The sequence below is a fragment of the Acidimicrobiales bacterium genome (genome assembly GCA_030747595.1).
Classification (GTDB): Bacteria; Actinomycetota; Acidimicrobiia; order Acidimicrobiales; family MedAcidi-G1; genus UBA9410.
The window spans coordinates 1-41765 of record JASLKK010000015.1; the positions used below are offsets into that span (position 1 = coordinate 1).

The following is a 41765-nucleotide window of genomic DNA, read 5'->3' on the forward strand; positions in this document are numbered from 1 at the left end:
GGCGTTCCAGTTGCCCGACGTGAACGTCAACTGGGCCGTCGACACCGTCGCCTCACCGGTAACGGCCGAGACGGCCGACAGGGCCACGTCCGTGGACGGTTGGGCGCCCAGCACCACGGTGAACGTCGCCGTGGAACCCGCCTCGGACACCGTCACCGAAGTCCCAGACAGAACGAAAGCGGCCGTGTCGTCATCAGAGGTGGTCACCGACACGGTCGAATCGACCACCGCGTCGTACGCGTCATCCGACGACCCGTCGACGACGGCCACGGTCACCGCCGTCGTCTGGGTCCCGTCGACGGCACTGTCGTCGACACCGGTGACCGTAACGGTCTGCGCGGTGTCCCAGTTCGAGTTGGTGAACGTCAACTGGGTCGGCGACACCGTCGCCTCACCGGTGTCAGCCGAGACGACCGACAGGACCACATCGGAGGACGGCTGGGCGTTCAACGCCACCGTGAACGAATCCGTCGACCCCGCCTCGGACACAGCGGTCGACCCACCTGACAACGCCACCGTCACGCCGGCACCGGTAACGAGGTTGCCCGAAGAATCCAACTTCCACACGAACGCGTCGACCCCGCCGTTCAAGTTTGATTCGGCGGTGCCCGCACCTATTAATTCGAGGGTGCCCGCACCCGGGTCGAAGTCGACCGCACCCTGATATCCGCCCGAGTGGAATGACCCGGCGGTGTACACGTTGCCCGACGAGTCGACCGCCACCGAATGGCCATAATCGCCGGCGGGACCGCCCAAGCTCTTGGCCCACACGTAGTCGCCCGACGAGTCCAACTTCGAAACGAACGCGTCGTGACTGCCGTTCGAGGGGAGGCCGGCGGTGCCCGCACCCGGGTCGAAGTCGACCGTGCCGGAGGAGTAGTAGGTGGCGAAGCGACCGGTGGTGTACACGTTGCCCGACGAGTCGACCGCCACCGATTCGGCCCAATCCGAATTGGGTTCGCCGAAGCTCTTGGCCCACACCAGGTCCCCGGACGAGTCCAACTTCGAAACGAATACGTCGGGGCCCTGGTACACCGTGCCAGCGGACACAATCACCGACGCGGTGAGGTTGGTAGTGCCCGCACCCGGGTCGAAGTCGACCGTGTCTCGGAAGTATCCGGTGGTGTGCACGTTGCCCGACGAGTCGACCGCCACCGATTTGGCCGAATCCGATTCGGATCCGCCGAAGCTCTTGGCCCACACCAGGTCCCCGGACGAGTCCAACTTCGAAACGAACACGTCGGAACTGCCGTTCGAGGTGAGGTTGGTAGTGCCCGCACCCGGGTCGAAGTCGACCGTGTCGTTGAAGTATCCGGCGGTGTACACGTTGCCCGACGAGTCGACCGCCACCGAATAGCCATAATCCGTGCCGGATCCGCCGAAGCTCTTGGCCCACACCAGGTCCCCGGACGAGTCCAACTTCGACACGAACACGTCGCCGTTGCCGTTATGGGTGACGTTGGTAGTGCCCGAACCCGGGTCGAGGTCGACTATGTGGTTTTCGTTGGCGTGCCCTTCGAAGCGACCGGTGATGTACACGTTGCCCGACGAGTCGACCGCCACCGAATAGCCATAGTCTTTGCCGATGCCGCCGAAGCTCTTGGCCCACACGTAGTTACCCGACGAATCCAACTTCGAAACGAACGCGTCAGAATGGCTGATGTTTTTCGCGGTGAGGTTGGCGGTGCCCGGTCCCGGGTCGAAGTCGACCGTGTCGTTGAAGTATCCGGTGGTGTACACGTTGCCCGACGAGTCGACCGCCACCGAATAGACAGCGTCCGCATCGATACCGGGGTAGCTGCTGAACACGGCGACCGCTCCGTTATCTGACGACCACGCACCGGCCGGTGGCCCAGACACCCACACCAGCGTCGAAGTGGCTAGAGCGAGTATCGCGACAAATGGCAGTACACGCCGGGTTGTAAAGGCGAAACGGGCAGGACGAGGCATGGCAGGCTAGAGCCTACGAAAGCCGCCTCATCCGCCCTACCAGTCGCTTGTCTTTGTGCCGATGAACCGGGAACCTGGTGGTGAGTTCTGTGGTACGCCCCCCAGGAAACGCAAGAACTTCTGGAACTCCGAGTACGTGTATCACGAAGCCATCGAGGCGGTCACCGATCATGCGCTTGTTTTGGCAGGGCTGGTGGTCGGCTCGTAGCTCTTATCTGTCACGCCGGCCAGAATCATCCCAGCCGCCGCGACGGCCATCGCTAGCCTGTTGCGATGGACTCTGAGCCCACCGTGACGCCCCCCCGCCACCTGGCACTGGTCGGCCTGATGGGGGTCGGCAAGACGGCTGTCGGAGCCTCGGTGGCCTCTCGTCTGGGTTGCCGCCACGTAGACCTGGACCGAGCGGTAACTCAGTTGGCCGGACGCTCCATCGGTGTGATCTTCCACGAAGGCGGAGAGGAATCCTTCCGCGACCTGGAAGAGCAGGCCCTGGGCCTCCAGATGCAAGCCGTGGACCCCATCGTGTTGTCCACCGGTGGAGGCGTCCTGGGCCGGGAAACCAACCGGGCGGTCCTAGCCCGGGAGGCGACCGTGGTGTGGCTCCGGGCCACACCCGAGACGCTGGCCGCCCGGGTAGGCGACCCATCGAGCCGCCCCCTGCTAGCCGACAGTGACCCGGTCGAAGCACTGCGACGTCTGGCTTCCGAGCGGACCCCGGCCTATGAGACAGCTGCCGACGCGGTGATCGACACCGACGGGTTGGATGTCTCGATGGTCGGCACCCTCGTGGTGGACGCCTTGCCGGCCACCGACGGAGCTGTCCAATGATCCGCCTCGAGGTGACACTGCCCGAAGGCCGGTCCTACCCCGTGCTGGTCGGCCCGCAAGCAGCGGAGGAGCTGGCTTCGGTACTGCCATCCGGGGTCCAAAGGGTGGCCATTGTCACCCAGCCGGACATTCCCGTCGCCGTGGACCCGGGCGTAGACCACCGAATCTTTCCCATCCCGGACGGCGAGACCGCCAAAGCACTGTCCACCATCGAGGAACTCTGCCGGGCCTTCGCAACCTGGGGCCTGACCCGCGGCGACGCCATAGTCGGCGTAGGCGGAGGGGTGGTCACCGACGTGGCCGGCTTCGCCGCCGCCTCCTACCACCGCGGCCTACCCGTGGTTCACGTCGCCACCACGCTGCTAGCCCAGATCGACGCAGCGATCGGCGGCAAGACCGGCGTCAACCTCCCGGAAGGAAAGAACCTGATCGGCGCCTTCTGGCAACCGGCAGCCGTGCTGTGCGACACATCCACCCTGGACACCCTGCCCGCACGCGAGATGCGCTGCGGTCTGGGCGAAATGGCCAAGTACCACTTCCTCGGAGGCGACGACCTAGCCGACCTGGCCTTCGACCAGCGGGTGGCCCGCTGCGTGGAAATCAAAGCCGACATAGTGGTCGCCGACGAGCGAGAAGCCGGACGAAGAGCCGTCTTGAACTACGGCCACACCCTCGCCCACGCCATCGAAACCACCGGCCACTACGACCTCCGCCACGGCGAAGCGGTAGCCATCGGCCTGGTCTATGCCGCCGAACTAAGCCAAGCCCTCGAACGAATCGACAGCGACCGGGTAGCCGAGCACCGAAAGATCGTGGACGGCTACGGCCTTCCCATTTCGCTACCCGAAGGCGCCGAGACCGACGACCTTATGGCCGCCATGGCCCGCGACAAGAAAGCCGTCGACGGCCTGACCTTCGCCCTGGACGGCCCAACAGGCATCGAGGTGGTAGCCAACATCGACCCGGGCCTCGTACGCGACACCCTCGACGCCGTCCGATGAGCAACAACCGGCGACCGGACCAGGCCGCCGTCGTGGGAAGATGTCGACTATGAGCGACCGCATCGTGCTCCTCCTGTCGGGACCCAACCTGAACCTGCTGGGCGAACGGGAGCCGGACATCTACGGATCAGCCACCCTGGACGACCACGTGGCCGACGCCACGGCAGCCGCCACCGCCCACGGACTGGTCCTGGAACACGTCCAGTCCAACCACGAAGGCGAACTGGTGGACGCCATCCACGATGCCCGACGACGCTGTGCCGGCATCGTCGTCAACCCGGGGGCCTTCACCCACTACGCGTGGGCCATACACGACGCCCTGGCGGCCTTCGACGGCCCAATCGTGGAACTCCACCTCTCCAACCCGGCAGCCCGCGAACCATGGCGCCACACGTCGGTGGTAGCCCCGGTGGCCGCCGGAACTATTGCCGGCTTCGGAGCTGTCGGCTACCGGATGGCAGTCGAGGCGGTAGCCGACCTCCTAGACAGGTGACCAACGGAACCGTCGACGGGTTGCCGCCGCTAGCCGTAGCCGATCGACTTGACGCCCTACGCGCCCTGTTCGACGACGCCGGGGTCGACGCCCTGCTGGTCACCGGAACCACCAATGTCCGCTACCTGACCGGCTTCACGGGCTCCGCAGGAAACCTGTGGGTCGACGACCGGCAAGCCGTACTGATCACCGACGGGCGATACAGCCAACAGGCTCCAACCCAGATAGCCGATGCAGGCACGCCAGTCGACGTCGAAGTACCCGCAAGCAGCGACCAGTCACCGGTCACCGCCCTGGCCGCCGGATCAACCCGGATTGGCCTGGAAGCCCGATCGGTCACATGGTCCGAACAACAGCGCCTAGCCAAACTGCTGGACGACGACCCGGTAGCCACCGACGGCCTCGTCGAGGCACTGCGAGAAGTCAAGGACGACGGCGAAGTAGCACGAATCGCCACCGCGGCAGCCATCGCCGACCGGGCATTTGCCGAAGTGCAACCAACCATGGTCGCCGGAACCACAGAGGCCGACCTGGCCCTGGCCCTCGACCACGCCATGCGGACCGGCGGCGCGTCGGACCGAGCGTTCGAGACAATCGTGGCCGCTGGCCCCAACAGCGCCCTGCCCCACGCCCGACCCGGCTTCCGACCATTGGCCGACGGAGACCTGGTGGTATGCGACTTTGGGGCGGTGTACGACGGCTACCGATCCGACATGACCCGCTCCTTCCGGGTTGGAGGGTCGGGCTCCGGCCAGGAAGCCAACCTGCTGTCCGCCGTCCTAGACGCCCAAGAAGCCGGACTGGCCCTGGTGGCCGACGGCGTGCCGCTAGCCGAGATAGATCGGGCGTGTCGTGACATCCTCGTGGAGGCAGGTCTAGGGGAGGCCTTCTCGCACGGAACGGGCCATGGCGTAGGCCTCGACATCCACGAGGGCCCGGCCGTGGCCTCCACAGCCAGCGGTAGCCTCAGGGCCGGACAGGTGGTCACCGTTGAACCCGGGGCCTACGTCGCCGGGATTGGCGGCGTGCGCTGGGAGGACACGGTGCTGGTCACCAGCGACGGCCACCGTCCACTCACCGGTTACCCGAAGATCCTCTGATCCACCGATCGAGTCCGCTGCCCCCGAGTCCGGAGCGACCATGCCCACAATCACCACCAATGACCTGAAAAACGGGATGACCCTCGAGATCGAGGCCGACCTCGTTCAGGTGGTCGAGTTCCAGCACGTGAAACCGGGCAAGGGTCACGCCTTCGTCCGCACGACGTTGCGAAACGTCCGTACCGGGTCGGTGGTGGATCGCACCTTCCGGGCCGGCGAGAAAGTGCAACGGGCCATGATTGACAAGCGGTCGATGCAGTTCCTGTACCGAGACGGCGCCGACTATGTCTTCATGGACGACCAGACCTACGACCAGATGCAGGTCGCACCGTCGACCCTCGGTGACGCGTCGAACTACATCGTGGAGCAGGCCACGGCAATCATCCTGCTGTTCGGCGAGGAGGTCATCGGTGTGGAACTCCCGGCATCGGTCGACCTGGACATCACCGAGACCGAACCTGGCCTTCAGGGCGACCGGGTGTCCGGAGCCCGTAAGCCGGCGACCCTGGAAACCGGGCTGACCGTTCAGGTGCCGTTGTTCATCGAAAACGGTGAGCGCGTCAAAGTCGATACCCGTTCGGGCGAGTACCTCAGCCGGGCCTGAGACTGCTGAACAACGAGTCGAGCAGAGGGAATAGGCGAACAGTGGCAGCGGATCCCGTCGACGCAATCGGATCGCGCCGAGAAGCCCGCGAGACCGCCCTGGGCGTGCTCTACGCCGCTGAGGCGCAGGGCCGCGACCTACTCGAGGTGCTGGCCGACCGGCCGGTGGCCCCGTCGGAGTACGCCGTAGAGATCGTGCAAGGGGTGGCTGCCACACTCGACGAGCTCGATGTGCTAATCGGACGTCACGCGGAAGGCTGGCGGACCGACCGGATGCCGGCCGTGGACCGGGCGCTCCTGCGGATGGCCGTCTACGAGTTGTGCCACCGTGCCGACGTTCCCACGTCAGCCGTGTTGTCCGAAGTGGTGGACCTAGCGGGCGACTACTCGACAGATCGCTCGTCGCGTTTCGTGAACGGTGTCGTCTCGGCGGTAGCTGCCGTGGCCCGTCCCGAAACCCGTTCCAAAGTTGGTTCCGAGTCGGACGACGCGACATGACCGACACTCAGGTGTGACCGGGAGACATCGACTAGCCGTCCCCGATCCACCGCTGGTGGTCGACGGCCTGGAGTTGCGGCGGTGGGCGATTGGTGATCGGGACGACCTAGTTGAGGCCTGGGCAGATCCGGAGGTTCGACGTTGGACCGCCGTTCCCGACGACGTCGATTCGGATGTCGCGGCACGGTGGATAGCCGGCGAGGAACGGCGCCGAGAAGCTGGCCTGGCACTGGACCTGGTCGGTGTGGCGGTCAACGACGGCCGGTTACTCGGAGAGGTGGGACTCTCGGCCTTCGATATGCAGCGCGGCGCGGCCCGAATCGGTTGGTGGGTGGCGGCTTCTGAACGCGGACGGGGAGTGGCCACGTCGATGGTCAGGGTGTTGACCGCCTGGGCCCATGCCGGACCGCTCGCCCTGCGTGCCGTAGTAGCCGAAGTGGACCCGGCGAACCCGGCGTCCGCTGCCGTGGCACGTGCAGCCGGATTCAGGCTTCTCTCATCAAGCCCCGAGGCCCCCATGACCACCGACGCTGCCCCACCACGGTTGGTGTTCGCGTCGGTCAGACCTGACTCCGAACCCGTCACTGGAATAGAGGGCCCTGTGGTCCGAGCCTCTGAAGACCTGACCTCTGAAGATCGGCCGGACGCGTGACATCGACGCGCGTGTAGGATCCCCACTCGACCGTGAAGCGGGTCCCGAGAGGCCCGTACGGATCGAGGAGATGAGGCCGATGGCCGAAAGAGAACGAAGCCAGACGCCCCCGTTCGGGGGCGTTTTTGTGTCCCACGCGCGGATCATGACCGCCGATGACATGGGCAGGGCCATCCGTCGCATGGCCCATGAGGTCATCGAGCGGAACCACGGACTAGACGAGATCGTCGTGGTCGGTCTCCAGACCGGTGGCGTGCCGGTGGCCGAACGCCTCGCCGAGACCCTCGAGGAGATCGAGGGCATCCGACCGCCGGTGGGCACCCTTGACGTGGCGTTACACCGCGACGACATCGGCATCCGTCCGGTGGTCGCTGAGGCCACCACGGACCTCTCGACCGACCTCGATGGTCGGATCGTGATCCTGGTCGACGACGTCCTGTTCACCGGTCGAACTATCCGGGCCGCACTCGATGCGGTCTGTGACTTCGGTCGACCCCGATCCATCCAGCTGGCGGTCATGGTCGACCGCGGCCATCGGGAACTGCCCATCCGGCCGGACTACGTGGGCAAGAACCTTCCGACCCGGCGAGACGAGGTGGTCGACGTACACGAGGTGGGCGTCGACCTCGGAGCGATGGAGAAGTGACAGTCACCACGATGAGCCCGACGGCCGGACACCTGTTGGGAATCGACGGGATGTCCCGGTCCGAACTCGAGGAGTTGCTCGAGTTGACGGACACGTTCGCAGAGGTCGGACGTCGGCCCATCCCGAAGGTGCCTGCCTTACGGGGCCGCACAGTGGCCACCGTCTTCTTCGAGAACTCGACCCGGACCCGCATGTCCTTCGACACCGCGGCCCGTCGTCTGTCCGCCGACACCATCGCCTTCGCCGCCGGCGGTTCGTCCCTCAGCAAAGGTGAGAGCCTGCGGGACACGGTCGAGGTAGTGGCCTCGTACGGTGCCGACGCACTGGTGGTCCGTCATCCGATGGCCGGGACCGCCCACCGGGTGGCCGGATGGACTAATGCCTCCGTGATAAACGCTGGTGACGGCTGCCACGAGCACCCCACTCAGGCCCTCCTCGACTGCTACACCCTCCGGGATCGCCGTGGATCCCTAGATGGCATGCGAATCGCCATCGTGGGCGACGTCCGACACTCCCGGGTGGCCCGCTCCAACGTCCTGGCGTTCACTGCGTTGGGGGCCGAGGTGGTACTCGTGGCCCCGGCCACGCTGCTGCCACCTGCCGTGGATGTCTGGCCGGTCACGGTGAGCCACGAACTGGACCCACTGCTGGCCGGATTGGACGCCATCTACCTCCTACGGATGCAGAGCGAACGCATCACCGAGGGGCTGATTCCGTCAATGCGCGAGTACGCCACGGACTTTGGACTCTCGGTCGAACGAGCGGCCCGCCTACCTGACGATGCCCTGATCCTGCATCCCGGTCCGACCAATCCCGGAGTCGAGATTTCTGCGGCCGCCGCGGCCGACCAACGATCGGTGATCCTCGACCAGGTGGTCCACGGGGTGTCGGTCCGCATGGCGGTCCTGTTCCTGCTCCTGGGCTCGGGCCGAACCCCAGCACCGACCGGTAGTTCAGAGACCGGTATTTCAGCAACTAGCGGTTCAGCATCTGACGACGAAGGGGTTCGACCATGAGCGTCGTGCTGCGAGGCGGCCGCATCATCGACGCCGATGGCGAACGGACCCTCGACGTCGAAATCAGCGAGGACGGAACGATCGCCGCAGTCGGCACCGGGTTGATTGGCGACCTCGACCTCGACGCATCGGGGTGCGTAGTTTCCCCCGGCTTCGTCGACCTCCACGCCCACCTCCGTGAGCCGGGCCAGGAAGAGGCCGAGACCATCGAGACCGGCGCAAGGGGTGGATCGCTCGGTGGCTACACGGCACTGGTGGCCATGCCCAACACCGATCCGACCACCGACTGCGTGGCCGTGGTCGAACAGGTCCGGGCCCTCGGGCGGCGGTCAACGTGCGAGATAGTGCCGTCGGCGGCCATGACGGTGGATCGGGCGGGCACCGACATGGCGCCCATGGGCGAGTTGGTGGACGCCGGGGTTGGGATCTTCACCGACGACGGCACCGGCCTCCAGGACCCCCGCCTCATGCGGCGGGTCATGGAATACAGCACCGGTCTCACTCGCCGCCTGGGTCGACCGGTGATGCTGGCCCAGCACTGCGAGGTATCGGCCCTGTCGGCCGGCGGCTACATGCACGAAGGGGAGTGGTCGTCGCGGCTGGGCATTCCCGGCCAACCGGCGGAGGCCGAAGAACTAATGGTGATGCGAGACATCGCCCTGGTTCGACTCACCGGTGCCCACCTGCACTTCCAACACCTCTCCACGGCCAGTTCGGTGGCCATGGTGCGTGGCGCCAAGGCGGCCGGCCTTCCGGTGACCGCCGAGGCGACCACCCACCACTTCACCCTCACCGATGCGGCGTGCGCCACCTACGACCCGGTGTTCAAGGTTCACCCGCCGCTGCGGACCGATGCCGACGTTGCCGCCATCCGGGCCGGCCTCGCCGACGGGACCATCGATGCGGTGGCCACCGACCACGCACCGCACGCACCGCACGCCAAGGAGCGAACCTTCGACGAGGCCCCCCCAGGAATGCTGGGCCTGGAGACGGCCTTTGCCCTCACCCTGAGCGAGTCAGGACTAGACCTTCCCGAAGTACTAGCTGTTCTCTCATGGAGGCCAGCGGCCATTGCCGGCATCGCGGATCGGCACGGCGTGTCGGTGGTACCCGGTGCCCCGGCGAACCTCTGTGTCGTCGACCCCGATGAGACATGGACGGTGTCCGGAGCGGCGATGGCCAGCCGGAGCAGCAACACCCCCTACGAGGGGGACACCCTGCGGGGGCGGGTACGCCACACCATTCGCGCCGGTGAGCTGGTCGTGGTCGATGGAGAGGCCCAACGTTGAGCGAATCCACCCACGAACCGCATCGGAACCGTCGGCATCGCCCCCCCGAAGCGGCCCTGGTGCTGGCCGACGGTGAGGTCTTCGAGGGTGAGGCAATCGGTGCCGCACCGCCCAACGGCGTGGCCAGCGGTGAGGTCGTGTTCAACACGGTGTTGTCGGGGTACCAGGAGGTCATCACCGACCCGTCCTACGCCGGTCAGATCATCACCTTCACGGCCTCGCATCTAGGGAACTACGGGGTCAGCCCCCACGACAACGAGAACCGGCGACCGTTCTGTCGTGGTGTGGTCGTCCGTGACCTAGCCAGACGTCGCAGCAACTGGCGGGCCGAGGACGACCTCGACGGACTGCTTCGGACCCATGGCGTGGCGGGTATCACCGGAATCGACACCCGGCGCCTCACCCGCCACCTGCGCGACGCGGGCGCCATGCCGGGCGCCTTCGGAACGGCGGACCTGGCCACGCTCACAGCGGCAGCGAACGTCGAACCGGGCACCGACGGCCTCGACCTGGTGTCGACGGTGACCTGCGACGCGCCGACCACCGTGGCGTCGACCGGTGGTGGTCGACGCATTGTCGCCTTCGACTTCGGCATCAAGGCCACCATCATCCGGCATCTGGCAGGGCTAGGAGAGGTCACGATCGTGCCGGCGTCCACGTCGGCGTCCGACGTCCTAGCCATGGAGCCCGACGGCGTGTTCCTCTCCAACGGTCCCGGCGACCCGGGCCCCCTGGCCGACGTCCGCACCCAGATCGGCGTCCTTCTCGGCGAGGTGCCGGTGTTCGGGATCTGCCTCGGACACCAGTTGCTAGCCGGAACCATCGGCGCCGAGACCTACAAACTCCCGTTCGGCCACCACGGAGGCAATCACCCGGTGCGGAACCTGGCCACCGGAGCCGTCGAGATCACCAGTCAGAACCACAACTACTGCGTGGCCGAGGGATCCATCCCCACCGCCGAACTAACGCATGTGAACCTCAACGACCAGACCGTGGAGGGCATCCGCTGCCTGGACGTGCCGGCGTTCAGCGTCCAGTACCACCCCGAAGCCGGCCCAGGCCCGCACGACAGCCGGTATCTCTTCGATGAGTTCGAGGACCTGATGGCACGAGTTCGGGGTACGGCGTCGGTGGCCTCACCGGGAGGGGCAGCCTGATGCCCCGCCGCAATGACATCGAGAGCATCCTGCTGATCGGCTCGGGGCCGATCGTGATTGGTCAGGCGTGCGAGTTCGACTACTCGGGAACCCAGGCCTGTCGCGTTCTTCGCGAGGAGGGCTACCGGGTCATCCTCGCCAACTCGAACCCGGCGACGATCATGACCGACCCGGACTTTGCCGATGCCACCTACGTGGAACCTCTACGACTCGACGTGCTGGAGGCCATCATCGCCAGGGAGCGACCTGATGCTCTCCTACCCACCCTGGGCGGACAGACGGCATTGAACCTCTCTATGGAACTGGTCGAAGCCGGTGTGCTGGACCGCTACGACGTGGAGCTCATCGGCGCCGACGCCGACGCCATCGCCACGGCCGAGGATCGGGAGCGATTCAAGGTGGCCATGCAAGAGATCGGACTCGCCGTGCCGCCCTCCGGCGTGGCCCACGAGATGGACGAGGCCCGAGCCGTAGTTGCCGAGCTCGGACTACCAGTAGTCATCCGGCCCGCCTACATCCTGGGCGGCCGGGGGACGGGCATCGCGTCAACCGCCGAAGAGTTCGAAACGGTGGCGGCCAACGGCATCGCGGCCAGCCCCATCTCCGAGATCCTGATCGAGAAGTCGATCGCCGGCTGGAAGGAATACGAACTCGAGGTGATGCGGGACCGCGCCGACAACTGCGTGGTCATCTGTTCGATCGAGAACGTGGACCCAATGGGGGTACACACCGGTGATTCGATCACCGTGGCGCCCGCCCAGACCCTCAGCGACGTCGAGTACCAGGAGATGCGGGACGCAGCGTTCGCCTGCCTACGTCGGGTCGGTGTCGAGACCGGCGGATCAAACGTGCAGTTCGCCGTTGATCCGGCCACCGGCCAACAGGTCATCATCGAGATGAATCCTCGGGTGAGTCGATCCTCCGCGCTGGCGTCGAAGGCCACCGGTTTCCCGATCGCCAAGATTGCCGCCAAGCTGGCCGTCGGATACACGCTCGACGAGATTCCCAACGACATCACGAAGAAGACGCCGGCCGCCTTCGAGCCGACCATCGACTACGTGGTCACCAAGATTCCCCGGTGGGCCTTCGAGAAGTTTCCCGGAACATCGGGTGTGCTCGGCACTTCGATGCAATCCGTGGGCGAAGTCATGGCCATCGGGCGTACGTTCCCCGAGTCGCTCCAGAAGGCCATGAGGTCACTGGAAAGCGGCCGCTTCGGGCTGAACGGCGACCCGGCGGAAGCGGCGCTTGAAGAACTCGACAACGACGCACTGCTGGCAAACGCGGCGATCGCCACCCCCGCCAGGATCACCCAGTTGGAGGCCGTGCTACGTCGCGGTGTGCCCTTGGAGACGGTGCACGAAGCGACGAAGGTCGATCCGTGGTTCCTGGACCAGATCCTGGCCATCTCCGAGGAGCGGCTGTTTCTCGAGGGATTGGCCCTCGAGGGGGGTGGTGGCTCAACCAGAGGCCTCGTGCCCGACCTGGACCGGCGGGACTGGCGCCGGGCCAAGCAGTTGGGTTTCGCCGACACCCAACTGGCCCACCTCTGGCGGTGCGGGGTCGACGAGGTTCGAGCCGCCCGTGAGGTCGCCGGGGTGTTCCCGACCTACAAGACGGTCGACACCTGTGGGGCCGAGTTCGCGGCGGAGACGCCCTACCACTACTCGGCGTGGGAGGACGAGGACGAAGTCCGACCGTCGGATCGCCCCAAGGTCATGATCCTGGGGTCCGGCCCCAACCGCATCGGCCAGGGCATCGAGTTCGACTACTGCTGCGTGCACGCCAGCTTCGCCCTACGCGAAGCCGGGTTCGAGACGATCATGGTCAACTGCAACCCGGAGACCGTGTCGACCGATTACGACACCAGTGATCGGCTCTACTTCGAGCCGCTGACCGAAGAGGACGTCGCCAACATCGTGGCGGCCGAGCAGCCAGTGGGGATCATCGTGTCCCTCGGCGGCCAGACGCCGTTGAAACTGGCTTCGACCCTGCCGCCCGAGCTAGTGGCCGGAACCAGCCCGACCTCCATCGACCTCGCAGAGGATCGCGAACAGTGGAACGCCCTGTGCGACCGCCTGGACGTACCTCAGCCGCCGGGAGGCACCGCGGTGGACGCCGTTGGTGCCCGCGCCATCGCGGCCGAGGTCGGCTACCCGGTCCTCGTTCGCCCCTCGTACGTTCTTGGCGGTCGGGCAATGGAGATCGTCTACGACGACGACCAGTTGGACCGTGCCATGGCGGCACTAAGCGCCTTCGGAAGCCTGGGCATCGAGGGCGGCCTGTCCGCCGAGCGGCCGGTTCTGGTGGACCGTTTCTTGGAGGATGCCACCGAGGTCGACGTCGACGCGGTGCGTGACCACACCGGCGAGGTGGTGATCGGCGCGGTGATGGAACACGTCGAGGAGGCAGGCGTCCATAGCGGTGACAGCGCGTGTGTGATTCCGCCGCCGCACCTTTCCCCCCAGGTGGTGGCCCGGATCGAGGGGCACACACGCGACATCGCCGAGGCTCTGGACGTCCGGGGTTTGCTCAACGTGCAGTTTGCGGTCAAGGAGGGCCCAGACGGGGCGGACGTCTACGTCATCGAGGCCAATCCACGGGCCTCGCGAACGGTGCCGTTCGTGGCCAAAGCCACCGGCGTGCCACTAGCCAAGGTGGCCAGCCGGGTGATGCTGGGAGCCACGCTGACCGAACTACGAGAAGAGGGCTTGCTGTGCGAGCGGGTGGTCGGTAACCACGTGGCCGTCAAGGAAGCAGTCCTGCCGTTCAACCGATTCCCGGAGGCCGACCCGGTCCTGGGCCCGGAGATGCGCTCCACCGGTGAGGTAATGGGCATTGACCTGACCGCCGGGCTGGCCTTCACCAAGTCCCAGATCGCCGCCGGAGGAGCACTTCCCGACGGAGGCACGGTGTTCCTCTCGCTGGCCGACCGGGACAAAGTGGTGGGCTTGGAGGCAGCGCGCGGGTTTGTCGAGCTGGGTCTCGACCTGGCTGCCACCAGTGGAACCGCCGCCCACCTACGGGCCAACGGCGTGCCGGTTTCGACGGTGGTGGCCAAGCTGGGCGAGGAGGGCACCGATGCCGTCGAACTGGTGCGATCCGGCGCCGTTCAACTGGTGGTCAACAGCCCCCGTGGGCGAGGCCCGCGCTCCGATGGCGAACACATCCGTGCCGCGGCGGGGGCTCAGGACATTCCGCTTCTGACCACCGGAAACGCTGCGCTGGCCGCGGCCCGTGGACTGGCCGACTGGAGGACCTACCCGCTGGCTGTTCGCACCCTCCAGGAGTACCACCGCGGCATCACCCTGCGTCCCGAGGTGGACGGCTCCAAGGAAGCCAACCGGTCGTGAGTCGCCGGACCGCTACCGTCGACCTGACGACGCGCATCGGTTCGGTCGTGCTTCCCAATCCGGTGCTCACAGCATCGGGAACCGCCGGCCATGGCCACGAACTGGCCGACCATCTGGACCCGGCCGCGTTGGGTGCCGTGGTAGTGAAGTCGCTGCACGCCGAGCCATGGGCCGGCAATCCACCGCCCCGGGTGCACGCCACCCCATCAGGCATGGTCAACAGCGTGGGTCTGCAGGGGCCAGGTGTCGAGTCCTGGCTGGAAAACGACCTCCCTGGCCTGGCCGCCACCGGTGCCCGAGTCGTGGCCAGCATCTGGGGGCGGACCGTCGAGGAGTTCGCCCGTGCCGCCGAACTTCTGGCCGACGCTCCAGACGTGGTGGTGGCCGTGGAGGTCAACGCCTCGTGTCCCAACCTCGAGGATCGGCGTGCCCTCTTCGCCCACTCGAGGTCGGCTACCACCGAGGTTGTCGATGCGGCCGGCGCGGCCGGTCGACCCCGATGGGCGAAGTTGAGCCCCAACACCCCCGAACTTCCTGACGTGGCCGCCGCGGCGATGGCCGCGGGTGCCGAGGCGGTGACGGTGGCCAACACGGTGCTGGGCATGGTGATCGACACCGAGACCCGGCGCCCGCTCCTCGGTGCCGGACGGGGGGGACTGTCGGGGCCGGCTATCCGACCGGTGGCCGTGCGTGCGGTGTTCGACACCAGAGAGGCGTTGGGTAATGCCCCGATCATCGGTGTAGGTGGGGTGGCGTCGGCTGACGACGCCGTCCAGTTCCTGCTGGCCGGCGCCTCGGCGGTCCAGGTAGGGACAGCGACCTTCGCTGACCCACGGGCCCCAGCCCGGATTCTGCGTGACCTCGGTCGATGGTGCGACCGCCAAGGGGTGGCTCGTCTCGATGAACTGATCGGAGCAGCCCATGGCTGATGTGGAATCGACGACGAACCGTTTCAGGGATTCGGCTCCGCCGTACATCCGTGAGTCGCTCTGCCTGGTGCTCGACGTCGACGACCTAGTGGCCGCTCGTCGGACCGCAGCGGCACTGGTTCCGTGGTTCGGCACCGTCAAGGTGGGCCTCGAACTCTTCTCGGCCGCCGGGCCGGATGCCGTGGCGAGCTTTGTGGAGGACGGATTTCAGGTTTTCTGCGACCTGAAGCTCCACGACATTCCCAACACGGTGGGCAGCGCAGCCCGGGTGCTGGGTTCGTCGGGGGCCCGCTGGGTCACCGTGCACACCGCTGGCGGCGAGGCGATGCTGCGGTCGGCCGTGGAATCCATGGCCGACGGCGCGTCCCGGGTCGGAGCTGAGACCCCAGGCGTGTTGGGTGTAACCGTGTTGACCAGCGATCAGACGGCCGGTCGAGAGGTACTCGAGCAGCGTTGCGATCTAGCGGCGTCGACCGGTTGCGCGGGCATCGTCTGCGCTGCTCCCGATCTGCCGGTCACCGATCCGTGGGCTGATCAGCTGGTTCGGGTCGTGCCCGGTATTCGGATGCCCGGCGGCGATGTCCACGACCAGGCCCGGGTGGCGACGCCCCGAGACGCCATGGCCGCCGGGGCCGACCTCCTAGTAGTCGGCCGAGCGGTAACCGCTGCACCTGACCCTGTGGCGGCCGCGGTCGAACTGGTAACCCACCTGGCTGGTCGCGGGACCTGAGACGGCGAACCTGGGCGTCTGGCCATCGAGAGTCGGCCATGGGCATCTGACGCCACTAAGGTCCGGGACATGGCAGGACTCCCCCAACTCACTGACGAACAGCGGCGTGCCGCTCTGGCCAAGGCAGCCGAGGCTCGAAGGGTCCGTGCCGAGATCAAGAACCGACTCAAGATGGGGTCGCTCTCGTTGCCCGAACTACTGGAGCAGGCCGATGACGACATCATCTTGGCCAAGATGAAGGTGCTGGCCGTGCTGGAGTCCCTGCCCAAGTTGGGCAAGGTCAAGGCCCGGCGGACCATGGACGAGGTAGGCATCAGCGACAGCCGCCGACTGCGAGGACTCGGAACCCAGCAGCGCGCCGAACTGGTTTCCCGCTTCGGCTGAGCCGGCTCACCGAAGCCTTCCGGATCGCTCGACGTCGACGTGCTGGTCGTCGTCCTCTCGGGACCCGGCGGTGCCGGGAAGGGGACCATTGCCCGTGCACTCGTCGACGGTGATGCCCGACTGTCCCTGAGTTGTTCTTGGACCACCCGTGAACGTCGGTCCGACGACGCCGAGGACGCCTACGTGTTCGTGTCCCGTCCAGAGTTCGACAGGCGACTCGAGGCCGGCGGCTTCCTGGAATGGAACGAGTTCCTGGGATGCGCCTACGGGACCCCGGTGCCCGATGCGAACGCCACCCAAGATCTCCTGTTGGAGATCGACGTGGCGGGAGGCCGCCAGGTGCTCGAGCACACGCCCGAGGCACTCGTTCTCTTCGTGGATGCCCCAGACGATGCCGAGTTGCGTCGTCGACTGCTGGGCCGGGGCGATGCACCGGATCGAGCGGAACAGCGCGTCGTCGAGGCGGCTCGGGAGCGCGACGAGGCCGAATCTCTCGGCTACCGACGGGTGGTGAACGACGTGCTGGAAGAAGCGATCGTCGAGATCCGTGATCTGATCGACGCTGCCCGGTCCAGTTCCTGACCGGAACTCCGGAACGGTCTGGTCGGGCTCGGGAACGGATCCCGGACCGTTTCCGTTGGCGGGCCCGCTCGAGGGTTCATGCAGGCTCGGTGGTACCGTGGAGGGCCGATCGGCCCGTGTAGAGGGACCGATTTACCGCCCGTTTCATTCTTGGAACCGGGCATCGACTTAGACGAACAACGGATAGAGGATTCCCCGGTGCAGCGTCACGACAGCATGGTCAACCCGCCGATCGAAGGTCTCCTAGAGGCCGCCGACTCCAAGTTCCGTCTGGTAACGGTGAGCGCCAAGCGCGCCCGTCAGATCAACGCGTACTTCGGCCAGTTGGGCGAGGGCCTTGGCGCCGCCATCCCACCGCAGATCACCTCCACGTCCCGCAAGCCGCTCTCCATCTCCTTTGAGGAACTTTCGGTGGGCAAGATCGAGGCCATCGAGCCGCCCGATGAGCCTGAGGATGTCGATGCCCTGCTGGATGCCATCGACGCCGAGATGGCCGAGCATCAGGGCGATGAACTTCCCGAGGGTGACGTCACGGTCACCGATGGCGCCGAGGGCGCCTGATCCGAACTCCGGTCGTCCTCGCGGACGGATGACCCTCATGGGACCCCTCGCCGGCCGTCGCATCGTCCTCGGTGTCACCGGTGGGATAGCTGCCTACAAGGCCGTTGAGGTTTGTCGCCGATTGGTCGACGCCGGCGCACACGTGGCGCCCGTCATGACCGAGGGTGCACTCCACTTCGTAGGACGGGCCACCTTCGATGCCCTGGGCTCCGAACCCGTACAAACCAGCCTCTGGGATGAACGCCATCCCATCCCACACACCCGTCTAGGGCAGGGCGCCGACCTGGTGCTGGTCTGCCCGGCCACGGCCCGGCTGTTGTCGGACTACCGAACCGGCCGGTCCGATGATCTACTCACCGCCACCCTGTTGGCCACCAGGGCGCCGGTTGTCGTGGCGCCGGCCATGCATACGGAGATGTGGGAGCAGCCCTCGGTGGCCGAGAACGTGGCCGTGCTGGCCGACCGTGGGGTGACCATGGTTGGTCCGGTGGACGGCCTTCTGGCCGGCGGGGACGTAGGTGCCGGCCGTATGGCTGAACCGGCTGACATCGTGGCCGCCGCCTTCGAGGTGCTGGGGGCGACGGATGGAAGCGAACCGGCAGGGGACCTCGCCGGCCTGACCGTCCTGGTGACCGCCGGCGGTACTCGGGAGCCCATCTGTCCGGTCCGCTTCATCGGAAACCGGTCGTCGGGCAAACAGGGCCACGCTCTGGCTGCCGAGGCGGCAGTCCGCGGGGCGAAGGTCCAGTGCATCACCACCCAGTCGGCGTCGGCACCCGATTGCCCGGGTACCGAGGTTGTCGCCGTGGAGACGGCCGCCGAGATGGCTTCCGCCGTCCTGGAACGCTTTCCGCTCGTCGATGTGGTGCTCATGGCCGCAGCGGTGGCCGACTTTCGCCCTACCGAGGTGGCCGACCACAAGATCAAGAAGGGCCGAAACGTGCCCGAGATCCGTCTCGAGCCCACCGTTGACATCCTCGCCCAACTGGGTCGGACCCGGGCCAGTTCGCAGGTCCTGGTGGGGTTCGCCGCGGAAACCGACGATCTGCGACAGAATGCCGCGCAGAAACTGCAGGCCAAGGGCGTCGATCTCATCGTGGCGAACGACGTGTCGGCTCCTCAGGTGGGGTTCGAACACGAGACCAACGCCGTAGTCCTGCTCGGAATCGATGGCGGGATCACCGAGGTGCCCCTGTGCGACAAGCGGGAGGTGGCGAGGGTGGTCCTCGATGCCGCCCGCGACATCCACCAGGCGAACTGTGAACAGATGAACGATGACGGGGCCGACCGGGCATCGAACGGAGGCGACACATGAGTGACAACTGGACCTTCACCTCCGAATCGGTGAGCGAGGGCCATCCGGACAAGATGGCCGATCAGATCTCCGATGCCGTGCTCGACGCGATGCTGACCGTGGACCCTGAGAGCCGTGTGGCGTGCGAAACGCTGATCACCACCGGCCTGGTCGTGGTGGCCGGCGAGGTCACCTGCCGCGGCTATGTCGACATCCCACGGACCGTCCGGAACACGATCTGCGAGATCGGCTACGACCGTGAGGACTTTGGTTTCGATGGTCACACCTGCGGTGTGATGGTCACCCTCGACGCCCAGTCCGTCGACATTGCCCAGGGCGTGGACGCCGCCGAGGAGGTCCGCTCCGGCACGGCAGGCGAGGACGATGACCTGGACCGCCAGGGGGCCGGCGATCAGGGGATGATGTTCGGCTTTGCCTGCGACGAGACCGACGTGCTCATGCCGTTGCCCATCCACCTGGCCCATCGGATGGCTGAACGCCACGCAGAGGTCCGCAAGGCGGGAACGGTGCCGTACCTCCGACCTGACGCCAAGACCCAGGTCACCTTCGAATACGAGGGAAACACCCCGGTACGGCTCCGGACGGTCCTGGTGTCGACCCAGCACAACGACGGGATCGACCGGGATTCGATGATTCGCCCGGACCTGATCGAGCAGGTCATCCGACCGGTGATCCCCGAGCAGTTCGCCGACGACGACTACGAGGTGCACGTCAACCCGACGGGCCGGTTCGTGATCGGTGGTCCAGTGGGAGACGCCGGCCTAACCGGTCGAAAGATCATCGTGGACACCTACGGCGGCATGGCCCGCCACGGTGGTGGCGCCTTCTCAGGCAAGGATCCGTCCAAGGTCGACCGCTCAGCGGCCTACGCCACCCGATGGGTGGCCAAGAACTTGGTGGCGGCGGGAGTGGCAACCCGTTGCGAGGTCCAGGTGGCCTACGCCATCGGTATGGCCCGCCCGATCTCGGTACTGGTCGACACCTTCGGTACGGCCAACGTAGACCCGGAGCGGATTTCGGCCTGCGTGCAGGAGGTCTTCGACCTCCGTCCGGCGGCCATTATCCGCGACCTAGACCTGAAGCGCCCGATCTACGGTGAGACCGCGGCCTACGGGCACTTCGGCCGGCCCGGACTCCCCTGGGAGGCCACCGACCGGGTGGACGACGTCCGTTCCTTCCTGGGCCTGGGCTGAACCGGAAGTCGTTGACCCGGTGAGTGTCGGGTCGATCGGAGAGGCCGGGCCGGAGCAGGGCCGACTGGCGTTCGACGAGGTTGAGCCGGCTTCGGGGGAACCAGAAGTGGATGTCGCTCCCTACGAGACCGCGGGACCCGACGAGGGGCCGAAACGTGTGGTCCGGGTCCTACCGGACGTCGCTGCGGTCTCGAAGGCCTTCGACTACCTGGTTCCCGAGGCATGGTCAAGGGACGGTCGGGGTGAGCGCCTCGGCATCGGAAGCCGTGTCCGGATCATCCTGCACGGCCGGCGGGTGGCCGGATGGGTGGTGGACGATCAGGTCGAGCCACCACCGGGGGTTGCCCTGCGGCCGCTCTCACGTCTGAGTGGTCTCGGCCCCAGCGTCGAACTGATCGAGCTCGCCCGTTGGGCGGCCCACCGCTGGGTCGGCCCAGTGGCCGGTCTGTTGTCCACGGCGTCGCCGCCCACGATGGTCGAGGCGCTCGGATCGCCACCCCACCCGTGGACCGTGCCGACCACCGGCGATCGGTGGTACGACGAGGCATGGCGGGTGGATCCCGATGGTCGGCCGTCGGTGGTGCGACTCCCGCCGGGTGACGATGTGCTGCCGCTGGTGTTCGAGGCGGCCCGCCTCGGTGACGCGCTGATCCTGGCTCCCACAGCCGAGGCCGTTCGACGGCTGGCCGGTCAGCTGCGGCGAGCGGGCGTCCCGGTGTCCGTGGCCCCTCGGGACTGGGCCCGGGCAGCGGCCGGGGGCGTGGTGGTGGGAGCCCGAGCGGGGGCATGGGCACCAGTCCGGGATCTTCGGGCGGTTCTGGTGCTCGACGAGCACGATGATGCCTACCGGGAGGAGCGGTCACCGACCTGGAACGCCCGCGACGTGGCTGTCGAGCGGGCTCGACGGGCAGGGGTGCCCTGTGTGCTGGTCTCGGCCAACCCGAGTGTCGAATCCCTCGAGGTGGCCAGTCCGGCGCGGGTGTCGGTCCCGTCCCGGTCGGCTGAGCGGATCGGCTGGCCGGTAGTCGACCTGATCGATCGTCGGACAGACGACGCGGCGCGAAGCGGGCTGTTCAGCCCCCTACTGGTGCCGGTCCTGCGCGGTGACGGTGGCGACCCTGTCGTGTGCGTCCTCAACCGGAAGGGTCGGTCACGGCTGCTGGCCTGTAATGCCTGTGGTGTGCTGGCCCGCTGCGAGGTCCACGACGCGGCGCTCATCGAGGACCGGCCGGCCGGAGTCGATGAGATGCCCGGGTTGCGTTGCCCAGTGGATGGTGCCGTACGGCCGGTGGTGTGCGACAGCTGCGGCGGCACACGAATGCGAAACCTCCGGGCCGGGGTGAACCGGGTACGCGAGGAACTCGAGGCGCTGGCCGGTCGACCCGTCGTGGAGGTGACCGCGGAAACCGATCCGTCGGCGTTGGACGGCGTCCATGCCGGGCTCTTCGTGGGAACCGAGGCGGTACTCCATCGGATTGGCCGTCGAGTGGCCCGCGTGGTCTTTTTGGATTTCGATCAGGAGTTGCTGGCGCCACGGATGCGGGCCGCCGATCAGGCCATGGCCCTGTTGGCCAGGGCCGCCCAACTGCTGGGGCCTCGGTCGGCTGGCGGACGCCTCATTGTCCAGACGCGCCAACCCGACCATGAAGTCCTCCAGGCCGTGCTCCACGCCGACCCGGGTCGGCTGGCCGTTGCGGAGCGCGAGCGTCGGGAGATTCTCGGCCTGGCGCCGTTCGGGGCGTTGGCTCGTATCTCGGGTGCCGTGGCGCCAGCATTCATGGAGCGACTGGCTGCAGCCGAGGGTCGGACGGGACCCGGCATCGAGGTGATGGGCCCCAGGGACGACGCCTGGTTGGTCCGGGCACCCGATCCCGGCGCCCTTTCGGACCTCCTCCGGTCGGTTGAACGCCCTTCCGGACGACTCAGAATCGAGGTCGATCCGGCCCGGGCCTGAATGGGAACAACCGGCAACCGTTCTACCAGCGTCGACGGTTCAGCTCGTAGAGGGCGATGCCGGCGGCGGTGGAGACGTTGAGGCTCCCGACCTTGCCGAGCTGGGGGATGAACGCCACGGTGTCGCAGGCATCAAGCACGGTGCTCGAGAGACCCCGGTCCTCATGGCCGAGGGCTAGGCAGGTCCGGTCCGGGAATGCCACGTCGTGGATGGGGAGAGCACCATCGGCCAACTCGACACCTACCAGCCCGTACCCGGCCGACGCGATAGCTGCCAACGCCTCGTCGGCCTCCTCGCAAATCGTCCACGTGAGGTACCGGCCGGTCCCGAGGGCCGTCTTGGCCACCTTGGCGTGCGTAGGTGGACTGGTGGCCCCGGCCAACCAGAGGTGGGACACCCGGTAGGCGGCGGCCGTCCGCAGGATGGCCCCCACGTTGTACGGGGTCTGGACGCTGTCGAGCAGCAGGGCCACGTCTGGTTCGCTTCGGCGGCGCCATTCGCGGTGGAGGCGTTTGAGTCCGGTGCCATCGAGGTTCTTCATGCGGAGCTCTTCATGTCGGGTTCCTGACGTCGGGCTCCACGCGGGCCACATCCAGCAGACGGAATCCCTTGCGCGACCCCCTCCGGGTGGTGGTCCAGCCCGCTCCGTCGAGCCATCGGGCGAGGGAGTCGGCCCCCAGGTGGCGTTGGACCACCAGGTGAGCCGTCCCTTCGGGGGCGAGCCGACCCAGCCAGCGGTTCAGGAGGTCGTGGAGGGCTTCCTTGCCGATACGGATGGGCGGATTGGACCAAAGGCCGGCCAATGACAGGTCGTCAGGGACCTCGTCGGGCGCCACCACCCGTACGCCGTCCAGGCCGGCGTTGGCGGCATTAGCCCGGCACAGGTCGCGGGCCCGTTCGTTCACGTCGACGGCCCACACCGTGGCCTCGGGGTTACGGGTGGCCAGTGCACAGGCGATGGGTCCGTAGCCACAACCCAGGTCCATGAGAGCAACTGGACCGGTCGGTGGCGGCGGCCCCTCTAGCAGCAGATACCGGGTTCCGCGGTCGACCCGGTCGGCGGAAAATACCCCCCGGTCGGTAGCCAGCGTCAGGTCGACGTCGGGAAGTAGAAGGGAGACCTCGCCCGGTCGCGACACCGCCTCAGGTCGATCCGACCAGTAGTGCTGGTCCTTCCGGGCGTCCACGGTGGCGACGGTAGCCTCGTCGCCGTGTCCACCCACGAGATCAGGGTCATTGGCGACCCCGTCCTTCGCACGCCGGCTGCCGACGTGACCAACGTCGACGGCGCGCTGGCTCGGTTGTGCGAAGACATGTTCACCACCATGTACGAGGCGCTAGGCATCGGACTGGCAGCCCCCCAGGTCGGCGTGCAGAAGCGTTTCTTCGTATACGACCACGGCGAGGACTCCGGCGTGGTTCTGAACCCGCGGATCGTGGAGTCCGACGGCGAGTGGGCCTTTGAGGAAGGGTGTCTCTCTGTGCCCGGCCTGTCGTGGGAAATCGTCCGCCCGAAGACGATCCACCTGGTAGGCGTGGATCTCGACGGCAACGAGCTCTCGATCGAGGCCGACGAGTTGGAGGCCCGACTCTTCCAACACGAGATCGACCACCTGGATGGGGTTCTGCTAGTCGACCACCTCGATGACGAACAGCGGCGAGACGCCCGTCGTGCCCTAAACGAGTTGACCGTGGCTCGCCCGAGCCAGCCTGGTGGGTCCTTCCCAATGGACACAGGTGGCCGATCGTCGGGCGGGGGACTTCAACTGCCGTGACGGCCACCGTCCCGGAGCGGCCCCGCCGTCTGGCCTACCTCGGGAATCCGGCGGTCGCCGTGGCACCCCTGCGGGCACTTCACGAGGCCTCCGAACGACTGGGTACCGAGGTCGTCGTGGTGGTCACCGCCGAAGACCGTCGACGGAGCCGGCGGGGAGCGCCGTCGCCCACCCCAGTGGCTCAGGCCGCGGTCGAACTCGGTCTCCCAGTTACCCATGACCTCTCGTCGGTCGTCGATTCGGATGCAGACCTGGGAGTGGTGGTTGCCTACGGCCAGATCATCCCGGTGTCGTTGTTGAACCAGCTACCCATGATCAACCTGCACTTCTCGCTACTACCCCGATGGCGGGGTGCGGCACCTGTCGAACGGGCGTTGCTGGCCGGCGACGTCGCAACAGGGGTCTGTCTCATGGACGTGGCCGAGGAACTCGATACCGGTGGCATCCGGGGTCGGGTGGCCACACCGATCGGCCCGGACGAGACGGCTGAGGACCTACGGGGACGACTCGGAGACCTGGGTGCCCGGCTCCTGGTGGACGGCCTGGCCGCTGGCCTCGAGGCCTCCGAGCCCCAGCAGGGAGAACCCACGTGGGCCCACAAGATCGGGAGCGGTGACCTGTGGTTGGACTGGTCCCGTTCGGCCACCGAATTGGAGCGGATGGTCCGGGTGGGCGGCGCTCACACCACATTCCGGGGCGAACGGTTCAAGGTGCACTCGGCCGTTCCGTGTGATGGGCCCGCCAACGGTCCTTCCCCCGGAACGCTGGTGGGAGACATGGTGGCAACAGGATCCGGTGGCCTGCGCCTGGTCGAGGTCCAACCGGCCAATCGGGCCCGAATGACATTCGGTGCGTGGGTGACCGGTGCCCGCCCGACCGATGGCGAGGGGTTCGCTTCTGATGGGTGATGCCCGAGGGTTGGCCATCGAGGTGCTGGGACGCATCGAACATGATGGGGCGTACGCCAACCTGGCGCTACGGGCCGCGCTGGACCGGTCCGACCTGGAGCGACGGGACCGGGCGTTCGTCACCGACATGGTGTACGGCACGACCCGGATGCGACGGGCCTGCGACCACCTGGTGGACAGGTTCCTCCATGACGAGATCCAGCCCGAGGTCCGCACGGTGCTTCGTCTGGGTGCTTGGCAACTGGCCTTCGGTGGGGTTCCGGCACACGCCGCGGTCTCGGCCACCGTCGCCGTGGCACCCCGACGGGTGCGCGGCCTGTGCAACGCCGTGCTGCGTCGAGTCGCCGACGAACAACGGGCAGGAGCACCGCCCTGGCCGTCGCCGGCTGTGGCCCTGAGTTGCCCCGAAAAGGTGTTGGACCGGCTGGTGACCGACCTTGGCGAGGCCGACGCGATGGCGGCCATGGAATCCATGAATCGTCCGGCACCCGCCGTGGTGCGTGACGACGGCTACTACCAGGATCGAGCCTCCCAGCTGGTGGTCGAGGCGGTACTGGCCCCGGACCTCGGTGACAGGGAAGCGTCGGGAGCCGGAACACCTGTCGGTGAACGGATCCTGGACCTCTGCGCGGCACCTGGAGGGAAGGCCACGGCGCTGGCCGCGTCGGGTGGCCGGGTGGTGGCCTGCGACCTTCGGGAACGACGCCTCGGGCTCGTGGCGGACAACGCCCGCCGGCTGGAGCGTGACCTATTGCTGGTCGCAGCCGACGGTCGAGCGACGCCTTTCCGATCGGGTTCGTTCGACCGGGTTCTGGTGGACGCCCCGTGTTCGGGCCTCGGGGTCCTGCGACGCCGGGCTGATGCCCGCTGGCAGGAGGGCCGGTTCACCGATGTCGCGATCAGCGAGTTGGCCGACCTGCAGGTGGAACTACTGAACGGTGCCGTCGACCTCGTGGCATCAGGGGGCCTGCTGGCTTACAGCGTGTGCACTCTGACGGCTGCCGAGACCTCCGGGGTCGATCGTCGGATCCGGGCCGCCCACCCGACGCTGGTTCCCGAGCCGGTGGGGGAGCCGTGGCGACCCCATGGCGACGATGGTGGTGGAGGGCTTCTAATGCCTCAGGACCTGGACAGCGAGGGGATGGCGGTCTTCATGTACCGGGTCGGGTCAGGCCAGTAGCCCGACCCTGAGGTGTTCGAGCACCGCATCGAGTGCGTCGCGCGTCGGGTGACCCGGCTCGTCGACCAGTTCGTCGGTCAACACCGAGTGGGCCCGCTTGGAGATCCGGTGCTCGTTGCCCGGTGACGAGTCGATCTCCACGCCAATGAAGCCGTCGCCGAACTCCTCGGCCAGCCGCTCGAAGCGCTCGGCAGGGGCCATGGAATCCTCGCTGAACCGGAGGCCCAGAACACAGACACCAGCGTCGTCCCCTCGGTCGCCACGCACCCGCTCCCGCACGATCTCCAGATCCCGGTTCGATATGCCCAACGATCGTCGTCGCCGACCACCAATAGGCAGCGGCAGGCTGGGTTGGCTGAGCACCGGGGCCAGCATCCGCCGGTCGACCATCATCCCGAGTGCGAATCCTCCGGTGAAGCACATGCCGACCGCGCCAACGCCCGGGCCGCCACAACGGCCGTGCTCGAAGGCGGCCAGCGCCCGCAGCCAGTCGGTCACCGGCGAGGTGCGGCGTCTCAGGAAGGCCGTGAACTCCCGTGAAACGCATCCGCCAGCCAGCGATCGAAGGATGTAGCCGGGGGTGGCCCGACGTCCCGGCGTTCCGAACAACGAAGGAAGGACGGCCGTGCAGCCGATGGCGGCCACCCGTCGCCCGAAGTCGGCTACCCGGGGAGTGATGCCGGGCATCTCGGCCATGACGATGACCGCCGGCCCACTGCCGGTCCGCAGCACGGTCCGGGTGGTCCCACCGTGGGCGAACTCGTCAATCTCGTACCCGGCCAGTGCATCGATGTCCATCGGTCGAGCCATCGGCTGAGGGTACTCCCGGACACCGGGCCGGATCGGGGCGTCGACGGGGCCTCCGGTATCGTCCGGGGATGGACGCACACGATCACGGGCCGGCCGGCGAGACGCCCGCTGATCCGGTACTGGTTGTCAAGGTCCTGACCGTCTCGGACGGTGTGGTGCACGGGGTTCGCGAAGACCGCTCCGGAGCCGCCCTCGTCGCTCTCTGCGACGATCAGGGGTGGCACGTGGCCGAGACCGCGGTGACGGCCGACGGCGTCGATGAGGTGGCAGGGGCGCTACAGCGGCTGGCTGAAGGCTTCCACGGCCTGATCGTGACCACCGGAGGCACAGGGTTCGGCCCGCGCGACCTCACCCCAGAGGGAACGCTCGCAGTCCTGGGCCGTCAGGCTCCTGGTCTGGCCGAAGCGATGCGCCTGGTCAGTCCACTGGGCCGCCTATCGCGCGGTGTCGCAGGCACGCTGGGCACCGCACTGGTCGTCAACACCCCGGGTTCGGCGCGAGGCTGCGTCGAATGCCTGGAGGCGGTGGCCGATGTGGTTCCCCACGCCGTCCGCCTGTTGGTCGACAATGCCGACCCGCATCCCTCCGGCGAAGGATCCGGTGGCGGTCATGGTTGAACAGGCCGACGACCTGACCCCCGGAACGTCGGGCGACGGGCCGGCCATGGACGCGGCCATTGCCGCGGCGGCGACCGCTCGCTACCGGACGTCGCCGAATCCCTGGGTGGGTTCCGTGGTCCTGGTCGACGGCCTGATCGTCGGCACGGGTGCCACCGAACCGCCCGGCGGCGCACACGCCGAACGCTCGGCCATGGATGCCGCGACGCTGGCCAACGGCGGATCGATCGTCGGCTCCACGTTGGTGACCACGTTGGAGCCGTGCCACCACGAAGGTCGAACGGGACCATGTACCGAGGCCATCGTTGCCGCCGGAGTTGCCCGTGTTGTGGTGGCCATCGAGGACCCGGACCCGCAGGTGGCCGGCCGGGGCATCGCCCACCTACGAGATGCCGGTCTGGACGTGGTCGTCGGCATTCGTGCCGTAGAAGTCGCCGAACAGTTGGCGCCGTACCTCCACCACCGGAGGACCGGTCGCCCGCAGGTCGTCTTGAAGATGGCCATCACACTGGACGGACGCATCGCCGCCCCCGACGGGTCGAGCCGGTGGATCACCGGTCCTGAGGCCCGTGCCGACGTGCACCGGATGCGGGCGGAAAGCGACGCGGTCTGTGTGGGATCGGGAACTGTGCGAGCTGATGATCCCCGCCTCGACGTCCGGGACTGGCCTGAGGCCGATGCGATGGGTTCGACCGATCCCCGCCGCATCGTGTTGGGCGCTATTCCCGATGGCGCGCGGGTACTACCCGCAGAGGAACACCACGGGGACCTGGGCGTCCTGCTCGACCGGCTGGGTGACGAGGGTGTGCTGCAGTTGCTGGTGGAAGGCGGCGCCGAAGTGGCCGGACGGTTCCACCGCGAGGGACTGGTCGACCGTGTGGTGGCCTACGTGGCCCCGGCCCTACTGGGAGGCGATGACGGCCGGCCTCTGTTGGCTGGTGCCGGAGTGGCCACCATGGCTGAGGCGTGGCGCGGCCGGTTCACCGACGTCCGGCGTCTCGGTGACGACCTTCGCATCGAGCTGGTACCCGACGCTTGAACCCGTTCGGGAGCTGAAATCCCCGGCGGCGGCGGCGGTCCCGACGGGTAGGTTCGTGTCGTGCTGAAACTCGTCCTTCCCAAGGGTTCCCTTGAAAAGTCCACTCTCGACCTGTTCGAGGGTGCCGACCTGGGGGTCCAACGAAATTCCTCGGTCGACTACCGGGCAACCATCGATGATCCACGGATCGACGATGTCCGGATCCTGCGGCCCCAGGAGATTCCCACCTACGTGGCCGACGGCCTGTTCGACCTCGGGATCACCGGACGGGACTGGATCGAGGAGACGCATAGCAACGTCGTGTCTCTCGGCGAGCTCCACTATTCGAAGGCCACGGCCCGACCGGTCCGCATCGTGGTCGCCGTCCCCGGCGATTCCGACGTCGAGTCGGTGGCTGACCTCCCAGCCGGGGTTCGGGTGTCGAGTGAATACCCGGTGATGACGCGTCAGTTCTTTGAGGCCCACGGCGTCGAGGCCGATATCCGACTCTCGTATGGGGCGACGGAGGCCAAGGTTCCCGACATCGTCGACGTGGTGGTGGACATCACCGAGACGGGCCGGGCCATCCGGGCGGCCGGTCTGAAGATCATCGACACCATCCTGACCAGCTACACCGAACTGGTGGCCAACGCTGAGGCCTACGCCGATCCCGACAAGCGCCACGCCATGGAGCAGATACACCGGTTGCTTCAGGGAACGCTGGAGGCCCGCGGCAAGGTCCTCGTGAAGATGAACGTGTCGGGCGAGCACCTGGACGCGGTGATCGACCTGATCCCGTCAATGAAGTCGCCGACGGTCAACGAGCTGTACGGCGGCTCCGGCTTCGCCATCGAGACCGTGGTGGCCAAGTCGGAGATCAACGTGCTCATCCCGGCGCTGCGTGACGGTGGTGCCACCGACATCATCGAACTACCGCTTTCCAAGATCGTCCACTGACCGGCGGTTCCGCCGTTCAGTGGTTCACCGGAGAGGCCTACTCCTCCTCGTCGGTCGCTTCTGACCCGGGGTTCTCGGCGGCGTCCCGAAGGGCTTTTTCGACGGACACGTAGGCCAGTCGGATCTGGTGGAGGGCGTCGCGCATCGTGGCCTCGGCTTCCCCGAGACGACCGGGCAGCTTCTCGACCACGGCTCCCAGGGCGTCGATGGCCACGGAAGCCTCGCTCATGTTGGGCGGCTGCTGGGAGAGGTGGATGGCCGCCAACTCGTAGAACCCCATGAGGTGGTTGGCCACCACCACGGCGGCGGGCGCCGAGGCGATCTGTTCCTGGACTTGTGCCATCTCCCGGGCCATGTCCTCGGCCTGCTGGCGTTCCTCCGGGCTCAGGGCCTCGTCGGACAAGTCGTGGGTTGGCGCGGTGCCGCCAGCGGCGTCTGTCCCTGAAACTTCCTCGGGTTCGACGGGGTGCTCTCCACCGGGGGTCCAGAGGCTGCTCATCGTGTTCGCTCCTGTTGTTCGTGGTGGCCTGCCCGGCGGGCGGCACTCTCGTCGGGTGCTGGTCGACCCCGGGAGCGGTAGCCTACGGCTCACAACTAGATGGAAAGCGGGGTTCACCCCCCACCCGGCACGCGTTCAGCGGGCCCGGGTCCTCATCTCGTCTGATCGACGGGTCGTCCAGCGTCTTGAAGGGCAATGTCCTGAAAGGCAGTGCCTTCAGTGGCTAGACGGCCGTCGACCTTGGCGGGTGTCGGCTTTCCGGCGCCCGTCGTTTCGGCTTTTCCGGGGTCTTTACCCTGTGTACCAGTCGGTTCCGTCGGACGCCACCGCCCAAACCCCCACGAGGAGCGAGAGCCAACGTGACGCACAGGAGTGACGACTAATAGCAACGCCGACGAATCAGGAACCGCGGATCAATGACCGCATCCGGGCCCGACAGGTCCGGCTGGTCTCGCCCGACGGTGAACAGATGGGGATTCAGACCCTGTCTGACGCACTGGACGCGGCCCAGGAGATCGGGTTGGACCTGGTGGAGGTGGCCGACAAGGCCGACCCACCGGTTTGCCGGATCATGGACTACGGGAAGTTCAAGTACGAACAGTCCCAGCGGGCCAAGGAATCGCGCAAGAAGGCCACCCATGTCCTGGTCAAGGAGATGAAGTACCGACCCAAGATCGGTCCTGGTGACTTTGAGACCAAGACCCGCAAGGTTGAGGCTTTTCTGAGCGAGGGTTGCAAGGTCAAGGTCACCATCATGTTCCGTGGCCGGGAGATGCAGCACCCGGAGCTCGGTCGCCGCATCCTCGATCGGGTGGCCGAGGTCGTGTCCCATGTGGGACGAGTCGAGCTGTACCCGAAACAGGATGGCCGAAACATGATCATGGTTCTGGTGCCCGGTCAGGCCACGCGCAAACAGCGCGAGGCTGCCGCCGATCGCCAGGTCGTCGACACTGAGTCCGATTCCGGCGAAGCCGCGGAGGCTGCTGATCTGGAGGCGACCGACACCGCCGAGACCGTCGCTCCCGCGACCGACACGACCGCACCGGAGGCCACTCAGCCCGAGACGCCTTCCGAGGCGGCCGTCGCCGAGGACCAGCCCACCGAACCGCCGTCCGCCTGACCGGCCGACGAACTACTAGACCCGAAAACGGAGCAGAAACCATGCCCAAGATGAAGACCCACCGCGGCGCTGCGAAGCGCTTCAAGGTGACCGGCAGCGGGCGCCTCAAGCGTCGCAACGCCAACCTCAGCCACATTCTCGAGAAGAAGTCCCCGAAGCGAAAGCGTCGGCTGGCTCGCCAGAGCGACGTGGACCCGGCGAATGTGCCGGCTGTCCGCAAGCAACTCGGCATCTGACCGAGCCCCACGGGGCCTTGGAGCCCCATCGAGACAACACCGGTACCGACTGAACGGGTACCGACCGAACAGCGATCGTCCCTGCCGCCGCCGGTGGGGACCCGAACACAGGAGAGCGTGATGGCCAGGGTCAAGCGAGCCGTCCACAGCAAGAAGAAGCACAAGGCAGTCCTCGAGCAGGCGAAGGGCTACTACGGCGACAAGAGCCGTACTTTCCGCGCTGCCAACGAGCAGGTGATGCATTCCGGGAACTACGCCTTCCGCGACCGTCGGGCGCGTAAGGGACAGTTCCGTCGGCTCTGGATCCAGCGGATCAACGCCGCCTGCCGTCAGCACGGGACCAACTACAGCGTCTTCATCGCCGGTCTCAAGCAGGCTGGAATCGAAGTCGACCGAAAGGTGCTGGCCGACCTGGCCGTCAATGACAGTGCGGCGTTCGCCGCCCTGGTAGAGATGGCCGGCGCCGAAGCGGCCTGAACGCCGCTCAACGGTTGCCGACGACGGCTACCGATCAGATGATGCACGGTTATTCAGGGAGCAACCTGCGGGTTCGTCGGTTGCGAAGGCTGGCCCGTGATCGCGGAGAGCGGCATGAGCGACGTTCCTTCGTCGTCGAGGGTCCGGGCCTGGTGGCCGAGGTGCTCGATGCCGGCCGCGACGTGAACATGGTGCTGGTTCCCGAGTCGTCGTTGGGCGACCTCGACGTCGGGCCACGTCTCGAAGCGCTCCTGGCGCGTGCTGAGGCAACCGGGGCTGATGTCGGCACGGTGCCCGACTCGGTTTTCGACGGGTTGACCAGCACCACGTCCCCCCAGCCCGCCCTAGCCGAGGTGGGGTTCGTCGACGTCGACCCGGATGTGCTGTTCGCCGGCGTCGAGACCGGGCATCCGTTGCTGGTGCTCGTGGGCCTGGCTGATCCGGGCAACGTGGGCACCCTGTTGCGGTCAGCTGAGGCCTTCGGAGCTGCGGGCGTCCTTCTCGTCGGCGGCGTGGACCCCTACAACCCGAAGGTCGTACGGGCGGCCGCCGGTTCTGCCTTCCGGATCCCGTTCGCCATGGTGGGCGAAGACGAGGCCGTGGAGGTCGGGGGGCGACTCGCCGAAGCCGACATTGTCGCCTGGGCGACCGTGCCCACCGGTGGGGCGCCGATGGTCGACGTGGCCAAGGCGGAGGGGTTGTTGGCCCTCGTTCTCGGCAATGAGCCCCACGGGCTCACCGACGATGTACTGACGGCCTGCGCTGGTTCGGTCACCGTGGAGACAACGGGAAATGTGGACTCGCTCAACGTGGCCGTAGCCGGATCGGTGGCGCTCTACGAGGCGTGCCGGACCCGGGGAGCCTCAGACGCCTGATCGGTCCGAAACGATCATCGGGGACCAGAGGGCCGTGCCCTAGCCTGCGGAGGACGTGCCCCGTCCAGGGCGCCCGTCGTGCACCGTCTTCAACCGACCGCCCCGAAAGCCTCCACGCGCTCCACCCATGACCCCAGAACTAGACCAACACCTCGCCGATGCCGCCGCCGCGGTGGCGGCCGCTGGCGACCTAGATGCGCTCCGGCTGCTCGACGGTGATCTCCTGGGGAAGTCGTCGGTGGTCACCGAGGCCCGCCGGGGCCTGGGGGCACTGGATCCTGACGAGCGAAAGGACGCTGGTCGCCGCCTCAACGAGGTCCGGACCGAACTGGAACGCCTGCTCGCTGATCGCCGGGCGACGCTGGAGGCCAGTGCACGGGCCGTCACCCTCGAGGCCGAGCGTCTCGACCTGACCGAACTCGACGGTGGCCGTCGCCTGGGCCACCGCCACGTAGTCACTCAGACCTGGGAGCGTCTCGAGGACCTGTTCGTGGGGATGGGGTACACGGTGGCCGAAGGTCCCGAGATCGAGGACGAGTGGCACAACTTCGGCGCTCTCAACTTCCCGCCCGGACATCCCGCGCGCGACATGTACGACACGCTCTACGTCGATCACGGTGAGCCCGGAAGCACTCTGCTGCGTACCCACACCTCCCCTGTGCAGATACGCGTCATGGAGTCCTGCGAGCCGCCGATCTACTCGATCATGCCGGGACGCGTGTTCCGCAGCGACACGGCCGATGCCACACACATGCCGGTGTTCCACCAGATCGAGGGTCTGGTGGTCGATCGGGGCATCACCTTCGGCGACCTGGCGGGCACCCTCGAGGCATTCACCAAGGCCTACTTCGGCGGCGAGTTCACGTCGCGCCTACGACCCTCCTACTTCCCGTTCACCGAGCCTTCAGCTGAGTTCGACATCCAGCGTCCCGACGGCACGTGGCTGGAACTGGCTGGTTGCGGCATGGTGCATCCCGAGGTGCTAAAGGCCACCGGCATCGATCCGGAGACCTGGTCGGGCTTCGCGTTCGGCTTCGGCCTGGATCGCCTGGCTTTGATGCGCCACGGCATCGACGACCTCCGAGAGCTGTTTCGCAACGACCTCCGATTCCTGGGGCAGTTCTGATGCGCCAACATCCCGAGGGCGAATCCCGATGAAGGTGCTCCTGTCGTGGCTCCGGGAGTTTGCGCCGGTGGAAGGCGACCCGGTCGAGATTGGTGACCAGCTCAGCGGTCTGGGACTCGCTGTGGATGAGATGACGATCATCGGCGGGGGACTCGACGGAGTCGTCGTTGCCCGCGTGCTCGACCTACGGCCCCATCCCGACGCCGATCGGATCCAACTCGTAGACGTGGACGCCGGTGACGGTGAGGCCCTGCAGATCTGCTGTGGTGCGTTCAACATGTCGGTGGGGGACCTGGTCCCGCTGGCAACCCTGGGTACGACCATGGCCAACGGCATGGAGATCGCCCGCCGGAAGATGCGTGGTGAGTGGTCCAACGGGATGCTGTGTGCCGCAGAGGAAATCGGGTTGGGTGACGACCAGGACGGGATCATGGTGCTGGAGGGCTCTTCAGCGGATGACGGTCCCACGCCCGGAACCCCGCTTGCCGAGGCCCTCGAGTTGGTCCCCGATGTCCTGTACGACCTGGAGGTCAACCCCAATCGGCCCGACGCCATGTCGATCGCCGGCGTGGCCCGGGACCTGGCCGCCCGTCAGGGTGTGGCGTTCGCCCTGCCCGTGCCGGACGCCACCGAAACAGGCGAGGACGCCGTCGGGCGAATCGGCGTGGAGGTCCTCGACCCCGACCTGTGCGGCCGATTCGTGGCCCGGGTGGTCGACGGCATCCGGGTCGGGCCGTCGCCTCGATGGTTGGCCAACCGTCTCACCGCCCTGGGCATGCGCCCCATCAACAACGTGGTCGACGCCTCGAACTACGTGATGTTGGAGTTGGGTCAGCCGAACCACACCTACGATCTGGCTGCCCTTGGCGACGGTGGCGGAGCGGTCGCGCTCCGGGTCCGTCGTGCGAGCGAGGGAGAGGCGCTGGAGACCCTGGACGGCGAGGTCCGGACGCTCACGGCCTCCGATGGCGTGATCGCCGATGGGACGGACACGGCGATCGGCATCGCCGGAATAATGGGCGGCGCCTCGACGGAGGTCTCCGACAACACGACGTCGATCCTCCTGGAGATGGCCTGGTGGGACCCAATGACCATCACCACGTCGTCGCGACGACTCGGCCTCCGGAGTGAGGCCTCGGCCCGCTTCGAACGGGGAAGCGACCCCGAGGTGGCCGAGCGGGCGATGCGACGATTCGTCGAACTACTGGCCGACGCCGGCGCCACGTTGGCCCCCGGGATCGTGGACGTCCGCGGAAACCTGCCCGACCGGTCGCCGGTCCGGGTTCGGACCAGCAGGGTGAACGCCCTCCTGGGAACTGATCTGACCCGTGACGAGATGGCGGACCTCCTGACCTCCATCGAGTTCACAAACACGCCGGTCGGCGACGACCTGGACGTGACGGTGCCGAGCTTTCGTCCAGACAGCGCCACGGAGATCGACGTGGTCGAGGAGGTGGCCCGCCTCCATGGATACGAGCGCATCGCCCGGACGTTGCCCCGCTCCACGATCACTGGAGCTCTGACCCCATACCAGCATGACCGCCGCCGGATCCGTGACGCCATGGTGGGCCTGGGGCTTGACGAGGTCATGCCGGTGCCCTTCCTGGCCCCCGGCGACCTGGAGCGGGCCGGCCTGCCCGCTGACGGGATCACGGTGACCAACCCGCTGGTGGCTGAGGAATCGGTTATGCGGGCCTCGTTGCGGCCCGGCATCCTCAAGACGTTGGCCTACAACGCCTCCCATCGCCTGCACGGACTGGGTCTGTTCGAGATCGGCCACGTGTACAGGACGCCGGCACCGGTGGGTGGCGAGGTGTCACGCCTGCCTGACGAACGGGAACACCTGGCCGTGGCCTTGGGTGGGCGCGACGCCGGTGAGGCAGTGGCTGTCTGGTCGGCCTTGGCCGACGCCCTTGACGCCCGTCACTACCAGCTGGTGGCTGACGGTCCGGCTGGCCTGCACCCGACCCGTACGGCCCGCATCGAGGTGGACGACCCGTCGTCGGGAACCGTGGTGGTCGGCCATGTGGGTGAGGTTGACCCCGGGGCGCTGGCTGCGTACGACATTGCCGACCGGGTGGGCTGGTTGGAAGTCGATCTCGAGACCCTTCTGGATCTGCCCCACGGGCAGAGGCCGTATCGCCGGGTGAGTCGCTATCCGTCGTCGGACATCGACCTGGCGTTCGAGGTAGACGAGGGCACGCCGGCGTCAGCCGTGGGCTCGTGCCTGACCGCGGCGGCCGGTGATCTGCTGGCAGATCTGTCGCTGTTCGACGTGTTCCGCGGAGCACCGGTGGCCGACGGCCGGCGAAGTCTGGCTTTCACGCTGCGTTTTCAGGCCGACGACCGGACGCTCACCGATGCCGAGGTGGCTGCGGTGCGTACGGCGTGCATCGATGCTGTCCAGTCGAACCTGTCGGCCACCCTGCGCGGCTAGGAGCAAATCCCGCCCCGGCGGTACGGTCGCTGCCATGCGCGCATGGCAGGTACACGAACTGGGTGATCCGATCGACCGCATGGTCCTGGACGAGGTCGACCTTCCTGTTCCGGGGCCCGGTCGACTGGTGGTGAACACCGAGGCGGTGGGGTTGGCCTTCCCTGACGTCCTGCAGGTGAGGGGTGAATACCAGGTGAAACCACCTCTTCCGTTCGTGCCAGGCAGCGAGACGGCGGGCACGGTGGCTTCAGTGGGTGAGGGGGTGTCCAGCGACCTGATCGGCCGCCGGGTGGTGGCCCTGGGTGGTGGATTGGCCGAGCAGATCGAGCTTCCGGCTTCGCAGTCCTTCGAGGTGCCCGAGGGGCTTTCGTCGGCCAAGGCGGCGGCTATTCCGATGAACTACTGCACTACGTGGTTCGCCCTGCACGATCGGGCTCACCTGGCGGCCGGTGAGACGCTGCTAGTCACGGGGGCGTCGGGTGGTGTGGGGTCGGCGGCAATCCAACTGGGGCTGGCTGCTGGTGCCCGAGTGATCGCGGTGGCCGGCGGACCCGACAAGGTGGCGGCATGTGAGTCCCTCGGAGCCGACGCGGTCATCGACCACCGCGAGGTCGACGACCTGGTGGAGCGTGTACGTGAGCTCACCGACGGGAAGGGCGTGGACGTGGCCTACGACCCGGTGGGCGGCGAAACGTTCCAGCAGGTCCGGCGGTGCATGGCCTGGAATGGTCGCCTCCTGGTGGTCGGCTTTGTGGCTGGCATCCCGAAGCTGGCCACCAACCACGTGTTGCTCAAGAACTACTCGGTGGTCGGCGTCCACTGGGGCGCGTCGTTGGCTCGTGATCCCGAGTCGCTGCCCAGCCAGGTCGCATCGGTGATGGCTTTGGTCGACGAGGGCGCCGTGGATCCGCTACTCCACCCGCCCTATGCCTTCGAGGATGCCGCTCGGGCCCTCCAGGACATCTACGACCGGCAGGTGGTGGGCAAGGTAGTGGCAGACCTGACGGCCTGAATTGCCGGTTCGGGCTGTTCGCCGACTCCGGTCGTTGGACAGAAGTTGTCCGGATTTTTGGACAGGGGTTGCTCTGCGTTCTTGAATTAGTTAGATCAGGCCCCAGAACTCGCCCACAGAGCCCCCAGAACCCCTTGATTACAACGGTTTTTGGGCTTCAGAGGTTGTTCACGGCGGGGGATAGAGGTGCGTTGTGTGGCTTAGTCCGTCTAAAAATGCCGGTTCTTTCGTTGCCAGGGGTGCCAAAAGAGCCTCTCTAACCCTCTGGGTCGGCCGACTGGGTTGATCTCGAGTGCTCCGGTATCCACCAATATGCCAAGAGTTGTTGCTTAGACTTGAGTCAAGCCAAGGAATATCGGATCGCTTGCAGAGTCGTAGGGGCTTGCGGGCGGGCGTCTCGGTAGGCCTGGGTGAACTGGAGAGCAACTGTGCACGACGGGCCGCTGGCCGAGAGTGCATTGAGTTCACCGGTTTCGTCGCGGACAGGCGACGGCCGGTCTGCTCGTGGTGCCCGTGAACGTGCCCAGAGTCGACAGCGCATCCTGTCGTCTGTTCGTGACATTGCGGCGGCCGACGCTGGTACCGAACTGAAGATCGAGGACATCGCGCGAGTCGCCGGCTGTTCCCGGGCCACAGTTCACAACCACTTCCCCCACGCGATCCCCGGCATCTTCGAAGCGCTGGCTGTCGAGACCATCGAGACAGCCATCCGCCGTTATCGGATTGATTCAGAGAAGTACTCCGGCCTCGACAAGCCCCGGCACTTCATAGGTTTGACTGCAGACGAGTTCTACAGGGCCGGCGATCTAGCCGTCGTGATGGTCAGAGCTTCAGTTGACCAGGCCACAGACAGTCCTTGGCCCTGGGGTCTCGGATACCAGACCACGATCGACTGCTACGACGAAGCAGCTGAAGATGACGACCTGCCAGGTACATCCGCGGACCTAGCAGAGGTCACACACATCCACTTCTACGGTTCCGTCTACCTGTGGGCGCTCGGCAGACTCGACGGCGACAGGTTCCTTCAATCCGCGAAAAGCAGTGTTGACCTGGCCTTAAACGCATTGCAGGCCAGCCGATGAAACGTTTCGCTGGCCGCCGGCCCGAGCAGAGGACCCGTCGTCCTCTTCGCCGTAACAACCGTCTACGGCTTGTTCGGGTATTCCTTGGCGTCACGCTGTTCGCTTCGACAGTGGCCACCCCGGTAGGAGTCTCCGCTGCTTCAACAGTCGTAGAAGCCGAAAACGTCGGGAAAACCCTTCCGGCTTCAATGTCCAGTCGAACAACCACACGGGTAACCACCCAAACGTCCTCCAGCACAGAGTTCTTCGACTGTGAAGGAGACCGAGGCGGCGTGCTCTACCAGGTCATCTGGAAAGAGGGCCCTGATAAGGAGAACCCGTACCCTCTGTCCCCGAGTAGAAAAAAAGTGTTCTCCCTCAAGGAGTACGACCCGGTCACCGCGAAGTACACCATCGTGGCTGAATACGCGTATGAGGATTTCCTCTATAAGGACGCGAAGGGGAAAGAACAAAAAGGGAGTAAGGGGAACCCGAACGGCTTGTCCTTAGACCCAGAGGGCCGGGCCTACGTCACCTACTCGTATGACAAGGACAACAAGTACGTCAGCCTCATACGGCTCCGTCCCGGTGGCGAACTCGGTGGCAAATATCCCTATCCCAGCCACGAGGTCATCGCAAAGCTCCGCGAAAATGACGCGGGCAGTGACCTCAATGCGGGTACCTACCTCGAAGAGGGCGGGGTTCCCTATGTGATTGTCTCCACCGGTTTCGGCGGGGGTACCAGCATGAAGGTCAACCTGGATACGGGAGCCGTTGAGGACTGGAATCTGAAGAAGGGAGAAGATTTCAGCGGCGGGTCGTTGTCAAACGCCAAGGACTACTCCTGGGTTCCTGAAGGAATCAAGTACAGGGGTGAGACCTACAACATTGTGGGGCTCGTGATGGACGGTGATTCCGGTCATGTGCTCCTGGCCTCGTCTGACGACAGCGTTCCGTATGCGAGTGCGACGGTTTCCGCCCCAGCGGGTGAGGGCTCCGATTACGTGGGCACCTACGGGGCTTCGTTCAACTTCAAGCCGGGTGGCCTCGGCAGCGACGAACCAAGCTTGGTGTTCTTCTCCAACAACGGCAACAACAACGGTGGAGAGGGTTTCCTGACCCAGTTGACCTGGGACGACTCTGATGGTGACGCTGCCGGCTCGTTCGCCTTGGGGACTATCGGGGATACGCAGGAGACAAGCAACAACGACGGTGGAGGATGCCCGTTCGCGGATCCGCCGACGACCTTGGGGCCAGTCGTGGTGTGGCCGCCGGATTGTGTGCTCGACAACCCCACGGCAATCGGTTCGAAATTCCCGCTGAAGATCACCAATACGAGCGATAAGTACGCCACCTTCTACGTCACCGTCAACGTCAACGGCCGGGCACAGGCAATCGTTGACGATGACGGTGGCGAATTCGGGCGCGAGCGGGCCTCCGTAGAGATCGCCAGTGGAGTCACGAAGGAGTTCACGTTCGACATCGAATGGGGCGACGAGTGGGAGGCCGAAGTCGAACTCAACGGCGAGAAGCTCGCCTTCGACCCGACCGGGGGGGTCCTCAACGAGGAGGCATGTGGCGGGGAGCCCGTTGACGACGGAGTCTTCCTGCCGACGGCAACGTTGTTGTCAGTCATCTGTGCCGTAGACGGTGGTAAGGCCGACGTCACGGTCACTCTGGACAACATGGAATCGACGATGGACGTCGAATTCGTGGTCACCAGCACCATCGGCGGCGTTGTCGAAGAGGAGTTCGCCGGCACGGTCAATGCCCGCGACAGCAAAGAAATCGAGATTCTGGTTCCCCACGGAAGCGAGTGGAGCCTGGAGTGGGAGGCGTCAGACCCGAAAGACTCGGGAACTCGTACGGAGCGCGTCGGTCTTCCCGTCAACGGTTCTGAGACCGCGAATTGCCCGCCGGACGATGTGTTCGAGCCCGGCGCGGACGTCATCGACTTGGACTGCTCAGAGCAAGGGCCGCCCCCTTATGAAGTGACGGTCACTCTGGACAACATGAAATCGACGATGGACGTCATATTCGTGGTCACCAGCACCATCGGCGGTGTTGTCGAAGAGGAGTTCAACGACACGGTTGGAGGCGGGCTGCCTGAGACGGTCAATATCTCGGTGCCCGAAGACGCCACCTGGTCGGTTTCGTGGCAGGCCACAAACAGCCAGAATTCGTCCGAAGTGGAAAAAGGAAATATTCCGGAGAGCGGTTCGAACCAGGCCGACTGTGTGGGTGACACGGACCCGGAGATCATCGGGAACGTCTACGGCTACGTATGGGCAGATTGGGACAAGTCCGGAACCCGAACTGAAATCAAAGATGGCGCCGAGGAGCATGTAGCCGGAGCAGTCGCAACCCTTACGAACACCACCGACTATTTCGACGAAGAGGGGCAGGTTCTCTACGGGCCCGGCGGGTACGTGGAAATGGCCACCACCGGCGACGAGTCAGAGGGTGGCAGCGATGCCGGTGACTACCGCTGGTTCATCTCTGACGTGCCAGTCGAGGACCAATCGGGAAACATCCAGCAGTACACGGTCCAGGTTGACTACGCCGGAGCGACCTTCCCTTCCGGGTTCACCCCGGCTGGATACACGGTCCAGCACAACGAGGACAACGTCCTTGCTGACGAAACCGACTCGGACGTCGCACCGCTGGCTGGAAGCATCGGCGAGTCCGCACCGTTCTCCCTCGTCGAGAATCTGGACGAGCACCGAGTTGACGCCGGCGTCGTCACCGACATCGCCTTCGAACCGACAGCCGAAGTGACGATCGACTGCGATTCGGGAACCGCGCAGATCACCCTTGACAACACCCTGTCAGCGGTCGACGCCAACTTCACGGTCGACGCGTGGGCCGGAATCCGCAGCGACGAGAACCGACTCGATGGGTCGGGAACCCAAGTAGTCACCGGTGGATCAAGTACCGACTACGAGCAGGCCATCGCGACTCCCGCCGGCCAGGTGCTCCTCATCCGGGTCACTGCGATGGCCTGGGAGGATGGAAAGGACCTCGGTCTCGGCTCGTTCCAGGTCTGGGACCAGTCGGTTTCCGACGCCCCGGCCCGCTTCTGCCCGGCGATTCAGGTCATCGCGACGGACTGCCCGCCAACCGTTGTCCTTGACAACAGCCAATCTGAAGTCGACGTCGTCTACTTGTTGACCACCATGATCGACATCACCAACTCGGCAGGAGAAGACGAAGTACGGGTAGCTCCCCTCACCGTCGAGCCATACGAACTTCCGACGCTTTCGGAAGGCGCAACCTGGCACCTGGAATGGGTGATCACGGATCCGGACGACTCAGATCGTCGTTATGAGGGCACCATCCCGGCGCCGTCAGGTACCGAGTTCCATCAGTTCTCTGTTGACTGTGAGCCGCCCCCGTTTGAACCGGTCGTCGAACTTGAGACGG

At 66.4% G+C, this 41765-nt stretch carries 40 protein-coding genes and 1 pseudogene; 36 read left to right on the forward strand and 5 right to left on the reverse strand.

Going from position 1 to position 41765, the window contains the following annotated elements; genetic code table 11:
• Positions 1 to 1860: SBBP repeat-containing protein (locus tag QF777_10610; protein MDP6911996.1), on the reverse strand; the 1860-nt coding region annotated here is incomplete at its 3' end.
• 151 nt (positions 1861 to 2011) lie between these two features.
• Here QF777_10610 and QF777_10615 point away from each other — a divergent pair.
• From QF777_10615 to QF777_10715, 21 genes are all read left to right on the forward strand, one after another.
• Positions 2012 to 2158, forward strand: a complete 147-nt coding sequence (locus tag QF777_10615) for a hypothetical protein (protein MDP6911997.1) — start codon at positions 2012 to 2014, stop codon at positions 2156 to 2158.
• A 65-nt stretch (positions 2159 to 2223) separates the two neighbouring features.
• Positions 2224 to 2778 carry a shikimate kinase gene (locus tag QF777_10620; protein MDP6911998.1) on the forward strand — a complete coding sequence of 185 codons (555 nt, stop codon included), beginning with the start codon at positions 2224 to 2226 and terminating at the stop codon, positions 2776 to 2778.
• Positions 2775 to 3779, forward strand: coding sequence for a 3-dehydroquinate synthase family protein (locus tag QF777_10625; GenBank protein ID MDP6911999.1), 1005 nt, complete (start codon positions 2775 to 2777; stop codon positions 3777 to 3779). The genes QF777_10620 and QF777_10625 overlap by 4 nt, the downstream gene beginning before the upstream one ends.
• A 49-nt stretch (positions 3780 to 3828) precedes the next feature.
• On the forward strand, positions 3829 to 4272 hold the full coding sequence (gene aroQ, locus QF777_10630) for a type II 3-dehydroquinate dehydratase (GenBank protein MDP6912000.1): 444 nt from the start codon (positions 3829 to 3831) through the stop codon (positions 4270 to 4272).
• Entirely contained in the window at positions 4269 to 5372 is a 1104-nt protein-coding gene (locus tag QF777_10635) for a Xaa-Pro peptidase family protein (protein ID MDP6912001.1), read from the forward strand. Before aroQ ends, QF777_10635 begins: the two co-directional genes overlap by 4 nt.
• Positions 5373 to 5412: 40 nt before the next feature.
• A complete protein-coding gene (gene efp / locus QF777_10640) occupies positions 5413 to 5976 on the forward strand; it encodes an elongation factor P (GenBank protein ID MDP6912002.1) in 564 nt (187 codons plus the stop codon).
• A 41-nt stretch (positions 5977 to 6017) separates the two neighbouring features.
• Entirely contained in the window at positions 6018 to 6473 is a 456-nt protein-coding gene (gene nusB / locus QF777_10645) for a transcription antitermination factor NusB (GenBank protein MDP6912003.1), read from the forward strand.
• A 13-nt stretch (positions 6474 to 6486) separates the two neighbouring features.
• Positions 6487 to 7125, forward strand: a complete 639-nt coding sequence (locus tag QF777_10650; GenBank protein MDP6912004.1) for a GNAT family N-acetyltransferase — start codon at positions 6487 to 6489, stop codon at positions 7123 to 7125.
• A 145-nt stretch (positions 7126 to 7270) separates the two neighbouring features.
• Positions 7271 to 7771, forward strand: coding sequence for a bifunctional pyr operon transcriptional regulator/uracil phosphoribosyltransferase PyrR (pyrR, locus tag QF777_10655; protein MDP6912005.1), 501 nt, complete (start codon positions 7271 to 7273; stop codon positions 7769 to 7771).
• Between the two features lie 11 nt (positions 7772 to 7782).
• Positions 7783 to 8787 (forward strand): aspartate carbamoyltransferase catalytic subunit, encoded by a 1005-nt coding sequence (locus QF777_10660; protein MDP6912006.1) that lies wholly within the window; start codon positions 7783 to 7785, stop codon positions 8785 to 8787.
• Entirely contained in the window at positions 8784 to 10076 is a 1293-nt protein-coding gene (locus QF777_10665) for a dihydroorotase (protein ID MDP6912007.1), read from the forward strand. The genes QF777_10660 and QF777_10665 overlap by 4 nt, the downstream gene beginning before the upstream one ends.
• Positions 10073 to 11233: a glutamine-hydrolyzing carbamoyl-phosphate synthase small subunit gene (gene carA / locus QF777_10670; protein ID MDP6912008.1), complete on the forward strand. Its 1161-nt coding sequence runs from the start codon at positions 10073 to 10075 to the stop codon at positions 11231 to 11233. Before QF777_10665 ends, carA begins: the two co-directional genes overlap by 4 nt.
• The gene (gene carB, locus QF777_10675; GenBank protein ID MDP6912009.1) at positions 11233 to 14586 is read left to right on the forward strand and encodes a carbamoyl-phosphate synthase large subunit; all 3354 of its coding nucleotides are present in this window, start codon (positions 11233 to 11235) and stop codon (positions 14584 to 14586) included. The genes carA and carB overlap by 1 nt, the downstream gene beginning before the upstream one ends.
• Positions 14583 to 15515 carry a dihydroorotate dehydrogenase gene (locus QF777_10680; GenBank protein ID MDP6912010.1) on the forward strand — a complete coding sequence of 311 codons (933 nt, stop codon included), beginning with the start codon at positions 14583 to 14585 and terminating at the stop codon, positions 15513 to 15515. The genes carB and QF777_10680 overlap by 4 nt, the downstream gene beginning before the upstream one ends.
• Positions 15508 to 16245: an orotidine-5'-phosphate decarboxylase gene (gene pyrF, locus QF777_10685; protein ID MDP6912011.1), complete on the forward strand. Its 738-nt coding sequence runs from the start codon at positions 15508 to 15510 to the stop codon at positions 16243 to 16245. Before QF777_10680 ends, pyrF begins: the two co-directional genes overlap by 8 nt.
• 69 nt (positions 16246 to 16314) lie before the next feature.
• Entirely contained in the window at positions 16315 to 16629 is a 315-nt protein-coding gene (gene mihF, locus QF777_10690; GenBank protein ID MDP6912012.1) for an integration host factor, actinobacterial type, read from the forward strand.
• Positions 16630 to 16668: 39 nt separating this feature from the next.
• Positions 16669 to 17211, forward strand: coding sequence for a guanylate kinase (locus QF777_10695; protein MDP6912013.1), 543 nt, complete (start codon positions 16669 to 16671; stop codon positions 17209 to 17211).
• 198 nt (positions 17212 to 17409) lie between these two features.
• Positions 17410 to 17772 (forward strand): DNA-directed RNA polymerase subunit omega, encoded by a 363-nt coding sequence (gene rpoZ, locus QF777_10700; GenBank protein MDP6912014.1) that lies wholly within the window; start codon positions 17410 to 17412, stop codon positions 17770 to 17772.
• A gap of 37 nt (positions 17773 to 17809) precedes the next feature.
• Positions 17810 to 19087, forward strand: coding sequence for a bifunctional phosphopantothenoylcysteine decarboxylase/phosphopantothenate--cysteine ligase CoaBC (gene coaBC, locus QF777_10705; GenBank protein ID MDP6912015.1), 1278 nt, complete (start codon positions 17810 to 17812; stop codon positions 19085 to 19087).
• Positions 19084 to 20280 (forward strand): methionine adenosyltransferase, encoded by a 1197-nt coding sequence (metK, locus tag QF777_10710; protein MDP6912016.1) that lies wholly within the window; start codon positions 19084 to 19086, stop codon positions 20278 to 20280. Before coaBC ends, metK begins: the two co-directional genes overlap by 4 nt.
• Positions 20281 to 20299: 19 nt before the next feature.
• Complete coding sequence (locus QF777_10715) at positions 20300 to 22234, forward strand: hypothetical protein (protein MDP6912017.1); 1935 nt, start codon at positions 20300 to 20302, stop codon at positions 22232 to 22234.
• Between the two features lie 22 nt (positions 22235 to 22256).
• Here the strand turns inward: QF777_10715 and QF777_10720 are convergent, their stop codons facing one another.
• Both QF777_10720 and QF777_10725 read right to left on the reverse strand, forming a co-directional pair.
• Entirely contained in the window at positions 22257 to 22775 is a 519-nt protein-coding gene (locus QF777_10720) for a TrmH family RNA methyltransferase (protein MDP6912018.1), read from the reverse strand.
• 10 nt (positions 22776 to 22785) lie between these two features.
• Complete coding sequence (locus QF777_10725; protein ID MDP6912019.1) at positions 22786 to 23421, reverse strand: methyltransferase; 636 nt, start codon at positions 23419 to 23421, stop codon at positions 22786 to 22788.
• Positions 23422 to 23445: 24 nt separating this feature from the next.
• On the opposite strand from QF777_10725, the gene def reads away from it, so the two are divergent.
• Genes def through QF777_10740 form a run of 3 tightly spaced genes read left to right on the forward strand, consistent with a single transcriptional unit; the run spans position 23446 to position 26097 of the window.
• Positions 23446 to 24009, forward strand: coding sequence for a peptide deformylase (gene def, locus QF777_10730; protein MDP6912020.1), 564 nt, complete (start codon positions 23446 to 23448; stop codon positions 24007 to 24009).
• Positions 24006 to 24917, forward strand: a complete 912-nt coding sequence (locus tag QF777_10735; GenBank protein MDP6912021.1) for a methionyl-tRNA formyltransferase — start codon at positions 24006 to 24008, stop codon at positions 24915 to 24917. The genes def and QF777_10735 overlap by 4 nt, the downstream gene beginning before the upstream one ends.
• Complete coding sequence (locus tag QF777_10740; GenBank protein ID MDP6912022.1) at positions 24910 to 26097, forward strand: transcription antitermination factor NusB; 1188 nt, start codon at positions 24910 to 24912, stop codon at positions 26095 to 26097. The genes QF777_10735 and QF777_10740 overlap by 8 nt, the downstream gene beginning before the upstream one ends.
• On the opposite strand, the gene QF777_10745 is transcribed toward QF777_10740, so the two are convergent.
• Complete coding sequence (locus QF777_10745) at positions 26086 to 26907, reverse strand: dienelactone hydrolase family protein (protein ID MDP6912023.1); 822 nt, start codon at positions 26905 to 26907, stop codon at positions 26086 to 26088. The genes QF777_10740 and QF777_10745 overlap by 12 nt on opposite strands.
• A gap of 68 nt (positions 26908 to 26975) precedes the next feature.
• On the opposite strand from QF777_10745, the gene QF777_10750 reads away from it, so the two are divergent.
• Genes QF777_10750 through hisG form a run of 3 tightly spaced genes read left to right on the forward strand, consistent with a single transcriptional unit; the run spans position 26976 to position 29499 of the window.
• Positions 26976 to 27524: a MogA/MoaB family molybdenum cofactor biosynthesis protein gene (locus tag QF777_10750; protein MDP6912024.1), complete on the forward strand. Its 549-nt coding sequence runs from the start codon at positions 26976 to 26978 to the stop codon at positions 27522 to 27524.
• Positions 27517 to 28563 carry a bifunctional diaminohydroxyphosphoribosylaminopyrimidine deaminase/5-amino-6-(5-phosphoribosylamino)uracil reductase RibD gene (ribD, locus tag QF777_10755; GenBank protein ID MDP6912025.1) on the forward strand — a complete coding sequence of 349 codons (1047 nt, stop codon included), beginning with the start codon at positions 27517 to 27519 and terminating at the stop codon, positions 28561 to 28563. The genes QF777_10750 and ribD overlap by 8 nt, the downstream gene beginning before the upstream one ends.
• A 60-nt stretch (positions 28564 to 28623) precedes the next feature.
• On the forward strand, positions 28624 to 29499 hold the full coding sequence (hisG, locus tag QF777_10760) for an ATP phosphoribosyltransferase (GenBank protein MDP6912026.1): 876 nt from the start codon (positions 28624 to 28626) through the stop codon (positions 29497 to 29499).
• A gap of 37 nt (positions 29500 to 29536) precedes the next feature.
• Here hisG and QF777_10765 read toward each other — a convergent pair whose 3' ends face one another.
• Positions 29537 to 29998, reverse strand: coding sequence for a DUF1844 domain-containing protein (locus tag QF777_10765; protein ID MDP6912027.1), 462 nt, complete (start codon positions 29996 to 29998; stop codon positions 29537 to 29539).
• 382 nt (positions 29999 to 30380) lie between these two features.
• Here QF777_10765 and infC point away from each other — a divergent pair.
• The 9 genes and pseudogenes from infC to QF777_10810 all read left to right on the forward strand — a co-directional run.
• A pseudogene (gene infC, locus QF777_10770) lies at positions 30381 to 30893 on the forward strand (translation initiation factor IF-3).
• A 266-nt stretch (positions 30894 to 31159) separates the two neighbouring features.
• Positions 31160 to 31354, forward strand: coding sequence for a 50S ribosomal protein L35 (rpmI, locus tag QF777_10775; protein ID MDP6912028.1), 195 nt, complete (start codon positions 31160 to 31162; stop codon positions 31352 to 31354).
• Positions 31355 to 31474: 120 nt separating this feature from the next.
• Positions 31475 to 31831, forward strand: a complete 357-nt coding sequence (gene rplT / locus QF777_10780; protein MDP6912029.1) for a 50S ribosomal protein L20 — start codon at positions 31475 to 31477, stop codon at positions 31829 to 31831.
• A 41-nt stretch (positions 31832 to 31872) separates the two neighbouring features.
• Positions 31873 to 32706, forward strand: a complete 834-nt coding sequence (locus tag QF777_10785; protein MDP6912030.1) for an RNA methyltransferase — start codon at positions 31873 to 31875, stop codon at positions 32704 to 32706.
• Between the two features lie 127 nt (positions 32707 to 32833).
• On the forward strand, positions 32834 to 33832 hold the full coding sequence (pheS, locus tag QF777_10790; GenBank protein MDP6912031.1) for a phenylalanine--tRNA ligase subunit alpha: 999 nt from the start codon (positions 32834 to 32836) through the stop codon (positions 33830 to 33832).
• Between the two features lie 28 nt (positions 33833 to 33860).
• Positions 33861 to 36269 (forward strand): phenylalanine--tRNA ligase subunit beta, encoded by a 2409-nt coding sequence (gene pheT / locus QF777_10795; protein ID MDP6912032.1) that lies wholly within the window; start codon positions 33861 to 33863, stop codon positions 36267 to 36269.
• A 34-nt stretch (positions 36270 to 36303) separates the two neighbouring features.
• Complete coding sequence (locus QF777_10800) at positions 36304 to 37281, forward strand: NADPH:quinone oxidoreductase family protein (protein ID MDP6912033.1); 978 nt, start codon at positions 36304 to 36306, stop codon at positions 37279 to 37281.
• Between the two features lie 410 nt (positions 37282 to 37691).
• Entirely contained in the window at positions 37692 to 38363 is a 672-nt protein-coding gene (locus QF777_10805) for a TetR/AcrR family transcriptional regulator (protein ID MDP6912034.1), read from the forward strand.
• Positions 38364 to 38710: 347 nt separating this feature from the next.
• Positions 38711 to 41765 (forward strand): hypothetical protein (locus tag QF777_10810; protein ID MDP6912035.1); only part of this gene is annotated, 3055 nt, incomplete at its 3' end.

What these genes read in the sequence shown, in the direction of transcription:
- QF777_10615 (MDP6911997.1), top strand. Translation starts at nt 2,012, where the DNA reads ATGAACCGGGAACCTGGTGGTGAGTTCTGTGGTACGCCCCCCAGGAAA.
- QF777_10620 (MDP6911998.1), top strand. Translation starts at nt 2,224, where the DNA reads ATGGACTCTGAGCCCACCGTGACGCCCCCCCGCCACCTGGCACTGGTC.
- QF777_10625 (MDP6911999.1), top strand. Translation starts at nt 2,775, where the DNA reads ATGATCCGCCTCGAGGTGACACTGCCCGAAGGCCGGTCCTACCCCGTG.
- aroQ (MDP6912000.1), top strand. Translation starts at nt 3,829, where the DNA reads ATGAGCGACCGCATCGTGCTCCTCCTGTCGGGACCCAACCTGAACCTG.
- efp (MDP6912002.1), top strand. Translation starts at nt 5,413, where the DNA reads ATGCCCACAATCACCACCAATGACCTGAAAAACGGGATGACCCTCGAG.
- pyrR (MDP6912005.1), top strand. Translation starts at nt 7,271, where the DNA reads ATGACCGCCGATGACATGGGCAGGGCCATCCGTCGCATGGCCCATGAG.
- QF777_10660 (MDP6912006.1), top strand. Translation starts at nt 7,783, where the DNA reads ATGAGCCCGACGGCCGGACACCTGTTGGGAATCGACGGGATGTCCCGG.
- QF777_10665 (MDP6912007.1), top strand. Translation starts at nt 8,784, where the DNA reads ATGAGCGTCGTGCTGCGAGGCGGCCGCATCATCGACGCCGATGGCGAA.
- carB (MDP6912009.1), top strand. Translation starts at nt 11,233, where the DNA reads ATGCCCCGCCGCAATGACATCGAGAGCATCCTGCTGATCGGCTCGGGG.
- pyrF (MDP6912011.1), top strand. Translation starts at nt 15,508, where the DNA reads ATGGCTGATGTGGAATCGACGACGAACCGTTTCAGGGATTCGGCTCCG.
- mihF (MDP6912012.1), top strand. Translation starts at nt 16,315, where the DNA reads ATGGCAGGACTCCCCCAACTCACTGACGAACAGCGGCGTGCCGCTCTG.
- coaBC (MDP6912015.1), top strand. Translation starts at nt 17,810, where the DNA reads ATGGGACCCCTCGCCGGCCGTCGCATCGTCCTCGGTGTCACCGGTGGG.
- metK (MDP6912016.1), top strand. Translation starts at nt 19,084, where the DNA reads ATGAGTGACAACTGGACCTTCACCTCCGAATCGGTGAGCGAGGGCCAT.
- QF777_10720 (MDP6912018.1), bottom strand. Translation starts at nt 22,775, where the DNA reads ATGAAGAACCTCGATGGCACCGGACTCAAACGCCTCCACCGCGAATGG.
- QF777_10740 (MDP6912022.1), top strand. Translation starts at nt 24,910, where the DNA reads ATGGGTGATGCCCGAGGGTTGGCCATCGAGGTGCTGGGACGCATCGAA.
- QF777_10745 (MDP6912023.1), bottom strand. Translation starts at nt 26,907, where the DNA reads ATGGCTCGACCGATGGACATCGATGCACTGGCCGGGTACGAGATTGAC.
- QF777_10750 (MDP6912024.1), top strand. Translation starts at nt 26,976, where the DNA reads ATGGACGCACACGATCACGGGCCGGCCGGCGAGACGCCCGCTGATCCG.
- ribD (MDP6912025.1), top strand. Translation starts at nt 27,517, where the DNA reads ATGGTTGAACAGGCCGACGACCTGACCCCCGGAACGTCGGGCGACGGG.
- QF777_10765 (MDP6912027.1), bottom strand. Translation starts at nt 29,998, where the DNA reads ATGAGCAGCCTCTGGACCCCCGGTGGAGAGCACCCCGTCGAACCCGAG.
- rpmI (MDP6912028.1), top strand. Translation starts at nt 31,160, where the DNA reads ATGCCCAAGATGAAGACCCACCGCGGCGCTGCGAAGCGCTTCAAGGTG.
- rplT (MDP6912029.1), top strand. Translation starts at nt 31,475, where the DNA reads ATGGCCAGGGTCAAGCGAGCCGTCCACAGCAAGAAGAAGCACAAGGCA.
- QF777_10785 (MDP6912030.1), top strand. Translation starts at nt 31,873, where the DNA reads ATGCACGGTTATTCAGGGAGCAACCTGCGGGTTCGTCGGTTGCGAAGG.
- pheS (MDP6912031.1), top strand. Translation starts at nt 32,834, where the DNA reads ATGACCCCAGAACTAGACCAACACCTCGCCGATGCCGCCGCCGCGGTG.
- pheT (MDP6912032.1), top strand. Translation starts at nt 33,861, where the DNA reads ATGAAGGTGCTCCTGTCGTGGCTCCGGGAGTTTGCGCCGGTGGAAGGC.
- QF777_10800 (MDP6912033.1), top strand. Translation starts at nt 36,304, where the DNA reads ATGCGCGCATGGCAGGTACACGAACTGGGTGATCCGATCGACCGCATG.